At 67.3% G+C, this 41019-nt stretch carries 33 protein-coding genes; 16 read left to right on the top strand and 17 right to left on the bottom strand.

Features of this window, described 5'->3' with window-relative positions; translation table 11 throughout:
- Positions 1-146 precede the first annotated feature (146 nt).
- Entirely contained in the window at positions 147-1832 is a 1686-nt protein-coding gene (gene ettA, locus VGK20_07150) for an energy-dependent translational throttle protein EttA (GenBank protein ID HEY2773813.1), read from the bottom strand.
- Positions 1833-2081: 249 nt separating this feature from the next.
- On the opposite strand from ettA, the gene VGK20_07155 reads away from it, so the two are divergent.
- The 7 genes from VGK20_07155 to VGK20_07185 all read left to right on the top strand — a co-directional run bounded on the left by VGK20_07155 (position 2082) and on the right by VGK20_07185 (position 11059).
- Entirely contained in the window at positions 2082-3098 is a 1017-nt protein-coding gene (locus VGK20_07155) for a thioredoxin domain-containing protein (protein HEY2773814.1), read from the top strand.
- A 76-nt stretch (positions 3099-3174) separates the two neighbouring features.
- Positions 3175-3786: a bifunctional phosphoserine phosphatase/homoserine phosphotransferase ThrH gene (gene thrH / locus VGK20_07160; GenBank protein ID HEY2773815.1), complete on the top strand. Its 612-nt coding sequence runs from the start codon at positions 3175-3177 to the stop codon at positions 3784-3786.
- Between the two features lie 197 nt (positions 3787-3983).
- The gene (locus VGK20_07165; GenBank protein ID HEY2773816.1) at positions 3984-6005 is read left to right on the top strand and encodes a hypothetical protein; all 2022 of its coding nucleotides are present in this window, start codon (positions 3984-3986) and stop codon (positions 6003-6005) included.
- A 68-nt stretch (positions 6006-6073) separates the two neighbouring features.
- Positions 6074-7162 (top strand): hypothetical protein, encoded by a 1089-nt coding sequence (locus VGK20_07170; GenBank protein ID HEY2773817.1) that lies wholly within the window; start codon positions 6074-6076, stop codon positions 7160-7162.
- Positions 7163-7250: 88 nt separating this feature from the next.
- Entirely contained in the window at positions 7251-8336 is a 1086-nt protein-coding gene (locus VGK20_07175) for a hypothetical protein (GenBank protein HEY2773818.1), read from the top strand.
- Positions 8337-8474: 138 nt separating this feature from the next.
- Entirely contained in the window at positions 8475-9509 is a 1035-nt protein-coding gene (locus VGK20_07180; protein ID HEY2773819.1) for a hypothetical protein, read from the top strand.
- Positions 9510-9526: 17 nt separating this feature from the next.
- Entirely contained in the window at positions 9527-11059 is a 1533-nt protein-coding gene (locus VGK20_07185) for an HTTM domain-containing protein (protein ID HEY2773820.1), read from the top strand.
- 60 nt (positions 11060-11119) lie between these two features.
- On the opposite strand, the gene VGK20_07190 is transcribed toward VGK20_07185, so the two are convergent.
- From VGK20_07190 to VGK20_07210, 5 genes are read right to left on the bottom strand one after another with little or no spacing between them, the layout of a single operon-like run.
- Complete coding sequence (locus VGK20_07190) at positions 11120-12076, bottom strand: hypothetical protein (protein ID HEY2773821.1); 957 nt, start codon at positions 12074-12076, stop codon at positions 11120-11122.
- Positions 12055-12954 carry a hypothetical protein gene (locus VGK20_07195; protein ID HEY2773822.1) on the bottom strand — a complete coding sequence of 300 codons (900 nt, stop codon included), beginning with the start codon at positions 12952-12954 and terminating at the stop codon, positions 12055-12057. The genes VGK20_07190 and VGK20_07195 overlap by 22 nt, the downstream gene beginning before the upstream one ends.
- 9 nt (positions 12955-12963) lie before the next feature.
- Positions 12964-13908 (bottom strand): SUMF1/EgtB/PvdO family nonheme iron enzyme, encoded by a 945-nt coding sequence (locus tag VGK20_07200; GenBank protein ID HEY2773823.1) that lies wholly within the window; start codon positions 13906-13908, stop codon positions 12964-12966.
- A gap of 37 nt (positions 13909-13945) precedes the next feature.
- Positions 13946-15022, bottom strand: a complete 1077-nt coding sequence (locus VGK20_07205) for a hypothetical protein (GenBank protein HEY2773824.1) — start codon at positions 15020-15022, stop codon at positions 13946-13948.
- A 2-nt stretch (positions 15023-15024) separates the two neighbouring features.
- On the bottom strand, positions 15025-15963 hold the full coding sequence (locus VGK20_07210) for a hypothetical protein (GenBank protein HEY2773825.1): 939 nt from the start codon (positions 15961-15963) through the stop codon (positions 15025-15027).
- Between the two features lie 242 nt (positions 15964-16205).
- Here VGK20_07210 and aroC point away from each other — a divergent pair, with 242 nt between their 5' ends.
- Positions 16206-17330 carry a chorismate synthase gene (gene aroC, locus VGK20_07215; GenBank protein HEY2773826.1) on the top strand — a complete coding sequence of 375 codons (1125 nt, stop codon included), beginning with the start codon at positions 16206-16208 and terminating at the stop codon, positions 17328-17330.
- 16 nt (positions 17331-17346) lie between these two features.
- Here the strand turns inward: aroC and VGK20_07220 are convergent, their stop codons facing one another.
- The 7 genes from VGK20_07220 to metH form a co-directional block, all read right to left on the bottom strand.
- On the bottom strand, positions 17347-18342 hold the full coding sequence (locus VGK20_07220) for an FHA domain-containing protein (protein ID HEY2773827.1): 996 nt from the start codon (positions 18340-18342) through the stop codon (positions 17347-17349).
- Complete coding sequence (locus VGK20_07225) at positions 18330-19691, bottom strand: serine protease (GenBank protein ID HEY2773828.1); 1362 nt, start codon at positions 19689-19691, stop codon at positions 18330-18332. Before VGK20_07225 ends, VGK20_07220 begins: the two co-directional genes overlap by 13 nt.
- A 77-nt stretch (positions 19692-19768) precedes the next feature.
- Positions 19769-20110, bottom strand: a complete 342-nt coding sequence (locus VGK20_07230) for a type II toxin-antitoxin system PemK/MazF family toxin (GenBank protein ID HEY2773829.1) — start codon at positions 20108-20110, stop codon at positions 19769-19771.
- 20 nt (positions 20111-20130) lie between these two features.
- The gene (locus VGK20_07235; protein HEY2773830.1) at positions 20131-20385 is read right to left on the bottom strand and encodes a hypothetical protein; all 255 of its coding nucleotides are present in this window, start codon (positions 20383-20385) and stop codon (positions 20131-20133) included.
- Positions 20386-20517: 132 nt separating this feature from the next.
- Positions 20518-21453 carry a hypothetical protein gene (locus VGK20_07240; protein ID HEY2773831.1) on the bottom strand — a complete coding sequence of 312 codons (936 nt, stop codon included), beginning with the start codon at positions 21451-21453 and terminating at the stop codon, positions 20518-20520.
- Positions 21450-22535: a serine/threonine protein kinase gene (locus tag VGK20_07245; GenBank protein HEY2773832.1), complete on the bottom strand. Its 1086-nt coding sequence runs from the start codon at positions 22533-22535 to the stop codon at positions 21450-21452. Before VGK20_07245 ends, VGK20_07240 begins: the two co-directional genes overlap by 4 nt.
- A 73-nt stretch (positions 22536-22608) precedes the next feature.
- On the bottom strand, positions 22609-26385 hold the full coding sequence (metH, locus tag VGK20_07250; protein ID HEY2773833.1) for a methionine synthase: 3777 nt from the start codon (positions 26383-26385) through the stop codon (positions 22609-22611).
- A 172-nt stretch (positions 26386-26557) separates the two neighbouring features.
- Between metH and VGK20_07255 the strand changes: the two genes are divergently transcribed.
- Complete coding sequence (locus VGK20_07255; protein HEY2773834.1) at positions 26558-28489, top strand: glycoside hydrolase domain-containing protein; 1932 nt, start codon at positions 26558-26560, stop codon at positions 28487-28489.
- On the opposite strand, the gene VGK20_07260 is transcribed toward VGK20_07255, so the two are convergent.
- Entirely contained in the window at positions 28461-28928 is a 468-nt protein-coding gene (locus tag VGK20_07260) for a hypothetical protein (GenBank protein ID HEY2773835.1), read from the bottom strand. The two genes, VGK20_07255 and VGK20_07260, sit on opposite strands and share 29 nt — an antisense overlap.
- Before the next feature lie 430 nt (positions 28929-29358).
- On the opposite strand from VGK20_07260, the gene VGK20_07265 reads away from it, so the two are divergent.
- The gene (locus tag VGK20_07265) at positions 29359-29898 is read left to right on the top strand and encodes a TlpA disulfide reductase family protein (GenBank protein ID HEY2773836.1); all 540 of its coding nucleotides are present in this window, start codon (positions 29359-29361) and stop codon (positions 29896-29898) included.
- Between the two features lie 77 nt (positions 29899-29975).
- The gene (locus VGK20_07270) at positions 29976-30578 is read left to right on the top strand and encodes a thioredoxin family protein (GenBank protein ID HEY2773837.1); all 603 of its coding nucleotides are present in this window, start codon (positions 29976-29978) and stop codon (positions 30576-30578) included.
- 82 nt (positions 30579-30660) lie between these two features.
- Here VGK20_07270 and VGK20_07275 read toward each other — a convergent pair whose 3' ends face one another.
- Both VGK20_07275 and nudC read right to left on the bottom strand, forming a co-directional pair.
- Entirely contained in the window at positions 30661-31470 is an 810-nt protein-coding gene (locus VGK20_07275; GenBank protein ID HEY2773838.1) for an inositol monophosphatase family protein, read from the bottom strand.
- Positions 31467-32375, bottom strand: coding sequence for an NAD(+) diphosphatase (nudC, locus tag VGK20_07280; protein ID HEY2773839.1), 909 nt, complete (start codon positions 32373-32375; stop codon positions 31467-31469). Before nudC ends, VGK20_07275 begins: the two co-directional genes overlap by 4 nt.
- A gap of 278 nt (positions 32376-32653) precedes the next feature.
- Between nudC and VGK20_07285 the strand changes: the two genes are divergently transcribed.
- On the top strand, positions 32654-34657 hold the full coding sequence (locus VGK20_07285) for a PAS domain S-box protein (GenBank protein HEY2773840.1): 2004 nt from the start codon (positions 32654-32656) through the stop codon (positions 34655-34657).
- Here the strand turns inward: VGK20_07285 and VGK20_07290 are convergent.
- Entirely contained in the window at positions 34647-35810 is a 1164-nt protein-coding gene (locus VGK20_07290) for a DUF2156 domain-containing protein (GenBank protein HEY2773841.1), read from the bottom strand. The two genes, VGK20_07285 and VGK20_07290, sit on opposite strands and share 11 nt — an antisense overlap.
- Positions 35811-35989: 179 nt before the next feature.
- Between VGK20_07290 and VGK20_07295 the strand changes: the two genes are divergently transcribed.
- The 4 genes from VGK20_07295 (at position 35990) to VGK20_07310 (ending at position 40706) form a co-directional block, all read left to right on the top strand.
- Positions 35990-36934, top strand: a complete 945-nt coding sequence (locus VGK20_07295) for an LLM class flavin-dependent oxidoreductase (GenBank protein HEY2773842.1) — start codon at positions 35990-35992, stop codon at positions 36932-36934.
- 89 nt (positions 36935-37023) lie between these two features.
- Positions 37024-38052, top strand: coding sequence for a DCC1-like thiol-disulfide oxidoreductase family protein (locus tag VGK20_07300; GenBank protein ID HEY2773843.1), 1029 nt, complete (start codon positions 37024-37026; stop codon positions 38050-38052).
- Positions 38053-38295: 243 nt separating this feature from the next.
- Positions 38296-39732: an NAD(P)/FAD-dependent oxidoreductase gene (locus tag VGK20_07305; GenBank protein HEY2773844.1), complete on the top strand. Its 1437-nt coding sequence runs from the start codon at positions 38296-38298 to the stop codon at positions 39730-39732.
- Between the two features lie 5 nt (positions 39733-39737).
- Complete coding sequence (locus VGK20_07310) at positions 39738-40706, top strand: cation diffusion facilitator family transporter (GenBank protein ID HEY2773845.1); 969 nt, start codon at positions 39738-39740, stop codon at positions 40704-40706.
- The last annotated feature ends 313 nt before the right edge of the window (positions 40707-41019 follow it).

Here is a 41019-nt window from a genome sequence, read left to right on the forward strand (position 1 = left end):
GACGCGCCTCGACGCGAAGGGCAAGCAGAGCCACCACGTCCACATCCTGTGGAACCGCTACCAGCACCGCCTGTACACGATCGCGTGCACCGACGCGCCGTGCGACGTCGTCGCGCTCTCGCTCAAGCTCGCGGCCCCACAGCCGATCAAGTAGCGCGGATCGGCTTGTACTTGATCCGGTGGGGCAGGTCGGCGTCGGTGCCGAAGCGGCGGTGCCGGTCGGCCTCGTAGTCGGCGAAGTTGCCCTCGAACCACTCGGCGTGGCTGTTGCCCTCGAACGCGAGGATGTGCGTCGCGATGCGGTCGAGGAACCAGCGGTCGTGGCTGATCACGACCGCGCAGCCCGCGAACTCGACCAGCGCTTCCTCCAGGGCCCGAAGCGTATCGACGTCGAGGTCGTTGGTCGGTTCGTCGAGCAGCAAGACGTTGCCGGCGCTTTTCAGCAGCTTGGCCAGGTGAAGGCGGTTGCGCTCGCCTCCCGACAGCAGCTTGACCTTCTTTTGCTGGTCGTTGCCCTTGATGTTGAACGACGCGGCATAGGCGCGGGAGTTCACCTGGCGCCGGCCGACCATCACGAATTCCTTTCCCCCGTCGCTGATCTCCTCCCAGGCCGAACGCTCGCCGTCGAGGGCTTCTCGCGACTGGTCGACGTAGGAGAGCTCGACCGTCTCGCCGATCGACAGCGTGCCGGCATCGGGTGTTTCGCTGCCGGTGATCATGCGAAACAGCGTCGTCTTGCCGGCGCCGTTGGCACCGATCACGCCGACGATCCCGCCACGCGGAAGCGTGAAGCTCAAGTCCTCGAACAGCAGGCGATCACCGTAGCTCTTGCGAAGCCCGCGGCCCTCGATGACGAGATCGCCGAGGCGCGGCCCCGGCGGAATCACGATGCGCCCGCTTTCGGGCGCTTCCTGCATCTTCTCGTGCTCGCTCAGCAGCGACTCGTACTGGCTGACGCGCGCCTTGCTCTTGGCCTGCCGCGCCCGCGGTGACATCCGCACCCATTCGAGCTCGCGCTCGAGCGTACGGCGGCGGCTCGAAGCTTCCTTTTCTTCCTGGGCCAGGCGTTTCTGCTTCTGGTCGAGCCACGACGTGTAATTGCCTTCCCACGGAATGCCTTCGCCGCGGTCGAGCTCGAGGATCCAGCCGGCGACGTTGTCGAGGAAATAACGGTCATGCGTGACGGCAACGACGGTTCCCTTGTACTCGGACAGGTGGCGCTCCAGCCACGCGACAGATTCCGCGTCGAGGTGGTTGGTCGGCTCGTCGAGCAGCAGGATGTCGGGTTGGCGCAGGAGAATCTGGCACAGCGCGACGCGGCGGCGCTCACCTCCCGAAAGAGTGGCGACCTTCGCTTCGGCGGGCGGCAGCCGAAGCGCGTCCATCGCGATCTCGAGGTGACGGTCGAGCTCCCAGGCATTGACGGCGTCGATCTGGTCCTGCACCCGCCCCTGCTCGGCCAGCAGCTTGTCCATCTCCTCGTCGGACATCGGCTCGGCGAATTTCGCCGAGATGTCCTCAAAACGCGTCAGCAGCGCGCGCGTCGAAGAAACGGCTTCCTCGACGTGTTCGAGGACGGTGCGCTCGGGATCCAGCTCGGGCTCCTGGGTGAGGAAGCCCACGCTGGTGCCCTCGCGGACCATCGTTTCGCCGGCAAAATCCTTGTCGGTGCCGGCCATGATCCGCAGAAGAGTGCTCTTGCCGGCGCCGTTGAGGCCGAGCACGCCGATTTTCGCGCCGTCATAGAACGACAGCCACATTCCCTTGAGGATCTCGCGGCCCTGCGGCGTCACTTTCCGGACGCCCTTCATGTGAAAGATGATCTGAGGCATAGCCGGCCCGCTTAGCGGGGAAGGCAGGCAAGTTCCACAAGCGGGCCACCAGACAGGCGGCGCAGCGGGCAATGGCGACGTTGCGGCGACGCCGGCGACGCCGGCAGGAAGGCGGGGCCGCCCGCCGGAGCGGGCCGGCGGCGGGCCCGGCGCCGACCGACAGTTGGTTTCCGCACCCGGCACGTCTATCTTGCAGGGCTGCGGCTCGAGCCAGCCGCCCATTTCACCCCGCTTTCCAGGAGAAGTTTCATGACTCAGCGAATGTTCGCCCTGATTGCCGTCGCCCTGACGCTGTCGATTCCGGCTGCGGCCCTTGCCCAGGCCGGCAGCCCGAGCGACGTCGTCGCAACCGTCGGCGACACCTCGATTACCCGCGCCGAGCTGGAAAAATCGGTCAAGTCCCAGCTCATCGACATCGACAACCAGCGCTTCGACATTCTCGAGGAGGGGCTCAACAACCTCGTCTCCGAGAAGCTGCTGACGCTGGAAGCCCAGAGCCAGAGCAAGACGCTGGAGCAGCTCGAGACGGAGCTGAAACAGTCTCCCGTGACGGAGCCGACCGATGCCGAAGTGCAGAAGGTCTACGACGACAACAAGGAGCAGCTCGGCGGCAAGTCCCTCGATGAGGTCAAGGGCCGCATCGTCGAATACCTGAAGGGCGTCAGCCGCCAGCAGAAGGCCCAGGAGCTTCTGGCGAGCCTTCGCACCAAGCACCCCACGGTCATCAAGCTGTCGCCTCCGATCGTGGACGTCAACGACGGCGGCCGCCCCTCGCGCGGCGGCGACAAGTCGGCGCCCGTGACGATCATCGCGTTCTCCGACTACGAGTGCCCGTACTGCAAGAAGTCCGAGCCGGTGATCGCCGAAGTGATGGCGCTTTACGGCAACAAGATCCGCTACGTGCACCGCGACTACCCGCTGCCGTTCCACAAGTTCGCGCGCAAGGCCGCCGAGACGGCGCGCTGCGCCGGCGAGCAGGGCAAGTTCTGGGAAGCGCACGACGCGCTTTACAAGGCGACGCTGTCGGATGACGTGATCGAAAGCACGGTCGTCGCCCTCGGCGTCGACAAGGACAAGCTCGACCAGTGCCTGTCGACGGGCAAGGTCAAGCCGATGATCGACGAGGACATGGAAGCCGGCGGCAACGTCGGCGTGTCGGGGACGCCGGCCTTCTTCATCAACGGCCGCATGATCTCGGGCGCCCAGCCGATCGAGAAGTTCAAGAGCATCATCGACTCCGAGCTGGCCAAGGCCGGCAAGAGCTGATCCGCAGTTGCGGCCAGGCCCCGGCTTCGTTGGCCGGTGCCTGGCCGCTTTCTTTCGCGACTTCCCTCTCCCCGCGATGTCCGGATCCACCAAGCCGCTCGTCGTCTGCCTCGATCTCGAAGGCGTTCTCGTGCCCGAGGTGTGGATCGCGTTCGCCGAAAAGACCGGTATCGCAGAGCTGCGCCGCACGACGCGGGACGAGCCGGACTACGACAAGCTGATGCGCGGGCGCATCGAGATCCTCGACCACCACGGGTTCAAGCTCGCCGACATCCAGGATGTGATCGCGACGCTCGCGCCCCTGGACGGTGCAGTCGAATTCCTGGACGAGCTCCGGTCGAAGTCGCAGGTCATCATCCTCAGCGACACGTTCTACCAGTTCGCTTCCCCGCTGATGCGTCAGCTCGGCTGGCCGACGCTGTTCTGCCACGAGCTGGTGGTCGAGCCGTCGGGGCGCGTCGCCGGCTATCGATTGCGGATCAGCAACGGGAAGAAGAAGGCCGTCGAGAGCCTGCGCGAGCTGGCATTCACCGTGCATGCCGCCGGCGACAGCTACAACGACACGGCGATGCTCGGCGCGGCCGATCGCGGGATCCTGTTTTGCTGTCCCGACAACGTCGCCCGCGAATTTCCGCAGTTCCGTCGCACCGAGCGCTACGACGAATTGCTCGGCGCCCTGCTCGGCTGACGCGGGGCTCCAGGCGGCCCGCGCAAGCCCCCCAACTGGGAGCGCGAATGCACGCTCCGCTGCGGGAAGCATTGTCCTAAGCATTGCAGGACGCTATGCATTTGCTGCCGGGCGCTTGGAGGGGGCGCTTTCGGCGATTCCATCCCCGGGTCCGGTCGTGACCCTTCCGCTCTACCCCTTCGTCGAGGAGGTTCCCGATGCGCTTGAAACTGGCGCTTTGTCTGCTGCTTGCCGGCCCCCTGTGCCATCCGCTGCAATCGCTCGCGAGCTCCTGCGGCGACGGAAACGTCGATTCCGGCGAGGATTGCGACGTCCCCGGCGGATCGTTCTGCTGCATCGGCTGCAAGTTCATGCCGACGACGACCGTGTGTCGCGCTGCTACCGGCGTTTGCGACCTCGAAGAGCATTGCAGCGGATCGAGCGCGAGCTGTCCCGCCGACGGCTTCCAGCCGAGCGCGAAAGTCTGCCGCGATTCTCCCGGCTCGCTGGCGTCGCAGGTAGAGTCCACCCGCGGTCCGAACGATCCGGACACAACCGGCACGGTCGCGAGCAGCGCCGCCACGTTCTCGTTCAAGGTCGGCACGAGCGGCACCTTGCAGTCTGTCACTCCGGATTCCTCGACCTCGCTGCAGACTTTCGTCGATGCCATCGATGCGCTGCAGAGCAGTGCGGCGACCGGCCAGAAGGTCATTGCCAGCGTCATCAACTCCGGAAGTCGCTGCCAGGCCGACGCGCCCGGAAACGGCGCCTGCCTGACGAACGCCGATTGCGCCACCAACGTGGACTGCGACACGACCTACCTCGTCCTTCTCGCAGGCGAGACGCGTGGCGCGGCCCATACGATCAACGTCCAGACGGACGAGACGAAGCTCAAGTTCACCCTGCTCAGGGAAGGCGCCGACGACCTGTGCAATCCGGTCGAGACCTGCGACGGCTCGACGGCGACCTGTCCGGCCGACGTATACAAAGATTCGTCCGTCGTATGCCGGGCCTCGACCGGCTCGTGCGACGTCGCCGAACACTGTCCGAACAACCCGGCCAGCGTCTGTCCGGCCGACACGGTCGTGGCGCTCGGTACGGTGTGCCGCGAGTCGGGCGGGTTCTGCGATCCGGCAGAGAAATGCAACGGCCAGAGCGGCGTGTGTCCGGCGGATTCCAAGAGCACTTCGGTTTGCCGGCCTTCGGCCGGCGTCTGCGATCCCGAGGAGGACTGTGACGGAACTGCCGCCGATTGCCCTTCCGACAGCCTTACTCCGAACGGCACCGTGTGCCGCGATTCGACAGGAATCTGCGATTCGGCCGAAACGTGCGACGGCGCAACTCCAGCCTGCCCGGCGGACGCGTTCGTCGGCGCCAGCACGGTCTGCCGCGCCAGCGTCGGCCAGTGCGATGCTTCCGAGTTCTGCTCGGGCTCCACGGCGCTCTGTCCGGCGGATGTGTACGACGTCGACGGCACGCCTTGCGACGACGGGGACGGTTGCACGGTCCACGACACGTGCCAGAGCGCCGTCTGTGTCGGACAGTCGGTGCATTGCGGCGACGGGACGCTTCAGGTCGGGTGCGGCGAGCAGTGCGACGACGGCAACGCCGTAGACGGTGACGGCTGCTCGTCGATGTGCCAGGCGGAAACGGGACTGGGCTGCGCGAACGTGGCGCTGACGGGCTGCCGCGCGCCGTTCCGAGCGCACAAGGCCCAGATCCAGATCAAGGACCAGCCGAAGGTCGGTGGCCTCAAGTTCGTGTGGAAATGGACCGGGGGAGCGGCGACGACGAAAGACGAGTTCGGAGATCCCACCCTCGATGCGCCCGCAGGCACCAGCTACGTTCTGTGCGTATACGACGCGAACGGGCTGCTCGTGCAGGCCAGGGCGCCGGCGGGCGGCATCTGCAACGTCATCACGCCCAGGCCGTGCTGGAATCCGCTCGCGAGGCCCGGCTTCACGTATGTCGATCCGGCCCAGTCCGCCGAGCCCGACGGCGTAAGGTCCATCACGCTTTCGGCCGGCCCCGACGGCAGCGCGTACATCGGCTTCGCGGGCCAGGGCGGGCTGTTCCCGTTCCCGTCCAACGGGGGCTTCGGCGGCATTTCGGATCTGACGGGAATCGTAGCGCCGCTCAAGGTTCAGCTTCAGAACACCAACGGGCTTTGTTTCGAAGCCGACTACAGCGCCCCGTTCAAGAAACAGCAGCCGGGACTCTTCCAGGCGAGGGCGGACTGATGCGGCCGGCTGCGGCGGCAATGGCTGAAGCGACGAGGAACTCCGCAAGGAAGCGGTCGAGGCATCCGATGATGACGACGATACTGCGACGATCGGCCGCACTGACGGCACTGCTGCTGATGGCCGCTGCCGGGGCGGCGCTGGCGGCTCCCATCGACGATGCGAACGCGCTGATCGCGGCGATCTCCGCGACCGGCGATTCCGACCGTGCGTGGCAACTGACGCAGGTCGTGAACTCCATGTCCGACAGCGACCTGCAGGCGTTCTCCAATGCGGGCATCAACCAGTTGACCGACCTGATCAACCAGCAGCGCGAGGCCATCGCGGGCCTGCAGGCCGCCGGCTACCAGGTGCCGACAGGCGATGCAGTCGAGCCTTCGACGTCGGTGCCCAGGAGCGCCACCGACGGATACCCGGTCTTTACCTCCTATACGCCCGACTCCACCAGCTGCCCGAATTCACCGAACCAGACGCAGATCAGCACTGTCATCACCATTCGCTCAACGTTGGTCGGTGCACTGGCGGCCTACAAGATTGCCAAGGCCCTCTACGACGACACCGATCCCGTCTGTCACCAACTCATCGTCGCGATCGGAGTGGGCAGCAATCCCCAGACTTTCGTGTGCGTCGGCCTGGGGATCGCGGAAACCGTCGTGCACGTGGCGTTCGACGTAGCGGCCAAAGCACTGGAGCTGGTGGATTTCTGCGACGACGAAGTGGACTACGCGAAGATCCGGACCACGTTCCACGGCCTGGAGTTCATTCACAACGAGCTTACCGATCACGATACCGCGGCCAAGCTCCAGCTTCAGACGCACGATACCGCCGTTCAGGCGCTGATCGACGATCTCATCGCGCGCCTGGACAGCATCCAGGGCAAGATCGACCTGCTGCTGAAGACCCAGCTGCAGATTGCCATGACGCGAAAGAGCGGCCAGTCGCGGCCCAGCATCTTCTACGAGGAGCGGCTCGACGAGCTTTGCAGCTATGCGCAGGCGGCCGTCAATCAGCTGCCCGTCGTGTACCTGCTCTCCGGCAATGCGCAGGAGGCGATCGACGAAGGCGTGGCGCTGAAGACCACCGACCCCAAGCTGGCGGCAGACGACTGTGTGCTCGGTTTCGTGAGGGCCACCGCCGGCTCCTCGACCCTCCAGTGACAGCGGGCGCAGCGTGAGAAGCGTGATGCAGCGAAGAACGTCTGATTCGAACACCGCCAGCGGACGCGGACTTCAAGGGAGCCCGACGATGCGAACGATCCTGCCACGAGCGATTGGCGTGTTTCTCGTATTTGCGGCGATGGTACCATCGGTCGCAGCCGGCGCCGAGCGCGACGACATCCTCGACCTGGCCGCGACGTTCAAGGGGCTCGGTTACACGCAGGAAGCCTCGCAGATGGAACAGGTCTTGAGCGGCCTGTCCGACGACGAGCTGCAGGTGCTGAAGGACCTGAACTTCGCCGAAATCAACGCGAAGGTGAAAGACTACGTCCAGCTGAAGAATGCAGTCGACGCTGCAGCCGGTGCGCCCGTGCAATCGTCTTCGTCCGAGGCCTCCACCGATGGAAGCCTGAGGGACTACGACTTGTCGACCTTTCCCGCGGCGAACTATCCGCCGCAGAACTCGACCTGCCCCAACGACGTCGGCACGGTCAATACCGCCGCGGTCAAGGTGGGGCTCAAGGCGACGTTCTTCGCGCTGCGAGAAGCGTTGACGGCCGCCGAGGGCGTTCAGCGAGCCGCGCTGCCGGCGTGCAACGCCATCGTCATCGCGATCGGAATCGGCGGCAACGGAGCCTCGGCCTGCGTCGTCTCCGCGGTCGCACTGAGCGTGGCCGACGGCCTGCTGGTGGGTGCGGAAAACGTCGTGGACAACCTCATTTTCTGCGACATCCAAGTGCATTTCGCCGAGTCGGCCGCATCCGACAAGCGCGGCCAGTACCTCGCGCACCAGCTCGAGGCGCACGACCTGGACCTGGCGGCGCAACTGACGACGCACGACAACCAGATGCAGGCGAAGCTGGGGGAAGCCATCGCGAAGGCTGCCGCTCTCGAAAACAAGCTCGATCTCGCGCTGAAGACCCAGATGGAGCTGGCGATGGACCGCAAGTCCAAGAGTTACCCTCCCGTCCTCTACCAGGACCGCCTCGGCGAGCTCTGTGACGATGCCCAGGAGGCGATCACCGAGCTGCCGTCCCAGTATCTGCTGGAGCCGACCGCGCCGACGTACGCTTCCGACGGCAAGCAGTTCGAGGTGACCGATCCCAAGCGCGCAGCCTCGTACTGCGTGCGCGGATACCAACTGGCCACCAGGAGCTCGAACACGCTGAAATAGGCGCTGCAGGATCGCCCGGCGGGCGCTCTGTCGTCCGGAAGCGCCCGTCTGGTGAGCATCGACGGGATCGGATATCTCGAGGCTCAAGTGTCATTGCCCGGAGGCGATAGAGTTGGGGACCAATCCTGGTTCCACGCAGTGGCGGGCGGGCAGGGATTCATCGCGTCCGGCGCTTACGACGCAGCTTGGTTCCTGCTGTCCCCGCTGATCGCGCTCGCGCTGGTCGGCGTCTTCACGATGGTGCCGCCGGCCGCGGCGACATTCCCGGGCGCCGGCGATCCGTCGGCCACGGCGATCTTCGTGATGCTCGTGCTGTCCCAGGCGCATGCCGTCGCCGTCTTCTTTCGAAGCCACGCCAACCGGTCGATCTTCGTCCGTCACCGGTTCGCCTTCGTCGCGGTGCCGATCCTGCTCTTCGCCGGGCTCATGACTTCGGATTGGGTGATGGTCGCAGCGATGGTGCTGGCGCCATTCTGGGCCGTCTATCATCTCGGCATGCAGAGCTTCGGGCTGGCCCGCATGTACGACGTGCGCTGGGGGAACTCCGCGCAAACCGGGCGAACGCTGGACTACATCCTCCAGCAGTTCTTCAATCTGGCACCGTTCCTCGCCGGCTGGAGCCTGCTGCCGCACCTGCAATCGCTTCGACTGTTCGATCGCGTCCACTGGCACGCGCCTGCGCTGTGGCTCGATGCTCACCGCAATATCGAGGGTGCGCTGACGGGCGTGTTGCTCGTCGCGGGCCCGCTGTTCCTGGCGTACTACGTGTATTCGTACCGCAGGTTCATGCAGCAGGGATACCGGCTGAGCCCGCAGAAGATCGTTCTGCTGGGGACGACGGGGGTGGTCTCGGTGACGGCCTGGGGGTTCCTGACGTCGTGGGAGGCCGTGTTCGTGATGAACGTCTTCCATAGCGTGCAGTACTTCGCCTTGGTCTGGTGGGCCGAGCGCGCCAACCTCGCCCGCATCACCCGCCTTGGACGCGTCCCGTTCGGCACGCCCGTGCTGCTGTTCGCTTTTGCGGCGATCACGTTGTCGCTCGGCACGTATCTCCAGACGTACGGGCGCGACTACAACGTCTTGCGCTGGGCCGCGTCTCTGGCGCTCCTCATCTCGCTGATGCACTACTGGTACGACGGGTTCGTGTGGTCGGTGCGCCGTCACGAGGTGTAGTGCGCGGCGTGCGGGCGTTGGCGCAGCGGCTGTTCGGCATCGACGGTCGGTCTCTCGCAGCATTTCGCATCGGCATCGGATCGCTCGTCCTCGCCGATCTGTGGACGCGCTCCGCTGCGATCGAGCAGCACTACTCCGACGCAGGCGTGCTGCCGCGGGACGCCTACGCGCGACTGCTCGCGGTGAGTCCGTGGCAGTGGTCCGTTCATTTCGTGACCGGGAGCGTGGCCGGCCAGTCCGCGCTCTTCCTGTTCGCAACCGTCGCGGCTTGCGCGCTGATCGCAGGCTATCGCACGCGGGCGGCAACGATCGTGACGTGGGCGATGCTCGTCTCGCTGCAGGCGCGCAATCCGATGGTGCTCTACGGCGCGGACCAGTTGCTGCGCGTGATGCTGTTCTGGTCGATGTTCCTTCCGCTCGGCTGCGTGTGGGCATTCGATCGGTACAAGGCACCCTCGCCCCTCGCGCCGTCCCGGCATGTTTCGACGGCTACTGCCGCGCTGCTGCTGCAGCCGTGCGTGATGTACCTGTTTGCGGGGCTGCTCAAGTGGAACGACTCCTGGCAATCGGGCAGCGCACTCGGGTACGCGCTGGCGGCGGAAACGTATGCGACCGGGATCGGCCGCATGCTGGGCCGCTCACCGGCACTGGTGGCTGCGCTCGGCCGGCTCGTGCCGTGGATCGAGATCCTCGCGCCGATCCCTCTGCTGCTGCCATGGCGAACGGCGACGGTGCGCATGGTGACGCTCGTGCTGCTCGCCGGTTTTCACGCGGCGATGGGGCTTTCGCTTCACACCGGGCTTTTCCAGCCGGTCGCCGTCGTCGCGCTGATTCCGTTCCTCCCCACCGGGTTCTGGGAACGAGTCGGAACCGGCCATCCGCGCACTGCGAACGCAGGGATCCCGGCGCCCGCGTCAACGACGACCCGCGCGCGCTGGTTTTCGATGGTACAGCAGACCCTGGTCGGCGTCCTTTTCGCGTACGTGCTGGCATGGAACGTCGTCGGTCTCAGTACCGAGCAATACGCCGCGCAGCACAACCTCGCCTGGATGCAGGAGTGGTGGCGCGCGGGCCGAACCGGCGTGCCGCTGTCGTTTCGCGACTACGCCATCGAGCGCGAGATGGGGAATATCGGGTGGATCGGGCGCGTCTTCGCGCTGTACCAGCGATGGGACATGTTCGAGAGCGTCGGACCGGAAATCCGCGGCTGGCCGGTCATCGTCGGTACTCTCGGCGACGGTCGCAAGGTGAGCGTTCTCGATGAACGCGCGGTGGACAAGGACGCTGCGCAGGTCGCGCCGGCGGCGCCGCTGTCGTTCTATCCGGGCGCGCGATGGCTCGTCTACTTCACGTATCTTCGGACGCCGGGAACCAAGCCCGCAAGAGAGTTGCTGCCTGCCGTGGTGACGCGGGACTGGGACCGGCGCAACCCGGGCAGCAAGCTCGTATCGATGCGAATTGCATTCGTCACTGCGGGCGATGGATCGACGAGCGGCAAGTCCGAAGTCTGGTACGACGGGATGACGCAAGGGAACGGCCTCGGACAGTGACCACCCCTCCCCTGTCCGGCGACACGGCGGTAGCGCCGGCGCGTCGAATCGTTTCGTGCTCTACGAAACGCTGTGCCGCGCCAACCGCGCCGCGAGAGCGTCCGGCTTGAACTCGCGGCGGTCGATCGATTCGCACAGCGCCGCGACGTCGAGGATTTCGCGCAGGTTCCATCCGCCGGTCAGGCGATCAGCGACGCTCGTCGCTTCGTCGCCTCGTCCTTCGTTCCACCAGCGCAGCACCAGCGTCCACCACGGCGCCAGCGGGCCTTCGAGCGCAGGTGCGCTCTTTTCGAGATCGACGCACTCGACTTTCTGTCCGCGCGTCGCGCGCAGCGTGTCCTGGTCGATGCGATCCGTCAGCGTCGTCTTGACGCCGCGGGCGGGACTGAAGCGAAGCCCTGCGCAGGCATCGACGCGCTCGCGCAGGCACGCCGGAAGCAGGCGAAGCGCCTGCTCGAAGACTTCGACGGGAGCACCGCCGGCCGCGACGACGCAGGTGCGGCCTTCGAACAGAAGCGACGCGACGCGGGCGACACTTTCGATGCGGGCGCTCTTGGCCGGCGCCGGCGCCTGTCCGCGCGCGACGCCCACTTTTGCGAGCGGGGAGCTTCCGAGCGGCGGCTTCGGCAGCACCGAGGCAGCCAGCGCATCGCGAAGCAGCGCCGGCGCAGGACCTTCGCGCCTGGCATCGCCCGCGTCCGCGAGAAGAAAATCGGTCCACACCCGCCCGCCGCCGCGCCGCGTATGCTCGGCGCCGGCAACGCGCACGAATCCCCAGGCGGCACGCCCGCTGCTCTGCAGGTGAAACAGCATCGTCGCGCGGCCCGACTCCCCGACGAGAGAGCCGTGCGACGGCGCCCGGCGTGTCAGCTCCTGTCTCTCTTCGAGCTTGAGCCCGCCGCTCCACGCAACGAGGCGGTAGCCTTCGCCGATGTTCGAAGGCAGGGAGGTGAAGATCGCGCGGTCGCACTCGAGGGCGACCGGAACCGTGCCGCTCAGATCCGCGAGATCAGCCACTCGAACGGTTCCAGGATCCCCTGCAGCGAGGTGTGAAGGGGAATCGGCCTTGCGAACTCGAGGCCGTCGTCGTCGGCGCCGGTCGCGTAGGCCAGCGAGCCGACCGAGCTGCACGCGAAGTACTCGACGGTCGCGAAGCGGCTCTCGCACAGGTTCCACAGGCGGTTGAGGCTGCCCTGCACGAAGCGGCGCGTGTCATCGAAGCTCTCCGGGCAGTGGTCCGCCTTGCAGAGCACGATCGCGATCGGCGTCTGCACCTTGGCGTCGCGCTTGGTCTGGAACAGCGAGTCGATGTAGCTCATCATCTTGAGCGCGAAGAAGTCGGGCCGCGTCGCGCCGTTGGCCGCGAGCGCTGCATCGACCAGCAGCATCGAGCCGGCCGACTTGCCGAGCAGGCTGCGGATCACCTTGTACGTGGCCGGATTGGCGATCTCGGCGGCGAGCGACTCGCCGGCAAGATCGGGCATCACCAGGTCGTACCATTTGGAGCGCCGTCCGCCGGCCTTTCGCGCCTGGTAGTACGCCCAGTGCCACCGGTCGGGCTCCATCGCGGTCTTGGCCGGGAACGTCCGCTGCGTCATGCTCGCGACGACGTTCTGCTGCATGTCGACGCTGTAGGCGCCCTTCGGGATCGCTTCGAATTCGTTTGCCCGCTGCGAAAGCATGTCGAGCAGGAAGCCGAGGTAGACGGTCTTTCCGACGTTGCTGTCGCCGAGCACGCTGACGATCTGCGGCGCACGGCCCTGGGTGACCGAGTCGTGCACCAGCGCCATCGGCGCCGAGCATTCGCTGCAGACGACGACGTCGACGGTGTTCAGCGCGTCGCAGATCATGCAGCGAAGCTGCGGATCGTTCGGTTCGGCCTGCATCCAACCCATGGCCATTCCTCAGTTGCCGCGGCGGCCGGCGTCCAGCACGCAGCGGAAGCCGACGTTGTGGGGACGGGCCAGACAGGCCAGCCCGGTGCGGAAATGGCTCGTGGCCTGGCACGAGAAGTACGTGTCGAACGCGCCGCCGCGGATCGACTTGAGCAGCATGTCACCGACCACGGGGCGTCCCTTTTCGTCGGTCACTTCGAAATCGCTGGACGTCCATTCCCAGACGTTGCCGATGAGCTGCAGAACGCCGTTGGGCGCGGCGCCCTCGGTGTGAGCGCCGACCGGAACGGTGCCGCCCTTGCCCGAAGCCCACGTGTTGCAGCGCCGTGGATCGTGCGAGTCGCCCCACGGGTAGCGGCGGAACACGTGCGCGGACGTGCGGATGCGCCAGCTTGCCGCCATCTGCCATTCGGCTTCGGTCGGCAGGCGGAACCCGGCCCACGCTGCGTACGTCGCGGCCTCGTACGAGCAGATGCCGACGACCGGATGATCCGACCTGGACGGATCGTGACGGCCGCCGCGCCAGAAGCGCGGTCCCGCTTTTCCGGTCAGGTCCTGAAACCCGATCAAATGAGGCCAGATCGACTCCGGCCAGATCTCGAGGTCCTCGTAGGCGCCCGAGTCGACGAACTTCTGGTACTGCGCGTTGGTGACGCAGGTGCGCGCGAGCAGGAAGGGCTCGGTTTCGTAATCGACTTCGGGACAGCCCGGCTCGTCGACGATCGTCGTCGGCATCGAGACGAAGCCTTCGGGCACCAGCGAGAAACGCTGGTCGATCGCATCGAGCGCCGACTGGAAAATCGTTTCGTAATCCTGGTGGGCGCGCCACTTCTCGCCGCGCGTGACGATGACGCCGAAGCGCTCGAGCTGCATGTGCGCACGCAGCGGATCTTCGTCGATTCCCGCTCTTCCTCCCCCACCGGGGGAATCCTGACGCCAGAAGCCTCGCAGCATCGAACCGTTGCCTCCGTCCTCTCGTCGCTTGCGGCCGTCAGATGGTGCCGATCGCGCGTCGACGCGCGTCGCGGCACAGCTTCTGGTAGCGCTCGACCGACGCCGACACCGGCGGCTCCGCGGTCGGTGGAACACCGCCGTTGGCCTCCGCGCCCCTGCCCCACGAGCGCTCGGTCAGCCCGAAACGGCTCAGCAGGTCGGTCCTCTCGTTGGAAATGTGGCCGACTTCCTCGACCAATTGCTCGCGCAGCGTCGTCAGGTTGGTGCTCGCGGCGTTGAGCTCGTTGATCTTGGCTTCCCAGCGCTGGCGCAGCGCAATCATCTCGTCCTTCTGCTTGGCGAGCTGCTGGATGCGAAGCTCCAGCGTGCCCTGGCGCTCGACGACCTGGGCCTCGCGCTGCTCGAGCTCGGAGACCATGGCGTCGAACTGGCGTTGCCGGTTCTCGAGCGCGTCCAGCGACTCGGCCAGCGCGCGGCGGTCTTCCTCGAGCTGCATCGCCGTTTCGTCGTGACGCTCGCGCTCGGCGCGCAGCGTCTCGCGGTCGTGCTGGTGCTTGTCGCGCGCGGCACCGAGCTCGATGCCGCCGACGCGCAGCTTCTCGCGATCGACTTCCATTTCGGCGCTCTGGCGCTCGAGCGTGCTCTTGTGGTCGACGACGTCGCGTTCGCGCGTGTCGAGCTCCTTGGAGCGGCCGTCGAGCGCAATCTTGTGCTGGGTCTGCTCGGCCTCGCGGCGGCGGATCTCTTCGGCGCGACGCTTGAGATCGTCGGCCTCGACCTGGAACGTGGCGCTGAGCTGGCGGATCCTTTCCTCGAGCCCCTCGAAGCGCTTCTCGCGCTCGCCGAGATCGCTTTCGCGACGCTCGTACTCGTCGCACAGCGACGTCTGTTCGTTGTCGAGGCGCTCGCGCTGGTCGACGATACGCGCGTGCTGCTGCGTGAGCGTCTCGCGGCAGGTATCCAGGACCTCGGCGCGCGCCTGCAGCAGCTCGCGGATCTGCTGCACCGTCTTCAAGACGTCCTGGCCCATGTGCGCGAGCTTGGCCAGATCCGGCGACTCGGGCTCGTCGACCGCGAGGACGGGATCGGTTTCCACGGAAGCCTGTGTGCTCATGTTCACTTCCTTCTCCACCACGAAGAGGACGAAGTCGTCTTGCTGTCTTCCTTCGACGGCGCCGCGGCCTGCGCTTCGGCGTGACCCTGGCGCGCTTTGTCGATCAATCGTTCGATCGCAGTATCCGGGTCGAGGCGGCGCAGCAGGCGCACGCGCCGCGCGATCGCCTCTTCGAGCTCGGACAGCAGCGCTTCCTCGGCGGCGGCTTTCTGCGCGCGCTCCTCAGGCGTCGGGCCCTGCACGATCGGTCGCACGGCTTTCGGGGCCTTCGACGCTCGCACGCCGCCCTTTCGGGGCTGCGAACCATCGTTGGGGTTCCACGTCGGCCATGCTTGCGGCTGAGTGCCTGTGCCCTGCGCAGACTCGGGCCAGTTTCCGGTCGGCGTCGTCGGCCACTGCATCATGCCGCCGGTGGCCGTGTTCTGCTGAGGACCGCCTTGCGGGAATCCCGGCGGCGGCTGGCCGGCGTTCGGCTGCGGCCCACCATGACCGGCGCCGTGAGCGCCGTGGTAAGCCGCCTGCGGCGGCTGTTGCGGCCACTCGTTGGACGATGGCAGGTTCTGGAACGACGACGGCGGAGGCGGCGCGCCTGGTGCGCTCGGCTGCGGCCGCGACGCCGACGGCGGAGTCCAGCTCGTGTCCACCGACGATTGCACCGACGACCAGTCGGGGAGCGGCGGCGCGCTCGGAATGTGCGCGGCCGCTGCCGACGCGGCGAGCGAAGGCATCGGGGCTTCGTCGTAGAGATTGCTGGAAGGTCGCGGGGCCGGTGGCGCTTGCGGCAGCGGTCGCGTCGCGAACGCGCTGCGAAGCTGGTCCTGCGCGCTCTTGAGCGCGTCGGTCCATTCCCACAGTTTCGCGTCGAGATCGGCGATGGCCTTCTCGATCACGGCATCGTCGCCGGGCGGAACTGCGCTCCGGAGAATTTCGACAGCAGTCATGCGATCCCCTCGCAGTGCGAATCGTAAAGGGAGGACCGCGGCAGAGAACGAAGAAGTCGTCTCACGCACCCAAGTCCCCACCCTTGAGCGGAGCCGAGTATCATCCTTCGCCAAGGCGTTAGAAACCGGATTCTCAGATTTTCTTGCAGCGCACCCGCACCCCCTCCGATGCGGGAAAAACAAGGCCGCCGCGCTTGCGGCGCGTGTTCGCGTCCGGGCCTCGGTCTCCGTTAAAATGACCTATGCCCGGCAGCAGTTTTGGCCATGCACTAAGGATTACGACTGCGGGCGAAAGCCACGGTCCCGCCAACGTCGTCATCATCGACGGAGTGCCTCCCGGAATCGCGCTTTCGGTCGAGGACCTGCTCGTCGATCTGGACCGGCGCCGCCCGGGCCAGAGCCGGATCGTCACCCAGCGCCAGGAGTCGGACGTCCCGCAGATCCTGTCCGGGGTCTTCGAGGGCGTGACCACCGGTACGTCGCTGGCGATCCTGATCGCCAACGAGGACCAGCGAAGCCGCGACTACGACGAGATCAAGGAGCTCTATCGCCCCGGCCACGCGGACTTCACGTTCGACGCGAAGTATGGTGTGCGAGATTACCGCGGAGGCGGACGTTCGAGCGCGCGCGAGACCAATGTCCGGGTAGCCGCCGGTGTCGTCGCCAAGCGCATACTGGCCGAGGCCTGCGGGGCCCGCGTCGTCGGGTACGTACGGCAGGTCGGCGAGATCCGTGCCGACATCCCCTCCCCCTCGGATGTCACGCTGGAGCAGGTCGAGACGCTGCCCGACGGAAGCCCGAACATCGTGCGCTGCCCCGATCCGTCGGCGGCAGCGCGGATGGTCGAGCTGATCGAGGGCCTGCGAAAGCAGCAGGACTCGGTGGGCGGCCTGGCCGAGATCGTCGCGACGGGAGTTCCGGCGGGCCTCGGCGAGCCGGTCTTCGACAAGCTCAAGGCCGACCTGGCCAAGGCGCTGCTCAGCCTGCCGGCGGTGATGGCGTTCGAGTACGGCGACGGCATGGCAGTCGCGCAGGCACGCGGCAGCCAGAACAACGACGTATTTGAGACCGACGAGGCAGGGGCCGTGCGCACGCGGACCAACCGCCACGGCGGAATGCTCGGCGGCATCAGCAGCGGCATGCCGATCGTCGTGCGCGCGGCAGTCAAGCCGACCAGCAGCCTGCCGCTCTCGCAGGAAACCGTAACGCGCGGGGGCGAGGCGGCGACGGTGCGCACGAAGGGCCGCCACGATCCGTGCCTGCTTCCGCGCTTCGTGCCGATGGGCGAGGCGATGGTCGCGCTCGTGCTCGCGGATCATTTCCTGCGCTGGCGGGCCCAGCGCGGGGTCGTTCGCAGCGACGGCTGAATCCGGAAGCCTGACTTCAATCTTCCATATTGAAAGCGTCGCGCAGGCCGCCTGACGGCGGCTCCTCGGTGCGCGCGCGGTCGAGCGCCGGTTTCAGGCTCTCCACGTCAGCGAAAAACCGGGTTTCGGTCTGCGGCGTCGCCACACGCATCCACGGGGGCTCGAGGGCGGTCACTGCCAGTTGCGACCCGAAAAAGCCGGCTGCTTCCGATTTCGCGAGCACCTGTCCGCCGATGCCGAGCGCGCCCAGCACGGCGACGACGACGCCTTTGCGAACGAGATGCTGAGGCCCGATCTCGCGCAAATGGACAAACCCGAGCACGGCAAGCCAGACCCAGAACCCGAACGACTGGACGACGGCGAGGCTCGTGAGCGAGAACGAGTACGCCGCGCACTTGAGGACGGCACTGCCCACCAGCAGCACGAGAAATCCCGTCGTTGCCGCGCCGAGGTGTCGCTCGAAGTGCGCGTTGCCGCCGAAAATACGCGCCTGCACGGCCCAGAGCGCCGTCCAGCTCCCGACGAACGCGCCCATGCTGAAGAGCGAGAACGCATACGTGGATGTCTTGGGTTCGCTGGTGTCCGCGAGCCACGTGTCGAGCAGCGTCAGCAGGATCAGCGCCGCACTGAGGGCCAGGACCGCGTGCCACGTGCGGTCGGCCAGTGGCTGTTCGCGCTCGGGCGCCACCGCGGCGGACGCATCGCGGATGCGCACGAGCGTGCGGCCGAGGCGGATGGGAGTGTGCCCGTCGAGATCGATGCGTGCGCGCCGGGTCGTGTCCTGGTCGAGGAACAATCCGTTGACGCTGCCGAGATCCTCGGCGAACAGTCGCCCTGCCTCGTCGCGGGCGATGCGGACGTGCGCGGGCGCGACGTAAGGATCGTCGACGAGAACGTCGCAGTCGTAGCCGCGACCGATCTTTGCCGAACCACTCGTGCCCAGTGCGACACGCTGGCGCGACAGAACGTCGCGACTACGCGACAGGATCTCGACCCAGATCACTTCGCCCACTGGATCGCTCCCATGTAGCGCCTGGCCGTGGTCATCGCGTTCTCGTAAGAGACGCCCCTCATGTCGAGGTGGGTGAGAAGTGCCTCGTTGTCCCGATCCTGCGTGATCGCGACGGCGGAGACGTCGTAGAGATCGTCGAAATCCCGGTAGGCGCGAGCGCACCAGACCGCGCGCACGACGGGATGGCCGGCTGCGTCGCCGGCGCGGAGAAAGTCCTCATGGCAGCGCTCGCTCGTGTGGCGCCTCGAGCCCGATCCGGTATTGGCCCACGCCGACGTGAGGTAGCTCGACAGGAAGTGCGAGAACTGGAACGCGTTGAGCTCGGAGGTGTGCGCGTAGACGTTGTGGAGCGTGATCCCGCCGGTCGAAAGTTCGCTGGAGATGAAGAGCGACGTCTGCATGTCGCAGGACGTCGCGTTGGTGAGCGCCCGAGGCTTGGGAATCCTGTCGGCGTTGGTGCTCGACCAGCACGTGAACCACGGCGCCGCACTTTCGGAAGTCTGGTAGGGGCCGAGCGTGATCCGGCGCAGGCCCTCGTCGTCGATGGCCTGGTAGAGCCCGGCCTGCCACTGGCCGAGCTGGCGTCCGATCTCCTTGCGCGTATTCGCGAAGTCGAGCGGGCTGTCCTTGCGCGCGCGCTCGACCAGCGCGGCCGCGAACTTGGCCGGAACGAGGAAGCTGACCTGCTCCCCGCCGATCTGCTTGGCCACGTTGATGCCGACGATGCGACCGTCGGCCGTGACCGCGGGACCGCCGCTCATGCCCGGGTTGAGAGAGCCCGTGAAATGGACGCGCTCGTTGTAGCTGCGCTCGACCAGCCCGTTGTAGTTGCCTTCGACGATCGTGAAGCCGAGGTCGAGCGGGTTGCCCATCGAGTAGATGCGCTCGCCCTTCGGCAATTCGCCCGCGAGGGCACGCGAGTCGAACTCGAAGAAAGGCCAGCCGCCTTTCTCGAGCTGCACGACCGCGAGGTCGTTGACCACGTCGATCGCGAGCAGCCGGATCGTGCCGAGCGTGCCGTCCGGCGCCGCGTACTCCATGCGGTAGGTCTGAGGTTCCAGCGCCTGCTGGGAAACGACGTGGTAGTTGGTGACCGCCAGTCCGTCCGCCGTCACGAGGAATCCGGAACCGATCGACGATTGTTTGCCCGTGCCTTCGACGAGCGTGCGAATCTGCAGGAGCTTCGGGTGAGCGGACTTGTAGACCGATTCGGCCGTGGCCGTGATCACACTGGCGGCGGGCGGGCTCGCCGCCGGCGGTTGCGGCTCGGCCGACGCGCTCGCGCAGGAGCAGGCCAGGAGAATCGGCAGAAGTCTCGGCAGGACGATCGGCAGGAGTCGGAAGAGCATCGCGGCCCGCGGGCGGGATTGTTTCAGTTTCCGCTGGGCATGGATAGTCGCGCTGCTGTGTGCTTTCGCGCGCGGCTTTAGAGGCCCGCGACGAGCCTCAGCTTTTCTTCGACCTCGGCAAGGATCGGCGGCGGAAGCGGACGCAGGGGCCGCACGAGACGCCGATTGTCGATCGCCCTCGATTGATCGATCATCACTTCGCAGTTCTCTCGATTTCCCGCGATTCCGCGCGGCAGACTTACGCGAAGGAGATTGTCGCCTGCCAATTGCGTCGTGCACGGCAGGATCCACGTGGAGGGGTGGCCGACTTCATTCAGGAGATCGTTCTGGATCACCAGAACCGGACGCGTCCTGCCCGGCTCCGTGCCGCGGCGCGGAGTGAGGTCGGCGAGATAGAGAGTGCCGCGCTCGATCTTCACTCGCTATCCTTCACTCGTGATCACTCGTTTCCCAGGCCTTCGGAGGCGAGGTGATCGAGCTCATCGATTTCGGCAGACAGCGACTTGCGCGTCGCCGCAGAAGCGCGCCGGAACTGTTCACGCAGGCTTTCGCGGTCGCTCGCTTCCTTCAGAAGTCTCAGGCCGCGGCGTACCACTTCCACTTTGCTTTTGGCGCCCAGGGTGGCCTGCAACGCTTTCACCAGCCGAAGCTCATCCGGCGGCAGGGTGATGCTCGATTTGGTATGAATTTTCATACTTTTCTAATACCCCACTACGATGTCCCCGTCCATCCGCTTTCCTTGGTGCCGGGCGGATCGAGCTATGCGGGCGTAGAGAGTCCCGCGGTCCCGGCCGCGACACCGTCAGCGCGCCGTGTCTACGGCGCGTCAGCGCTGCGCAGGTTTGGTTCGAGACGCGTCGGAGATCGCAGCGGGGTCGCAGCCGGCCACGGCCGCGCGCATTCCGAGCGCATCGGCCTGGTCGGTCTGGCCGGCTGCGGCTCTGCCGCGAATCTCGGCGAGCAACGATTCGCACTCCGGACTCGGCGGCGGTGCCTGGCCCGCGGCAGCGGCGGGTGGCGGTGGCGACGCAGGGCCGCCGCCACGGGGCAGCGTTGCTCCGCCAGGGTAACCGCCCGGCGGTTGATCCGGCACGCCGGTTGCCTGACCAGCCACGCCCGGTGCCTGACCGACCGCGCCCGGCATCGCGGCCTGCGGCTGGCCTCCAGGCCCGCCGGGCGCCGCTGTCGGATATCCCTCGGCGAAGTAGCCGCGAGACGCGACGACCGGCGCACCGGGAACGCAGCCTCGCGACACTTCGTCCCAGCGACGGCCTCCGGGGCAACGACATTCGGAGTCGGCTCCCGACGGCGAGAGCACCGGCATGGTTCCGGGCCACTGCCTCTGGCAGTCCTCGTCGCTTCCCGTCGTGATCGGCTGGCGGCAGGCAGTTGCCTGCGAGTCCCAGACTGTCGGCGGCGCGCAGATGCAGCGATAGCCGCCGGCACCGAAGAAGAAAGGCTGGGAGCCCGGCCACACGGTCGTGCAGAACTCGCCGGCCGCATGCTCGCGCGGTAGACACGCGTCGCCGCGCAGGTTCCACCACATTCCCTGGGGACAGACGCAGGTGCCGCTGGCGTCGTCGTACGTCGAGGCAGGCCAGCGCGAGCAGTCGTGCGAAGGGGTCGCGCCCTGGGGCGCGCCGCCCGGAGCGGCCTCACCCTGAGGGAACGACGGCGATGCCGCCTGGGCGAACGACGGCGATGCCGAAACCGCCAGCGCGAGGCAGGCCACCGCGACAGTGCGCGCGAAAGCGATCGTCATCGGTCGTAATCCTCCTCGAAAGGATCCTCGCAGGCCGCTGCCTCCTGGATGGCTTCGATCTGACCTACCCAGAACCGGTCGCTGCCGAAATCCGGGAATGTGCGCGGAAAGGCAGCGTCCTCCCAGCGCCTGGCGATCCATGCGCAGAAGTGCACGAGCCGCAGCACCCTCAGCGGCTCGACCAGGCGAAGCGACAGACGGTCGAAGTCGCGCATCTCTTCATAGCCTTCGACGATTGCGGTGCGCCGTTTGCGCGCCCATGCGTCGCGGCCCGCCGCCAGCAGCCATACGTCCTGGACACAGGGGCCGACGAGCATGTCGTCGAAGTCGACGAGCATCGCACCGTCGCGGCCCCACAGGACGTTGCCGAGGTGACAGTCGCCGTGGATGCACTGGTAATCCGTCTGCGCAAGCCAGGGCTCGGCGCGGTCGCAGACGTCGTCGACGAGACTGCGATAACGGTCACGGTACGTCGCGGGGATCACGCCGGTCTCCAGCAGCAGTGCGAGGTTGGCACGGCCGTACGTGTCGACGTCGAGGCGCAGTCGGGAAGAAGCGGCCCGCGCGGCGCCGGCGGCATGCACGCGCGCGACGAGACGGCCGAGCTGGAACGCTTCGTCTTCGTCGATCTCGTCGCGAAGGCGACCCTGCGCGCGCGGGAACACGGCGTAGAGAATTCCGAGATCCTCGATTTCCCCGAGCGTGCGCCCGCCGGCCAGCTCCAGCGGCGCGACGACCGGGATCTCGCGTGAGACGAGGTCGAGCAGGAACGAATGCTCTTCGAGCACCTGCTCGCGGCTCCAGCGTCCCGGCCTGTAGAACTTGACGACGCGGAAGCGGTCGCTCGGAGAAGCCGGCGCATCGTCGAGCTCGATCTCGACGTCGTAGACGCGATTTTCGAGGCTGTTGAGCGCAAGGCAGCGGCCCGTGCAGAGGATTCCCTCGGTTTCGACCGCGGCCAGGATCCGCTCGGGAGTAAGCCCGTGGAAGAAGCGTGTCGGTGCGCCGCCTTCGAGGCCGGAGCTTGCGCGAACACGCGCTCGCGAGGAGGCCGCCGTTTTCTTGCGCGCGGCTGCGTTCATCGCTGCCGCGCCCGCGTCGCGGACAAAGTGGAGTGGCGCCGAAGCGCGGCGGCAAGCGACGCGCCTGCGCAGATCACGATGCGGCCCCGGCGCGCGCCTCGTTCGCGCGGTCGCCGCGATCCTTCGGAGGATCCGGATCGTCGCGGCTGTCGTAGGCCAGGTTGGAAGCAAGACGCCGCTCGATCGCGGCGATGCCGACTCCGCAGCGAGCGGCGTAATCGGCAACCTGGTCTCGATCGATGCGGCCGACTCCGAAATAGGCGGAATCCGGGTGCGAAAAGTAGTAACCGCTCACTGCCGCGGTCGGAAGCATCGCGTACGATTCGGTGAGCGTCATTTCGGCGTTCGCGCCGGCGTCGAGCAGCTCGAACAGGCCCGGCTTGCCCGCATGGTCGGGGCAGGCCGGATAGCCGGGAGCCGGACGGATGCCGCGATAGCGCTCGGCGATGCGCGCGTCGTTGTCGAGCGCCTCCTCCGGCGCATAGCCCCACAATTCCCGTCGCACTTTCTCGTGCGCGAATTCGGCAAGGGCTTCGGCCAGGCGATCGGCCAGTGCCTTGCAGAGGATGGCCGAGTAATCGTCGTGCGCCTTCTCGAACTCGGCGACGATCGGATCCAGGCCCAGCCCCGCGGTCACCGCAAACCCGCCGATCCAGTCCCGGGCGCCGCTGTCCGCCGGCGCGACGAGGTCGGCAAGGCACAGGTTCGGCCTGCCCGGTGGCTTGGCAATCTGCTGGCGCAGGAAGTGCGCCGTCGCCCTCGCCTCGGTTCGCGTCTCGTCGGTGAAAATCGTCACATCATCGCCATCGCGGGCCGCCGGCCACAGCCCGACGACGGCACGAGCGCGCAGGCGCCCGCCTTTGACCAGCCAGTCGAGCATGCGGCGCGCATCTGCCCACAGGTTTCTCGCCGCCTCGCCGACGACCGGATCCTCGAGGATCTTCGGATAGCGGCCCGACAGCTCCCAGGTCTGGAAGAACGGCGTCCAGTCGATGTAGGCGACCAGCGAAGCAAGGGGCACGTCGCCCAGCACCGTGAGGCCCGGGTGTTTCGGCCGCGGCACAGCGTAAGTCTGCCAGTCGGTCTTCTGCGCGTTGGCACGCGCCTTGGCCAGCGTCACGTTGCGCACCGCCTGCTGGCGCGCGCCGTGGCGCTCGCGAAGCTCCGCATACTCGCGGCGAGTCTGGACGACCAGCGGCTCGCGCAGCGCAGGGCTCGTCAGCGCGGTCGCCACGCCGACGCCGCGCGAGGCATCGAGCACGTGCAGCACCGGGCCGCTGTAGTGCGGCTCGATCTTTACCGCCGTGTGCACCCTGGAAGTGGTCGCGCCGCCGATCAGGAGCGGCAGCGAGAAGCCCTGGCGCTCCATCTCGCGTGCCACGTGGCTCATCTCTTCCAGGGACGGCGTGATCAGGCCCGAAAGCCCGATGAGGTCGCAGTCGTGCTCGCGCGCAGCCGCGAGGATGCGCTCGCACGACACCATCACCCCGAGGTCGAAGACTTCGAAGTTGTTGCACTGAAGGACGACGCCGACGATGTTCTTGCCGATGTCGTGCACGTCGCCCTTGACGGTGGCCATCACGACGCGCCCTTTCGACGACGCTGCGCCGTCGGCCTTGAGCGCCTCGAGGTACGGCACGAGGTGGGCGACGGCCTTCTTCATGACGCGCGCGCTCTTGACCACCTGGGGCAGGAACATCTTTCCTGCGCCGAACAGGTCGCCGACGACGTTCATGCCGGTCATCAGCGGGCCCTCGATCACTTCGAGGGGATGACTCGCCGCCAGACGCGCTTCCTCGGTATCGGCGACGACGAAGTCTGCGATGCCCTGGACGAGAGCGTGCTCGAGGCGCTTGCCGACCGGAGCCTCGCGCCACGAAAGATCCTGGCCCTTGGCGCCGGCGGTGCCGCGGTAACCCTCGGCGAATTCGGTCAGGCGCTCGGTCGAGTCGCTGCGGCGGTTGAGCAGCACGTCCTCGACCAGGTCGCGCAGCACGGGGTCGATGTTCTCGTAGACCGGCAGCGCGCCGGCATTGACGATGCCCATCGTCATGCCTGCGCGGATCGCGTGAAACAGAAACGCCGAGTGGATCGCCTCGCGCACCGGGTTGTTGCCGCGAAACGAGAACGACACGTTGCTGACGCCGCCGCTGACCATCGCATTCGGCAGCTCGCGCCGGATCGCGCGCACGGCGTCGAAGTAGGCGATCGCGTAGTTCGCGTGCTCCTCGATGCCGGTAGCTACGGCAAAGATGTTCGGATCGAAGATGATGTCCTCGGGCGCAAAACCGGCCTTCCCGGTCAGCAGGCGATACGCACGCGTGCATATGGCCACCTTGCGCTCGGCCGTGTCGGCCTGGCCCTGCTCGTCGAAGGCCATGACGATGACGGCGGCGCCGTAGCGCCGCACCTTGCGCGCGTGCTCGAGGAAGGACTCTTCGCCTTCCTTCAGGCTGATCGAGTTGACGACGCCCTTGCCCTGGACGCAGCGCAGCCCGGCCTCGATGACGCTCCACTTCGAGGAGTCGACGACGATCGGCACGCTCGCCACGGCGGGCTCGCAGGCGACCATGTTGAGGAACTTCGTCATGGCCTTCTCGGAATCGAGCAGGCCCTCGTCCATGTTGACGTCGATCATCTGCGCGCCGGCTTCGACCTGCTGGCGCGCGACCTCGATCGCGGTCTCGTAGTCGCCCGCGAGGACGAGATCGGAAAAGCGCTTGCTGCCGGTCACGTTGGTTCGCTCGCCGAGGTTGACGAACAGCGAGTCGGGCCCGATCTCGAGCGGAAGCAGACCCGAAAGGCGGCAGCGTGTCTCGAGCTGCGGGATCCTGCGCGGGGGCAGACCGCGCACGGCATCGGCGATCGCCTCGATGTGCGCCGGCGTCGTGCCGCAGCAGCCGCCGACGATGTTGAGGAAGCCCGATTCGGCCCACTCGCGGATCTGCACGGCCATCTGCTCGGGCGTGTCGTCATAGCCGCCGAACTGGTTGGGCAGCCCGGCGTTCGGGTAGGCGCTGATCAATGAGTCGGCAACCGACGAAAGCTCCTCTATGTGGGCGCGGAGCTCTTTGGCGCCGAGCGCGCAGTTGAGCCCGACGGCGATCGGCCGTGCGTGCCGCACCGAGTACCAGAACGCCGTCGGAGTCTGCCCCGACAGCGTGCGGCCGCTCGCATCGGTAATGGTGCCCGAGATCACCACCGGCACGCGTACGCCGCGCGCCTCGAACGTCTCCTCGATCGCGAAAATCGCCGCCTTTGCGTTGAGCGTGTCGAAGACGGTCTCGACGAGCAGCAGGTCGACGCCGCCGTCGATCAGCGCGCCGGCCGCTTCCCGGTACGTGACGACGAGCTCTTCGAACGTGATGTTGCGCAGCGAGGAGTCGCCGACGTCGGGCGAGATCGACGCGGTGCGGTTGGTCGGGCCGATGCCGCCGGCCACGTAGCAGCGGCGCCCCGGATGCTTGGCTTCGACAGCGGCGGCCGCCTCGCGCGCGACTTCCGCGCCGCGGCGATTGAGCTCGACCACCAGCGACTCTGCGCCGTAATCCGCCTGGGACACCGCGGTCGAGTTGAACGTGTTCGTCTCGACGATGTCGGCGCCGGCCTCGAAGTACGCCTCGTGGATGGCGCGGATGATGTCCGGGCGCACCAGCGTGACGAGGTCGTTGTTGCCCTGCAGGTCTTTCGGCCACGAGGCGAAGCGCTCGCCGCGAAAATCCTTCTCTTCCAGCCCGTAGCTCTGGATCATCGTGCCCATTGCGCCGTCGAGCACGAGGATGCGGCTCTGCAGATCCTCGGCCAGAAGGCGGGCGCGCGGGTTCCAGGCCTTGTCGATCGCGATGGTCATGGCGCTGCCTTGTGCTTCCCCGGGCCTGCGTTTGCGCGAGCCCGAACGAAGACCCCTATCAGGTTCGGCTGCGGAGATCACGACGCCGGGCAGCCGACCGGGGCCGCCGCGAGAAAGGCCTTGTTTCCCACTGGTTCTGACGTACCTCACGGGCTAGAAAAGCCCGATCCTCATGCTTTCGGGCCCACTGCTGCGCCCCCGCCGCATCCTCATCGCCATCCTGGCCGTCGCACTCGCTGCCGCCGCCGCGGTGGTCGTCGACGTCGGCCCGCGAAATCTCGCCAGGATGGCCTGGCGCCGCGTGCAGAAAAGCGCCGATCGGCGCAATCGCTGGATCGAGCCCGATGCGGCGACAAACCCGGCGCCGGTCACGCCCGAGGAGAAATCGCGCGGCTTCTCGGTCTTCACGCGCTCGACGCTTCTGCGCATCAACGCCGGCGATCCGCCCGACACCGGTGAGACTCCCGCTGCACTTCACGCCCAGGCCGCGTGGAACCAGCGCGAGGCCCTGCAGCTCGGCGTGCACGCGCTGAGGAGCATCAACGCCCTCACCGCCTCGCCCTCCGATCTCCACGACGACGCGGGAGACGTGCTGCCGGCGGCTGCCATCGACGTCCGCATGGAGCGTTTCTACTCGCTTGCGCTGTCGATCAAGGTCCACAACCGCTTCGGCGTAGTCCCGAAGACCCTCGAACCCGCGGTTTCCATCGCCGCGCCCTCCGGCAGCACGAGGCCCTTCTGGCTGACCGTGCACGTTCCCGACGCGCAGCCTGCCGGCCTCTACCGCGGCACCGTTTCCGTCACGGCGGACTCATCGACAGTCGAGGTTCCGATCGACGTGGATGTGCTCGGGCTCGCGCTGGACGAGGCTCCCATCCTGCTCGGACCGCTCAGCCTGCCGGTGCTTCGCAACTTCTCGCGGTCCGGCCTCGAGCGCGGCGGAGAAATCGCCAGGCGAGCCGACCTCATCTTCCGCGACATCCGCGATCACGGCATGACGACGCTCAGCCTGTGGTCGGGCCGCGCCTCGCGCCGCGAGCGCGGCAGGCTCGTGCTGCCCGATCTCGAGATGGCAATGGAGATGTTCCGGCGCGACGGATTTCCGCAGCCCCTTTTGTTCGCGCCGGTCAACCTGCTGTTTACGAACAAGCTCGGCCGCACCGCGAACTATCGTCACTACCATTCGGTCACGGCCGTGCCGATGGCACGCGACATCGCGACGACCTACACCGCGCGTGCGCGCGAGCTCGGGCTGCCCGGCCTGATCCTGGATCCCGTCGAAGAGCCGAACTACGCGCTCGGCCTCGACCGCCACGATCCTCCCGATCTTCGCCAGCGCATCGCCCGCGAGCTTCTCGCCGCGATGAAGGAAGCAGGCGCAACCACGGCGATGACGTGCACGCCCGAGACGGCCTCCGTCGGCGCCGGCAATCTCGATTACTGGCTGGTCGCGTACAAACGATTCACGCCGGGAGTCTTCGACAAGGCCAGGAAGGCCGGTGCCCACGCGGCGATGTACAACAACGCGACGCTGACCGGCAACGGCACGTCGTTCAGCCGTTTCTTCTTCGGGTACTATCCGTGGGCCACGGGCCTCGACGGCATGATGGCGTGGACCTACCCGATGATTCAGAAACGATTCCCGGCCAACATGGATGCATCGCGCGCCGAGGGACCTCTCGACGTTCGTGACGGCTTCCTCGGGCGCGACGGCAAGCCCGTTCCGACCATCCAGTGGGAGCTCGCGCGCGAAGGCGTCGACGACGCTCGCTACCTCGCAACGATTGCGCGGCTTGCCGCAAGCGCTCGCTCCATCGGTTCGCCCGGAGCAACGCAGGCTGCGGACGAGGCCGACCGCTTCTTCGCGTCGCTGCGCGCCTCCGTCGGACGCGACCCGCACCGCTACGCGTTCGAGAACCCGAAGACCCTGGCTCCAGCGCGCGCGGTCGGATGGGACTGGACCGATTTCGAGGCCACGCGAAGACGCAGCTTCGAGCTGGCAAGGGAGCTTGCGGCGGTAATTGGCGGTCCGCCGGCAGGTCGTCTTTCCGGCCTGCAACCGGGCACGGCGCGTCTCAACGCGTCGAGCCGGGCATCCAGATGAACCCCCACCCGCCGGAATTCAACTCCGCGTATCCGTCGCCATTCATCTCGAGAACGAAACCGTAGACCTGCCCGTCGCGCGTAACCGGGCGAATGCGGCTGGCCGCGATGCCCCCTCGCGACAGCCTGCGAAGAATCCTGGCAAGGCTGGTATCCTTGTATGTTTCGCTGGCCGGCGGCTTGAGAAGCGACAGGCTGACCGCACTCGACGGAATTGCCCCCGCGAGCTTCGCGTCCATCACGAGCACGACCTTCCCGTCCCCGGAACCAGCGATCTCGACAGCCGTATCGTCGATCTTGATGGTCTTCGATGCACCCGTGTACATCGAGCAATCCCGGGTGAAAAAATACGGCGTCTTGCAGTTGAAGCTTCCGACGGCCATCGCATCCCGGTTGACGGCTGCCGGCTCCGTTGGACGACGCCCCGAACAGCCGGCCATGCTCAGCACGACAGCGGCGAGGACCAACCCCGCGCGCAGGAGCAACGGCGCGGCGCGGGGCGACTGCGAACCGGTCAAGCTCGGCGCCGACAGAGAATATTCGCGAGGGAGTCTGATCGTCACGTGTCCTTCCCGGTGCGCCCGGTGCGCCCTGTGCGCCCTGTGCGCTGCTGGCGTCCAGACGCAGTTGTGAGACGGCCGAGGTCTACCATCGCGGGCGAAGTGTGACCAGTCAACGGTGGCGGCCGCTGCCGGTCTCGCAGTCCTTGCACGGTGGAACACCGCTCTACGATGCCGTCACCGGCACGATGCGGATCTTCGACCTGTGCTCGGACCGGAGCTGCACGATGCTGGTGCAAAGCGCGGCAACGACGATCGCCGGCGAAACGGCAGCTTGCACTCGCGCGGCGACCGGGGCTTACCGGAGCCCATGTCCCGAGCGACCCTGAACCGGCTCGTCGGAGGCGGTGCACTCGCAAGTGCACTGGCCGTTGTGCTCGTCCTCTCACGGGTAGCGCCCGCCGTCGCGGACAGTGCAGCGGCCGATTTGCAGCCCGCAACTTCCGCGCAGCTTCTCGGGACCGTGCACGGCACCGGCGCGAAGGTCGTCCTCGTCAACCTCTGGGCCACCTGGTGCACGCCGTGCCGCGAGGAATTCCCCGACCTCCTGCGTTTTTACCGCGCCTACAAGGACAAGGGCGTACGGCTGCTGCTCGTCTCCGGGGACTTCGCCTCCGACACGGCGCCCGCCAAGGAGTTCCTCACCTCCCAGGGCGTCGATTTCCCGACCTACATCAAGAACGAAGGCGACGAAGCGTTCATCAACGCCCTCGATTCGCAGTGGACCGGCGCGCTGCCCGCGACTTTCGTCTACGACGCCGCCGGCAAACGCATCCACTCGTTCCTCGGCCCGATTACCTATGAATCCCTCGAGCACGAGGTCACGCCGCTGCTGGCGGGGGCCACGTGACATGATCCCCCGTGACATGTCACGAGGTCACGCCGCTGCTGGCGCGGGCCACGTGACATGATCCCCAAGGAGAGACCATGAGCAAGAAAACCGCCCTTCTCGTTTCACTCGCCCTGTCCGCCCTGCTGAGCCCGGCTCTTGCGTGGGCCGTCGCGACCGGCGATCCGATCCCGATGAAAGACGCCAAGCTGACCAACTACGACGGCCACGAGACGACGATCGCCGACGTCCACGGCAGCAAGGGAACTCTCGTCGTATTCACCTGCAACCACTGCCCCTACGCCAAGGCCTGGGAAGACCGCATCGTCGCGCTCGGCAACGAGTATTCGAAGAAGGGCATCGGCGTCATCGCGATCAACTCGAACGACTCGAGCGCGATTCCCGAGGACGGCATCGACCAGATGAAGCAGCACGCGACCGGCAAGAGCTACGGCTTCGCGTATGCCGTGGATTCCACTTCGGGCGTCGCCAAGGCTTTCGGCGCGACCAAGACGCCGGAGGTGTTCCTGTTCGATGCGTCCGGCAAGCTCGCCTACCACGGCGCCATCGACGACAACTCCGCCGACGCCGGCGCGGTGAAGTCGCACTATCTGAAGGACGCGCTCGACTCGGTCGCAGGCGGAAAGCCCGTGGCCGTGGCCGAAACCAAGGCCCTCGGCTGCGGAATCAAGTTCCGCTAGCACCGCGAATGGGGTCAGGCACCATTCCTCTGATGCCTGACCCCATTCCTCTGGTGCCTGACCCCATTACAGCGATGTTATTTCAGCGCGGCTCGATGTGCTCGCGGGCCAGGTTCAGCAGCGCTTCTGTCGCGGCGGCGCGCACCGGGAAGCTGAGATCTCCGTAGGCACGCCCGGCAGCAGGCGGGAATGGCCTGCTCGAATCGAGGGTCTCGATGACACCGCCCGCTTCGACGACCAGGCACCAGCCGGCCGCGAGGTCCCAGATCTTCGGTCGTGTCTCCATGCCGATCGCGGCGCTGCCGCGGGCGACGCACGCCAGCGTGTACGCAGCCGAGCCGAACACGCGCACCTTCATCGGCAGGTTGACGTGGAACAGGCGAGGCGTGCGCGCGCAGCAGGCGATCATGCCGACCTGGCGCGGCACCGCCGGCGCGCGTACGTGGATGGCCGCGCCGTTCATCCGCGCGCCTGCTCCGCGCGCCGCGACGTAAAGCTCGCCGAGCGCCGGAAAGAACAGCACGCCCACGTCCGGACCGTTCGCGTCGCAGCGCGCGATCGAGACGCCCCAGTGCTGGACGCCGAGCGCGAAGTTGGTCGTGCCGTCGAGCGGGTCGACGATCCACGTGCAGCGCGCACTGGAGCCCGACGTGGGCGCCAGCTCTTCGCTGAGAATCGCGTCGCCCGGAAAGCTGCGCCCGAGCTCGGCTGCGATCAGGTGGTCGGCAGCGACATCCGCCTCGGTGACGATCGAATAGTCGTGCTTGAGCTCGGCAGCCAGCGAGTCGCTGCGAAAATACCCGAGCAGCAATGCGCCCGCCTTCTCGGCCACCGCGGCGGCTGTTTTTGCAGCTTCGACGGCCTCGGCGACATCGGCGGGACGCCGGCTCACTCGGTCAGTCCCGCCCAGTCGTCGCAGAGGCGGCGCCCGATCGCGAGCACTGGAGGCAGCATCAATCCCGATTCGTCGCTTTCTCCGCGACAGACGCGCTCGATCGTCGCGCGCGAGAACCAGCGCGCGTCCTCGATCTCGTGTGAATCGATGCGCACGTCCTCGCTGGTCGCCTCGGCGACGCAGCCGATCATCAGCGACGAAGGAAAAGGCCACGGCTGCGACGAGTGATAGCGCACGCTGCCGACCTCGATGCCCGACTCCTCGCGTACCTCGCGGCGCACCGCCTCCTCAATGGTCTCGCCGGTCTCGACGAAACCGGCCAGCGTCGAGTACATTCCGCGCGGCCATGCTGCCTGGCGGCCAAGGAGGCAATGGTCGCCACGGACGACGAGCATGATGACGACGGGATTGACGCGCGGAAAATGTTCGGCGCGGCAGCGGTCGCACACACGCATCGCACCCCCTTGGGCGACCGTGGTCGCGGCGCCGCAGCGGGCGCAGAACGGATGGGTGGCGTGCCAATCGACCAGCGAACGCGCCTGGGCGACGATGGCGCTGTCGGCGGAGGCAAGCTGGCCGGCTACCGCGCGCACGTCGATGAAGTGGGCGACCTCGAGGAGGCCGAGCTCGCGGGCGGGCTCGGCAAGCGCCGAGACGTCGACCGCGTAGTGCGCGACGCCGTCGCGGATCCCGAGCAGGATCGGGCGCACCTGTTCGCCGGCCCGGGAGAGCAGCCCCCGCTTGGCCCACGCAAGGCCCGATCCGTCTTTCTTGACGAGTACTTCCAGCTTCCAAAGCGGCAGGAAGCGGCTGCCCGGGTCCTCGAGGCCGGCTGCCAGCCAAGCGTCGTCGAGACGCTGGCTCTGGGCGCGGTCGAGGGGATTTCCGGCAAAAACATTCATCACGGAATCGCCGCCCATAGCCCATGCGGGCACGGTGTCCAAGGGGCGTGACCAATACCGCGTGGACGCGCACCCTCTGTGGGTGCGCTCAGTCCCTGTCTGGATACGCCGTATCCCTTCCCCAACGTCGCGCACAGTCGTATGGTGCGTCCCATGAGGATGGCGTCGGCATGCGCCGACGCAGGGTGAGGCGGAAGAGAACTGCGAGGCCAGTCGTGCCGGCGAATTGCGGCGCGCAGAGCGTGCCGGCGAAAAACCCGGCACGCAGGAGGCTTTCGATGGTCGAACGCCGCATCGACGAGTTCCGGGAGCGCCTGGACGCTCATTCCGACCCCGCCGGCGTGCTGACGAGCCTCATCGAGAACACGCCAGCTCCCCTTGCCCTGTACAGCCCCGACGGCCACTGCGTCCGCGTCAATCCTGCGTACTGCGAACTGTTCGGCTCCGAGCCCAACCCTGCGCTCGAGCTTTCGGACGACGAAGTGCTCGGCCCCAGCGGAGTGCTGTTCTGGCTTCGCCGCGCGTTCTCGGGCGAGACGATCACGACGCCGAGCTTCTGGTACGAGCGCTCGAAGCTTGCGATCCTCGACGGGCGTCGCCGGGTCGCGCTGACGGCGCGCGGGTTCCCGCTGCGCGATCGCGAAGGCAACATCGAGTTCGTCGCGATCGCGTTTCGCGACGAAACCGACGCGTTGCTGCTGGCCGAGCGCCGCCGCATCGAGGCCGAAGAGCCGCGCCGCCTGATCGACGAGATCCAGCGCGCCGATCTCGAACGGCGCACCAACGAAGAACAGTTCCGCGCAGTGTTCGAGCAGATCGCCGACGGTGTGATGCTGACGGACGACTCGGGCCGCGTGCTCGACATCAATCCATCGGGATGTCGCATCTTCGGTCGCCGCGTCCAGGATATCGTCGGCTCGCGCTACTGGGAGCACATCGGCGACGTCGCCGAATCGCGGCCGCTCAGCGAGAAGCTGCTCGAAGAAGGGACGCTGATCGCCGAAGTGCAGGTGTGGCGTGCCGACGGGCAGCTTCGCGATCTCGAGCTGAGGTCGGTCTCGAATTTCCTGCCGCACCGCCACCTGACGACGTTCCTCGACGTCACCGAGCGCAACGCGGCGCTTCGCGAACTGCAACGCAGCGAAGCGCACCTGATCGCATCGCAGCGCATCGCGCACGTCGGAAGCTGGGAATTCGAGCTTAACGGCTCGCTCGAGGACCTGGATTCGAACGTGCTCCGCTGCTCGGAAGAATGCCTGCGCATTTTCGGGCTGGACCCTTCCACTCCGGTCACGCCCGGGCTGTCGATGGAGTTCGTGCACCCGGACGACAAGACCGGCCTCCTCGCCGCGCTGAGCAGGGCGATCCGCACGCGCACCGTCTATTCGAACGAGCACCGCATCGTCCGTCCCGACGGCAGCGAGCGTGTCGTGCACGCGCGCGGCGAGATCGTCGAGGATGCGACGGACGACTCCGACAGCGGTGGGCGCCGGCGCCTGCGCCTGATCGGGACGACGCAGGACGTCACCGAGCGAAGCCGCGCCCGCGGCGAGATCCAGCGCCTCAACAGCGAGCTCGAGCGCCGCGTCGCCGACCGCACTTCCCAGCTCGAGGCGGCCAACCGCGACCTCGAGGCGTTCTCGTATTCCGTCTCGCACGACTTGCGCGCCCCGCTGCGGGCGATCAATGGGTACGCGCAGATCCTGCTCGTCGAGCAGCCGGGCCATTTCGATGAAACGGGAAAGCTCGCGCTCGAACGGATCGAGGCGTCCGCCCGAAGGATGGACGGACTGATCGACGGACTGCTCGCGCTGTCGCGACTCGGGCGGCGCCCGACCGAGATCGGGCGCATCGCCGCCCGTCCGATCGTCGACGAAGCGCTCGAGGAGCTCGGCATCGGCGCCGCAACCGGCGAGCTGGAGATCCGCATCGGCGATCTTCCCGAATGCGAGGCCGACCCCGCGCTGCTGCGGCAGGTGTTCGTCAACCTGATCGGCAACGCGGCCAAGTTCAGCCGTGGCCGCAGTCCGGCGCTGATCGAGATCGACTGCCGCCACGTCGGCGGCGAGAAAGTCTGGAGCGTGACGGACAACGGCATCGGCTTCGAGATGAGCCAGGCCTCCAGGCTGTTCGGCGTGTTCGAGCGGCTGCTGTCGGCGGAGACTTACGAAGGAACCGGGCTCGGTCTTGCGATCGTCGACCGCATCGTCAAGCGGCACGGCGGAAGAGTGTGGGTGGAGTCGATGCCGGATCGGGGAGCGTCGTTCTACTTCACGCTGTAGACGACCGGTCCGTCTTCGAGCTCGCTGGACTCGTTTGCGGCCGCGAAGGGCCTGCGATCCGCAGTCGCGACGCCAGCGTCCTGGCTTCCTGCGCGACGGCCCAGCCGAGCGCCCGCAGCGTCGCGGCAACCGGTGCGCCGTCGGTGAAGGCGCCGGCGATGGCATGCAGCACCTGCGGCGAGAAGTACGGACGGTCGGCCACGGCATAGACCGGCTCCCACGATTCGGGGCGCAGTTTTGCCTTGAACGCGTCGAGCCCTTCGAAATTGTAGAAGCGCCTGCCGTGGGCGCGCAGCCATCCGAGCAGCAACCGGAGCCACGGCGGCGGCTTGCCGGGCTCTGCCTGCGCACGCGGCGACAGCGGCGACAGGCCGAGAGTGACGAAGCGGCTGCCGTCGCGGGCGAGCTCGCGGATTGCCGCGTCGATCAGCAACTCGGCGGTGCCGTTGACCGATCCGCGTCCGCGGATCACCTGCTCGATCAGCCAGCCCTGACGCCCCGGAACCGGAGAGGCGACGAGAAATCCGACGATATCGCCGTAGCGCTCGGCGATAAACAGGCGGCGGTCGAACAGTCGCCCGAGGGTCTGGGGCTCGACGAGAAAATGCATAGGCGGCGCGGCTCGCGTCGCGACCCATTCGTCGAGGCAGCGCTGCAGCGGCGCAACGTCGACGGGCACATCCGTCGGGACTTCGCGCACGAGCACGGCTTTGTTGCGCGCGCGGCGGAGCTGGGCGCGCAGCGAGGCGTGGGTCCCGACGCAGTCGGCCCAGTGTGACGGATTCCACACCGGCTGCGCGCCGAGGCTCAGCAGTGCGTGCCGCGAGGAGGAACCGAGCGCAGAGGCGAGCGCCGCTTCGCCGCCGAAGTAGCAGACGCGCAGTCCCGAGCTTCGTGCGTCACGCTCGAACTCGTCGAGCACGGCGGCCAGCCGTTGCGGCGCGCACGTCGGCGCGCCCGCGACGATGCGGAAGCGGCCGAACTCGACGAACCCGGCAACCGCATCGCCGTCGCGCGAGAACCAGTACGCAATGCCCGGATTGAGGATCTGGTAGGAGTTGGCCGCTGTGCCGTGCGCGAGGACGAGCGCGCGTGCACGCTCGAGCGGCTGCGTGGCAGCCGCCGCGCCGGCGGACTGGCGGTCTTCGCTCATGCGGAAGGACTAACAATCAGATTCCCTTGAGCTAGTCGAAATCCGGACGTAGGTAGCCCCGGCCGCTCCGCACGGGACACACGGGACACCCCGGACGCCCCGGACACCCCGGGAAGGAAAGGCCGCCTTCGACATTGACAGCGGCATGCGTGGAGCATTGCCGCAGACGGAGAATCGACATGACGAACGCGAAGAAGGTCCGCTTCGGAGTCACGCTGCCCCAGATCAAGCGCTCCTGGTCGGATGCCAGGGCCGCGGCCTCCGAGATCGATTCGGCGGGCTATGACAGCGCGTGGGTCTGCGACCACCTTTACGGCGTGCCGATGCCGAACATCCCGATCCTCGAGGCGTACAGCCTGCTCGCGGCCGTCGCGGCAGTCACGTCGAAGGTCTCGCTCGGCGCGCTGGTGACGCCGCCGTTTTTTCGTAACCCCGCCGTGCTCGCCAAGCAGATCGCGACCATCGATGCGATCGCCGGCAGCGGGCGCGCGATTGCAGGCCTCGGCTCAGGCTGGTTCGCCTCGGAATTCGAAGGTTACGGTTGCGATTTCCCCGACGTGCGAACGCGCCTTGCCGCCCTCGACGACACCTGCACGATCCTTCGCCGCATGTGGACCGAGGAGCAGCCGACTTACCGCGGCGCCGTCTATCGCATCGAGGACGTCGTCTGCGAGCCGCGCCCCGACGAGCGGCCGCGCATTCTCATCGGCGGAGGCGGCGAGAAAGTGCTGCTTCGACTGGCGGCGCGCCACGCCGACATCTGGAACAACCTGGCGGTCAATCAGAAAGACTTGGCCCGCAAGATCGACGCCCTGCGCGTGCACTGCGAGAGCGAAGGGCGGAGCTTCGAGGAAATCGAGATCTCCCAGCAGTGTCTCGTCGTCGTTCTGCCGACGCAGGAAGAAGCCGAAGTCGCCGTCGGCAAGGCCGAAAAAGTGTACGGCGGCCACATGGGCGCCGGTCTTCGCGAGCACGGGATCTGGGGCTGCCCCGATGTCGTGATCGAAAAAATCCAGGGCTACGTGGGCAAGGGCTGCACGCACTTCGTCATGGAGATGTTCGGCCGCGACGTGCGCGAGCCGGCTGCGCTGTTCGCCCAGAAGGTGCTGCCTGCGTTCCGCTGACGGGCGCAAGCTGGAGCAAGATGGCACAGGACGGCGCAGAAACGCGCCCGACCTGTACCTCACGGTCGTTCCCGCATAGCATCGCGCGCGTGCCGCTGACGAAGGCCTGGACAGGAGGTCAGTACAGCCTGGTGCGCGGCGTTGCGTGCGGGTCCCTGGCGGTCGCGCTCCTCTGGACCGGCCTGCGCACTCCAGGCTTCGACACGTTCTCCCTCGTCCTGGCCGTTTTCGCGGGCGCAGTCGCAATCGGGCTCGGTCCGCTCCATCGCACGATCGCAGCGCTGCTGGCCACGCTGATTTCCTTCGGCGTGGACTGCCTCGGCGGCGCGGCGGTGCAGTACGTCGCACTGTGGCTGTCGGCGCACATTCTTCTTCCGAAGGCACCGTACGGAAGCCTTGCGGCCGCCGGGCGCCGCGATCCCCGCAGCGGCTGGCATATGCCTGCGTGGTATCCGATCGGCTGCGTGGCCACCTTCTTCGCCGCCCGCATCGTCGCATCGGTCCACGCGTCGATGGACCACCAGGATGTGCTGGCCTGGGCCTTTGTCTTCGTTGCGACGCTGGTCCTTTTCCCCAAGACGGCGCTGCTCGGCTGGACGCTCTCGCTCACGCTCGGAGTCGCGCTCGCGGCGATCGGCAAGGGAAGCGCCAGCGGGGCGTGGTTCCTTCACCTGCTCGTGTTCCAGCCCGCGTGGGTTCCGAAAAAGAAGGAAGCCGGCAAGGACACGGTCTTCTACGATGGAAGCTGCGCGCTCTGCCACGGCTGCGTGCGTTTCCTGCTCGCCGAAGACACTGAACCTGCCAGTTTCCGCATCGCGCCGATCGGTGGCGAAACGTGGATCGCCAGGGTCCCGCAAAGCGAGCGGATGCGCGCTCCCGACAGCATCGTTCTCCTTCGCGGGGGTCGCGTGATGGTTCGCAGCCTTGCGGTGATCGAGATCCTCGACTCGCTGTCAGGACTGTGGTGGATCGTCGCGACGGTCGCTCGCGTCGTGCCGCGCAGCATGGCCGACCGTCTCTACGATACGGTCGCGTCGAATCGCTACCGCTGGTTCGGCCGGCGCAGCGACGCCTGCCCGCTGCTGCCGCCGGACCTCGTCACAAGATTGGAGCACTAGCGGCTGGTCCGCAGGACGGCGGACCAGCGACTCCTTCAGGCGCGCCGACTGCCGTCGAGGTGCAGTCGCTGCTCCGTTCGCGGGGCAAACGCACCCGCAGTTGGGCCTCGCGTCGAGCATTCCCTCTCGGTCCCGGTCCGATCCGGTGACAGCATCGAGTTTGTGCCGCGGCGTCCCCGCACGAGCAGGCGCGGGAGCGATCCCGGCGTCCGTGGTGTGGCTCCGCGGCCAGCGGTGTGACCGGTGGCAGCAGCGGATGTCGTCATCATCGGTGCGGGACCGAACGGGCTGAGCGCGGCCATCGCGCTCGGCCGCGCCGGCATCGAAACCGCCGTTCTCGAAGCGGCCCAGCAACCGGGAGGTGGGCTGCGCACCGAGGAGATCACGCTGCGCGGCTTCCACCACGACGTGTGCTCGGCAGTCCATCCGCTCGCGCTCGCGTCTCCCTTCCTGCGCTCCCTCGATCTTGCGCGCCACGGTCTTACGTGGATCCAGCCCGACTGTCCGCTGGTGCACGTCGGCCGCGACGGCCAGGCCTTCGCGCTCGAGCGTTCGCTGCAGGACACGGCGATGCGGCTCGGCAACGACGGTGCCGAGTGGCTGCGGATTGCCGAGCCTTTCATTGCGCGCTTCGACGAGTTGATGGACACCGCGCTCGGACCGCTTCGCCGCCCGGCCTCGCCGTCGCTGGTCGCCGAATTCGGGCTGCTGGCGCTTCGATCGGCCCGCGGCCTGGCGGATGCGCATTTTCGCGGCACCGCGATGCGTGCGCTGTTCGCCGGTATGGCCGCGCACTCGATGCAGCCGCTGGACTCGCTCGCGACTTCGGCGATCGCGCTGGTGCTGGCGCTCGCGGCGCACGTCGTGGGATGGCCGATCCCGCGCGGAGGGTCGCGCAGCGTTTGCAATGCGCTCATCGCCGAGCTTCGCGAGCGCGGCGGATCGGTGATGCTCGGCCGCTCGATCCGTACGCTCGCGGATTTGCCGCCGGCACGCGCCTACGTCTTCGACGTCACGCCGCGCCAGCTCCTGGCGATCACCGAAGGAGCGTTGCCGTCGGCGTATCGACGCCGCCTGCTGCGCTTTCGATACGGCCCGGGCGTCTGCAAAGTCGACTGGGCTCTTCGCGCACCGATCCCGTGGCTGGATCGCGGCTGCGCGCGCGCGGCGACGGTGCACCTTGGGGGAACGCTCGAGGATATCGCCACCGCCGAGGCCGCGGTGGCAGCCGGCAAACGACCGAAGAGACCTTTCGTGATCCTCGTGCAGCCGACGTTGTTCGACACATCGCGCGCGCCCGACGGAATGCACACGGCATGGGCGTACTGCCACGTACCCCTCGGCAGCAATGAGAGCCGTGCCGCAGCGATCGAACGGCAGATCGAGAAAGCGGCGCCGGGGTTCCACGAGACCGTGCTCGCCCGCTCGGTGCGCACCGCCGCCGACCTGGAGCGGCTGAACCCGAACCTCATCGGCGGCGACATCAACGGCGGCAGCGCCCGCCTCTCCCAGCTTTTCTTCCGGCCGACGATGAGCCGCGACCCGTATGCGACGCCCCACCCGAAGATCTTCCTGTGCTCGGCTTCGACGCCGCCCGGCGGCGGCGTGCACGGGATGTGCGGATACTGGGCGGCCCAGAGCGTCCTGCGAAGCGTCTTCGGCAAGCGTGCCCTGAGCTGACGGCGATGCGCACGAACGTAACGCTCGTCGTCTATGTCGCCCTTGCAGGAAACATCGCCGTTGCCGTGACCAAAACCGCCGCTGCCGTGTGGACCGGAAGCGCAGCACTGGCCAGCGAAGCGGTGCATTCGGCCGTCGACACGCTGAACGAGGCGCTGCTCGCATGGGGGATGCGCCGCGCCGCGCAGCCCCCGGACAACGAGCATCCTCTCGGCCACGGCCGAGAGCTGTATTTCTGGAGCTTCGTCGTCGCGCTGATGGTGTTCGGGCTCGGCGCCGGCTTTTCCCTCGTCGAAGGCATCGACCACATCCGGCATCCTCGTCCGATCGACCACGTGACGGCCGGCTACGTGGTGCTCGCGCTGGCTTTCGTGTTCGAGAGCACCTCGTGGACGATCGCGCTGCGCCATTTCGTCGAAACCAAGGGCGACGCAGGCTTTTACGAGGCGGTGCGCGGCAGCAAGGATCCGCCGGGTTTCATCGTCCTGCTCGAAGACACCGCGGCGATTGCCGGCATCGTCATTGCGGCCGCCGGCACCTTCGCGGCGAGCCACTTCGGCCTTCCGGTGCTCGACGGCGCAGCATCGGTCGGCATCGCGCTGCTATTGGCGGGCACGGCGCTCGTGCTGCTGCGCGAGAGCGCGAGCCTGCTGATCGGAGAGCGCGCCGATGCGGAGCTTGCGCGCTCGATCCTTGCGATTGCTGCAGGCGAAAGCGGTGTCCAGGGCGCCAACGGCGTGTTCACCGTACACCTTGCGCCGCAACAGGTGGTCGCTGCGCTCAGCCTCGAGTTCTCCGATGAGCTGACGGCGCCGCGGATCGAGGAGACGGTCATTGCCGTCGAGAAGAAGGTGCGCGGGACTCACCCGCAGGTGATCGCGCTGTTCGTCAAGCCGCAGACGGCGGCGACGTACCGCAGCACGCGCAAGGAGGGTTACGGCGACGGTGCCACGCACCAGCCCCTTTCCGCGTGAAGACGGGCGTGCGGCAGTGGCGCGGGCGCGGGCGCGGGCGCGAATGAGACAGGACTCCGCCTGCAGGCGCGTGCGGGTCTCAACAGAAGGCCGACGGCGCGGCGACGCCGAGAAGGAACGCCACCAGGATGTGACGCAGCGCGGGCGAGAGAGTGGACAAGGGGTCAACGATCGAATCCATGGGCGGCGTCTCCGAAGCGTCCCTGTTGCCGCCACCGGGCAACAATAGGCAAGGGCAATTCGGTGGTTGAGGAATGGGGTCAGGCACCAGCGGAATGGTGCCTGACCCCATTCCTCTGGTGCCTGACCCCAT

This window comes from Candidatus Binatia bacterium (assembly GCA_036493895.1).
GTDB lineage: Bacteria > Desulfobacterota > Binatia > UBA1149 > CAITLU01 > DATNBU01.

Coding starts and splice junctions, on each gene's coding strand:
- VGK20_07245 (HEY2773832.1), bottom strand. CDS start 22,535: ATGAACGCAGCCGCGCGCAAGAAAACGGCGGCCTCCTCGCGAGCGCGT.
- VGK20_07170 (HEY2773817.1), top strand. CDS start 6,074: ATGATGACGACGATACTGCGACGATCGGCCGCACTGACGGCACTGCTG.
- nudC (HEY2773839.1), bottom strand. CDS start 32,375: ATGAATGTTTTTGCCGGAAATCCCCTCGACCGCGCCCAGAGCCAGCGT.
- VGK20_07240 (HEY2773831.1), bottom strand. CDS start 21,453: ATGACGATCGCTTTCGCGCGCACTGTCGCGGTGGCCTGCCTCGCGCTG.
- VGK20_07225 (HEY2773828.1), bottom strand. CDS start 19,691: ATGCTCTTCCGACTCCTGCCGATCGTCCTGCCGAGACTTCTGCCGATT.
- VGK20_07290 (HEY2773841.1), bottom strand. CDS start 35,810: ATGAGCGAAGACCGCCAGTCCGCCGGCGCGGCGGCTGCCACGCAGCCG.
- VGK20_07165 (HEY2773816.1), top strand. CDS start 3,984: ATGCGCTTGAAACTGGCGCTTTGTCTGCTGCTTGCCGGCCCCCTGTGC.
- thrH (HEY2773815.1), top strand. CDS start 3,175: ATGTCCGGATCCACCAAGCCGCTCGTCGTCTGCCTCGATCTCGAAGGC.
- ettA (HEY2773813.1), bottom strand. CDS start 1,832: ATGCCTCAGATCATCTTTCACATGAAGGGCGTCCGGAAAGTGACGCCG.
- VGK20_07200 (HEY2773823.1), bottom strand. CDS start 13,908: ATGCTGCGAGGCTTCTGGCGTCAGGATTCCCCCGGTGGGGGAGGAAGA.
- VGK20_07210 (HEY2773825.1), bottom strand. CDS start 15,963: ATGACTGCTGTCGAAATTCTCCGGAGCGCAGTTCCGCCCGGCGACGAT.
- VGK20_07270 (HEY2773837.1), top strand. CDS start 29,976: ATGAGCAAGAAAACCGCCCTTCTCGTTTCACTCGCCCTGTCCGCCCTG.
- metH (HEY2773833.1), bottom strand. CDS start 26,385: ATGACCATCGCGATCGACAAGGCCTGGAACCCGCGCGCCCGCCTTCTG.
- VGK20_07265 (HEY2773836.1), top strand. CDS start 29,359: ATGTCCCGAGCGACCCTGAACCGGCTCGTCGGAGGCGGTGCACTCGCA.
- VGK20_07285 (HEY2773840.1), top strand. CDS start 32,654: ATGGTCGAACGCCGCATCGACGAGTTCCGGGAGCGCCTGGACGCTCAT.
- VGK20_07195 (HEY2773822.1), bottom strand. CDS start 12,954: ATGGGTTGGATGCAGGCCGAACCGAACGATCCGCAGCTTCGCTGCATG.
- VGK20_07260 (HEY2773835.1), bottom strand. CDS start 28,928: ATGGCCGGCTGTTCGGGGCGTCGTCCAACGGAGCCGGCAGCCGTCAAC.
- VGK20_07295 (HEY2773842.1), top strand. CDS start 35,990: ATGACGAACGCGAAGAAGGTCCGCTTCGGAGTCACGCTGCCCCAGATC.
- VGK20_07235 (HEY2773830.1), bottom strand. CDS start 20,385: ATGAAAATTCATACCAAATCGAGCATCACCCTGCCGCCGGATGAGCTT.
- VGK20_07255 (HEY2773834.1), top strand. CDS start 26,558: ATGCTTTCGGGCCCACTGCTGCGCCCCCGCCGCATCCTCATCGCCATC.
- VGK20_07205 (HEY2773824.1), bottom strand. CDS start 15,022: ATGAGCACACAGGCTTCCGTGGAAACCGATCCCGTCCTCGCGGTCGAC.
- aroC (HEY2773826.1), top strand. CDS start 16,206: ATGCCCGGCAGCAGTTTTGGCCATGCACTAAGGATTACGACTGCGGGC.
- VGK20_07310 (HEY2773845.1), top strand. CDS start 39,738: ATGCGCACGAACGTAACGCTCGTCGTCTATGTCGCCCTTGCAGGAAAC.
- VGK20_07175 (HEY2773818.1), top strand. CDS start 7,251: ATGCGAACGATCCTGCCACGAGCGATTGGCGTGTTTCTCGTATTTGCG.
- VGK20_07155 (HEY2773814.1), top strand. CDS start 2,082: ATGACTCAGCGAATGTTCGCCCTGATTGCCGTCGCCCTGACGCTGTCG.